This window comes from Pantoea sp. B623 (assembly GCF_024814475.1).
Lineage (GTDB): Bacteria > Pseudomonadota > Gammaproteobacteria > Enterobacterales > Enterobacteriaceae > Pantoea > Pantoea ananatis.
Window position 1 is genome coordinate 572,712 of sequence record NZ_JANUXM010000004.1, and the last position, 57,295, is coordinate 630,006.

52 protein-coding genes and 2 pseudogenes (2 of these 54 only partly in view) are annotated in these 57,295 nt (G+C 52.6%); 27 read left to right on the forward strand and 27 right to left on the reverse strand.

What is annotated here, in order from left to right; all coding sequences use genetic code 11:
- Positions 1–12, forward strand: partial view of a VOC family protein gene (locus NXS97_RS04530; RefSeq protein WP_064352626.1) — the 3' end only. 426 nt of this gene lie to the left of the window's left edge; 12 of the gene's 438 nt are visible here — the last part of the coding sequence; its start codon lies beyond the left edge, outside the window; it ends in the stop codon at positions 10–12.
- Between the two features lie 189 nt (positions 13–201).
- On the opposite strand, the gene NXS97_RS04535 is transcribed toward NXS97_RS04530, so the two are convergent.
- From NXS97_RS04535 to NXS97_RS04565, 7 genes are all read right to left on the reverse strand, one after another.
- Entirely contained in the window at positions 202–720 is a 519-nt protein-coding gene (locus NXS97_RS04535) for a GNAT family N-acetyltransferase (protein ID WP_014606774.1), read from the reverse strand.
- A gap of 150 nt (positions 721–870) precedes the next feature.
- Positions 871–1,164, reverse strand: coding sequence for a YciI family protein (locus NXS97_RS04540; protein WP_014606775.1), 294 nt, complete (start codon positions 1,162–1,164; stop codon positions 871–873).
- Between the two features lie 219 nt (positions 1,165–1,383).
- Positions 1,384–2,067 (reverse strand): O-methyltransferase, encoded by a 684-nt coding sequence (locus NXS97_RS04545; protein WP_019105809.1) that lies wholly within the window; start codon positions 2,065–2,067, stop codon positions 1,384–1,386.
- A gap of 25 nt (positions 2,068–2,092) precedes the next feature.
- The gene (locus NXS97_RS04550) at positions 2,093–2,833 is read right to left on the reverse strand and encodes an SDR family oxidoreductase (RefSeq protein WP_026021006.1); all 741 of its coding nucleotides are present in this window, start codon (positions 2,831–2,833) and stop codon (positions 2,093–2,095) included.
- A 577-nt stretch (positions 2,834–3,410) separates the two neighbouring features.
- Complete coding sequence (locus NXS97_RS04555; protein ID WP_058702432.1) at positions 3,411–4,079, reverse strand: haloacid dehalogenase type II; 669 nt, start codon at positions 4,077–4,079, stop codon at positions 3,411–3,413.
- Positions 4,080–4,131: 52 nt separating this feature from the next.
- Complete coding sequence (locus NXS97_RS04560; RefSeq protein WP_019105027.1) at positions 4,132–5,463, reverse strand: aspartate aminotransferase family protein; 1,332 nt, start codon at positions 5,461–5,463, stop codon at positions 4,132–4,134.
- Positions 5,464–5,472: 9 nt separating this feature from the next.
- Positions 5,473–6,534 carry a phosphotransferase gene (locus NXS97_RS04565; RefSeq protein ID WP_058706896.1) on the reverse strand — a complete coding sequence of 354 codons (1,062 nt, stop codon included), beginning with the start codon at positions 6,532–6,534 and terminating at the stop codon, positions 5,473–5,475.
- A gap of 158 nt (positions 6,535–6,692) precedes the next feature.
- On the opposite strand from NXS97_RS04565, the gene NXS97_RS04570 reads away from it, so the two are divergent.
- The gene (locus tag NXS97_RS04570; protein ID WP_019105025.1) at positions 6,693–8,153 is read left to right on the forward strand and encodes a PLP-dependent aminotransferase family protein; all 1,461 of its coding nucleotides are present in this window, start codon (positions 6,693–6,695) and stop codon (positions 8,151–8,153) included.
- A gap of 374 nt (positions 8,154–8,527) precedes the next feature.
- Here NXS97_RS04570 and NXS97_RS04575 read toward each other — a convergent pair whose 3' ends face one another.
- Positions 8,528–9,367 carry a DMT family transporter gene (locus tag NXS97_RS04575; protein WP_064352627.1) on the reverse strand — a complete coding sequence of 280 codons (840 nt, stop codon included), beginning with the start codon at positions 9,365–9,367 and terminating at the stop codon, positions 8,528–8,530.
- Between the two features lie 145 nt (positions 9,368–9,512).
- On the opposite strand from NXS97_RS04575, the gene NXS97_RS04580 reads away from it, so the two are divergent.
- Positions 9,513–10,412, forward strand: a complete 900-nt coding sequence (locus tag NXS97_RS04580; RefSeq protein WP_019105023.1) for a LysR family transcriptional regulator — start codon at positions 9,513–9,515, stop codon at positions 10,410–10,412.
- 136 nt (positions 10,413–10,548) lie between these two features.
- Here the strand turns inward: NXS97_RS04580 and NXS97_RS04585 are convergent, their stop codons facing one another.
- Positions 10,549–11,184, reverse strand: coding sequence for a DUF2268 domain-containing putative Zn-dependent protease (locus NXS97_RS04585; RefSeq protein WP_116219786.1), 636 nt, complete (start codon positions 11,182–11,184; stop codon positions 10,549–10,551).
- A 496-nt stretch (positions 11,185–11,680) separates the two neighbouring features.
- Here NXS97_RS04585 and NXS97_RS04590 point away from each other — a divergent pair, with 496 nt between their 5' ends.
- From NXS97_RS04590 to NXS97_RS04600, 3 genes are all read left to right on the forward strand, one after another.
- Positions 11,681–12,148 (forward strand): GNAT family N-acetyltransferase, encoded by a 468-nt coding sequence (locus NXS97_RS04590; protein ID WP_015701122.1) that lies wholly within the window; start codon positions 11,681–11,683, stop codon positions 12,146–12,148.
- A gap of 522 nt (positions 12,149–12,670) precedes the next feature.
- Entirely contained in the window at positions 12,671–14,608 is a 1,938-nt protein-coding gene (locus NXS97_RS04595) for a methyl-accepting chemotaxis protein (RefSeq protein WP_015700497.1), read from the forward strand.
- Between the two features lie 986 nt (positions 14,609–15,594).
- The gene (locus tag NXS97_RS04600) at positions 15,595–15,867 is read left to right on the forward strand and encodes a hypothetical protein (protein WP_116219675.1); all 273 of its coding nucleotides are present in this window, start codon (positions 15,595–15,597) and stop codon (positions 15,865–15,867) included.
- Between the two features lie 390 nt (positions 15,868–16,257).
- Here the strand turns inward: NXS97_RS04600 and NXS97_RS04605 are convergent, their stop codons facing one another.
- On the reverse strand, positions 16,258–16,830 hold the full coding sequence (locus NXS97_RS04605) for a TetR/AcrR family transcriptional regulator (protein WP_116219674.1): 573 nt from the start codon (positions 16,828–16,830) through the stop codon (positions 16,258–16,260).
- Between the two features lie 128 nt (positions 16,831–16,958).
- On the opposite strand from NXS97_RS04605, the gene NXS97_RS04610 reads away from it, so the two are divergent.
- Positions 16,959–18,368 carry an amidase gene (locus NXS97_RS04610; protein ID WP_116219673.1) on the forward strand — a complete coding sequence of 470 codons (1,410 nt, stop codon included), beginning with the start codon at positions 16,959–16,961 and terminating at the stop codon, positions 18,366–18,368.
- A gap of 110 nt (positions 18,369–18,478) precedes the next feature.
- Here the strand turns inward: NXS97_RS04610 and NXS97_RS23290 are convergent, their stop codons facing one another.
- Positions 18,479–18,661, reverse strand: a complete 183-nt coding sequence (locus NXS97_RS23290; protein ID WP_033770651.1) for a hypothetical protein — start codon at positions 18,659–18,661, stop codon at positions 18,479–18,481.
- Here NXS97_RS23290 and NXS97_RS04615 point away from each other — a divergent pair.
- Positions 18,637–18,795 carry a hypothetical protein gene (locus tag NXS97_RS04615; protein ID WP_019105368.1) on the forward strand — a complete coding sequence of 53 codons (159 nt, stop codon included), beginning with the start codon at positions 18,637–18,639 and terminating at the stop codon, positions 18,793–18,795. The genes NXS97_RS23290 and NXS97_RS04615 overlap by 25 nt on opposite strands.
- 12 nt (positions 18,796–18,807) lie before the next feature.
- Complete coding sequence (locus NXS97_RS04620) at positions 18,808–19,344, forward strand: dihydroxy-acid dehydratase (RefSeq protein ID WP_202631277.1); 537 nt, start codon at positions 18,808–18,810, stop codon at positions 19,342–19,344.
- A 138-nt stretch (positions 19,345–19,482) separates the two neighbouring features.
- Here NXS97_RS04620 and NXS97_RS04625 read toward each other — a convergent pair whose 3' ends face one another.
- Positions 19,483–19,863, reverse strand: a complete 381-nt coding sequence (locus tag NXS97_RS04625; protein WP_019105370.1) for a hypothetical protein — start codon at positions 19,861–19,863, stop codon at positions 19,483–19,485.
- Between the two features lie 215 nt (positions 19,864–20,078).
- Here NXS97_RS04625 and NXS97_RS04630 point away from each other — a divergent pair, with 215 nt between their 5' ends.
- Both NXS97_RS04630 and fhuA read left to right on the forward strand, forming a co-directional pair.
- Positions 20,079–20,927: a helix-turn-helix domain-containing protein gene (locus NXS97_RS04630; protein WP_014593501.1), complete on the forward strand. Its 849-nt coding sequence runs from the start codon at positions 20,079–20,081 to the stop codon at positions 20,925–20,927.
- A gap of 850 nt (positions 20,928–21,777) precedes the next feature.
- A complete protein-coding gene (gene fhuA / locus NXS97_RS04635; RefSeq protein WP_116219672.1) occupies positions 21,778–23,952 on the forward strand; it encodes a ferrichrome porin FhuA in 2,175 nt (724 codons plus the stop codon).
- Between the two features lie 79 nt (positions 23,953–24,031).
- Here the strand turns inward: fhuA and NXS97_RS23295 are convergent.
- Positions 24,032–24,313: pseudogene (locus NXS97_RS23295) on the reverse strand (IS30 family transposase); the annotation flags it as partial.
- A gap of 416 nt (positions 24,314–24,729) precedes the next feature.
- Between NXS97_RS23295 and NXS97_RS04645 the strand changes: the two are divergent.
- Positions 24,730–25,623 carry a dihydrodipicolinate synthase family protein gene (locus NXS97_RS04645; protein ID WP_019105372.1) on the forward strand — a complete coding sequence of 298 codons (894 nt, stop codon included), beginning with the start codon at positions 24,730–24,732 and terminating at the stop codon, positions 25,621–25,623.
- 237 nt (positions 25,624–25,860) lie between these two features.
- On the opposite strand, the gene NXS97_RS04650 is transcribed toward NXS97_RS04645, so the two are convergent.
- On the reverse strand, positions 25,861–26,556 hold the full coding sequence (locus tag NXS97_RS04650) for a DJ-1/PfpI family protein (protein ID WP_013025465.1): 696 nt from the start codon (positions 26,554–26,556) through the stop codon (positions 25,861–25,863).
- Between the two features lie 720 nt (positions 26,557–27,276).
- On the opposite strand from NXS97_RS04650, the gene NXS97_RS04655 reads away from it, so the two are divergent.
- Both NXS97_RS04655 and NXS97_RS23245 read left to right on the forward strand, forming a co-directional pair.
- Entirely contained in the window at positions 27,277–28,347 is a 1,071-nt protein-coding gene (locus NXS97_RS04655; protein ID WP_105087506.1) for an amidohydrolase, read from the forward strand.
- Positions 28,322–29,597: pseudogene (locus tag NXS97_RS23245) on the forward strand (MFS transporter). The gene NXS97_RS04655 and the pseudogene NXS97_RS23245 overlap by 26 nt, the downstream one beginning before the upstream one ends.
- Before the next feature lie 398 nt (positions 29,598–29,995).
- Here the strand turns inward: NXS97_RS23245 and NXS97_RS04670 are convergent.
- On the reverse strand, positions 29,996–30,574 hold the full coding sequence (locus NXS97_RS04670) for an XRE family transcriptional regulator (RefSeq protein WP_031283916.1): 579 nt from the start codon (positions 30,572–30,574) through the stop codon (positions 29,996–29,998).
- A 63-nt stretch (positions 30,575–30,637) separates the two neighbouring features.
- Here NXS97_RS04670 and NXS97_RS04675 point away from each other — a divergent pair, with 63 nt between their 5' ends.
- On the forward strand, positions 30,638–31,150 hold the full coding sequence (locus tag NXS97_RS04675; protein WP_116219671.1) for a GNAT family N-acetyltransferase: 513 nt from the start codon (positions 30,638–30,640) through the stop codon (positions 31,148–31,150).
- 189 nt (positions 31,151–31,339) lie between these two features.
- Positions 31,340–31,723 carry a SecDF P1 head subdomain-containing protein gene (locus NXS97_RS04680; protein ID WP_064373599.1) on the forward strand — a complete coding sequence of 128 codons (384 nt, stop codon included), beginning with the start codon at positions 31,340–31,342 and terminating at the stop codon, positions 31,721–31,723.
- A gap of 176 nt (positions 31,724–31,899) precedes the next feature.
- Here the strand turns inward: NXS97_RS04680 and NXS97_RS04685 are convergent, their stop codons facing one another.
- Positions 31,900–32,181, reverse strand: a complete 282-nt coding sequence (locus NXS97_RS04685) for a hypothetical protein (RefSeq protein ID WP_234033896.1) — start codon at positions 32,179–32,181, stop codon at positions 31,900–31,902.
- 178 nt (positions 32,182–32,359) lie between these two features.
- Between NXS97_RS04685 and NXS97_RS04690 the strand changes: the two genes are divergently transcribed.
- On the forward strand, positions 32,360–32,656 hold the full coding sequence (locus NXS97_RS04690; RefSeq protein ID WP_246874089.1) for an N-acetyltransferase: 297 nt from the start codon (positions 32,360–32,362) through the stop codon (positions 32,654–32,656).
- 230 nt (positions 32,657–32,886) lie between these two features.
- Here the strand turns inward: NXS97_RS04690 and NXS97_RS04695 are convergent, their stop codons facing one another.
- From NXS97_RS04695 to NXS97_RS04710, 4 genes are all read right to left on the reverse strand, one after another.
- Positions 32,887–33,201 (reverse strand): helix-turn-helix transcriptional regulator, encoded by a 315-nt coding sequence (locus tag NXS97_RS04695; RefSeq protein ID WP_259231739.1) that lies wholly within the window; start codon positions 33,199–33,201, stop codon positions 32,887–32,889.
- 14 nt (positions 33,202–33,215) lie between these two features.
- Positions 33,216–34,334 (reverse strand): alkene reductase, encoded by a 1,119-nt coding sequence (locus NXS97_RS04700; RefSeq protein ID WP_116219670.1) that lies wholly within the window; start codon positions 34,332–34,334, stop codon positions 33,216–33,218.
- Positions 34,335–34,943: 609 nt separating this feature from the next.
- Complete coding sequence (locus NXS97_RS04705) at positions 34,944–37,481, reverse strand: YbcC family protein (RefSeq protein WP_116219669.1); 2,538 nt, start codon at positions 37,479–37,481, stop codon at positions 34,944–34,946.
- Between the two features lie 29 nt (positions 37,482–37,510).
- On the reverse strand, positions 37,511–39,076 hold the full coding sequence (locus NXS97_RS04710) for an NADH-quinone oxidoreductase subunit L (RefSeq protein ID WP_013025454.1): 1,566 nt from the start codon (positions 39,074–39,076) through the stop codon (positions 37,511–37,513).
- A gap of 12 nt (positions 39,077–39,088) precedes the next feature.
- Between NXS97_RS04710 and NXS97_RS04715 the strand changes: the two genes are divergently transcribed.
- From NXS97_RS04715 to NXS97_RS04740, 6 genes are all read left to right on the forward strand, one after another.
- Positions 39,089–40,075: a LysR family transcriptional regulator gene (locus NXS97_RS04715; RefSeq protein ID WP_013025453.1), complete on the forward strand. Its 987-nt coding sequence runs from the start codon at positions 39,089–39,091 to the stop codon at positions 40,073–40,075.
- A 354-nt stretch (positions 40,076–40,429) separates the two neighbouring features.
- On the forward strand, positions 40,430–41,284 hold the full coding sequence (gene licT, locus NXS97_RS04720; RefSeq protein ID WP_014606076.1) for a BglG family transcription antiterminator LicT: 855 nt from the start codon (positions 40,430–40,432) through the stop codon (positions 41,282–41,284).
- Between the two features lie 122 nt (positions 41,285–41,406).
- Positions 41,407–43,254 carry a beta-glucoside-specific PTS transporter subunit IIABC gene (locus NXS97_RS04725; protein WP_013025451.1) on the forward strand — a complete coding sequence of 616 codons (1,848 nt, stop codon included), beginning with the start codon at positions 41,407–41,409 and terminating at the stop codon, positions 43,252–43,254.
- Between the two features lie 10 nt (positions 43,255–43,264).
- Positions 43,265–44,737 carry a glycoside hydrolase family 1 protein gene (locus NXS97_RS04730; protein ID WP_014593488.1) on the forward strand — a complete coding sequence of 491 codons (1,473 nt, stop codon included), beginning with the start codon at positions 43,265–43,267 and terminating at the stop codon, positions 44,735–44,737.
- Between the two features lie 124 nt (positions 44,738–44,861).
- Positions 44,862–45,824, forward strand: a complete 963-nt coding sequence (locus tag NXS97_RS04735) for an alpha/beta hydrolase (protein WP_116219668.1) — start codon at positions 44,862–44,864, stop codon at positions 45,822–45,824.
- 57 nt (positions 45,825–45,881) lie between these two features.
- Positions 45,882–46,571, forward strand: a complete 690-nt coding sequence (locus NXS97_RS04740; RefSeq protein ID WP_116219667.1) for a DUF4440 domain-containing protein — start codon at positions 45,882–45,884, stop codon at positions 46,569–46,571.
- 184 nt (positions 46,572–46,755) lie between these two features.
- Here NXS97_RS04740 and NXS97_RS04745 read toward each other — a convergent pair whose 3' ends face one another.
- The 3 genes from NXS97_RS04745 to NXS97_RS04755 all read right to left on the reverse strand — a co-directional run bounded on the left by NXS97_RS04745 (position 46,756) and on the right by NXS97_RS04755 (position 50,320).
- On the reverse strand, positions 46,756–47,964 hold the full coding sequence (locus NXS97_RS04745) for a cupin domain-containing protein (RefSeq protein ID WP_014606080.1): 1,209 nt from the start codon (positions 47,962–47,964) through the stop codon (positions 46,756–46,758).
- Positions 47,965–48,431: 467 nt separating this feature from the next.
- Positions 48,432–48,623, reverse strand: coding sequence for a hypothetical protein (locus tag NXS97_RS04750; RefSeq protein ID WP_013025446.1), 192 nt, complete (start codon positions 48,621–48,623; stop codon positions 48,432–48,434).
- A 176-nt stretch (positions 48,624–48,799) separates the two neighbouring features.
- The gene (locus NXS97_RS04755) at positions 48,800–50,320 is read right to left on the reverse strand and encodes an aldehyde dehydrogenase family protein (protein WP_105079209.1); all 1,521 of its coding nucleotides are present in this window, start codon (positions 50,318–50,320) and stop codon (positions 48,800–48,802) included.
- A gap of 235 nt (positions 50,321–50,555) precedes the next feature.
- On the opposite strand from NXS97_RS04755, the gene NXS97_RS04760 reads away from it, so the two are divergent.
- Complete coding sequence (locus NXS97_RS04760; protein WP_041457578.1) at positions 50,556–51,119, forward strand: class I SAM-dependent methyltransferase; 564 nt, start codon at positions 50,556–50,558, stop codon at positions 51,117–51,119.
- Here NXS97_RS04760 and NXS97_RS04765 read toward each other — a convergent pair.
- On the reverse strand, positions 51,107–51,829 hold the full coding sequence (locus NXS97_RS04765; RefSeq protein WP_014593482.1) for a glutamine amidotransferase: 723 nt from the start codon (positions 51,827–51,829) through the stop codon (positions 51,107–51,109). The two genes, NXS97_RS04760 and NXS97_RS04765, sit on opposite strands and share 13 nt — an antisense overlap.
- Before the next feature lie 189 nt (positions 51,830–52,018).
- Here NXS97_RS04765 and NXS97_RS04770 point away from each other — a divergent pair, with 189 nt between their 5' ends.
- Both NXS97_RS04770 and NXS97_RS04775 read left to right on the forward strand, forming a co-directional pair.
- Positions 52,019–52,903 carry a DMT family transporter gene (locus NXS97_RS04770; RefSeq protein WP_014606084.1) on the forward strand — a complete coding sequence of 295 codons (885 nt, stop codon included), beginning with the start codon at positions 52,019–52,021 and terminating at the stop codon, positions 52,901–52,903.
- Positions 52,904–52,950: 47 nt separating this feature from the next.
- The gene (locus NXS97_RS04775) at positions 52,951–54,312 is read left to right on the forward strand and encodes a CoA transferase (RefSeq protein ID WP_181134771.1); all 1,362 of its coding nucleotides are present in this window, start codon (positions 52,951–52,953) and stop codon (positions 54,310–54,312) included.
- Position 54,313: 1 nt separating this feature from the next.
- Here NXS97_RS04775 and NXS97_RS04780 read toward each other — a convergent pair whose 3' ends face one another.
- The 3 genes from NXS97_RS04780 to ghrA are packed head-to-tail and all read right to left on the reverse strand — an operon-like array spanning position 54,314 to position 56,627.
- Positions 54,314–54,883: a molecular chaperone gene (locus tag NXS97_RS04780; RefSeq protein ID WP_022623578.1), complete on the reverse strand. Its 570-nt coding sequence runs from the start codon at positions 54,881–54,883 to the stop codon at positions 54,314–54,316.
- Between the two features lie 27 nt (positions 54,884–54,910).
- Positions 54,911–55,648: a phosphatase gene (locus tag NXS97_RS04785; protein ID WP_259231744.1), complete on the reverse strand. Its 738-nt coding sequence runs from the start codon at positions 55,646–55,648 to the stop codon at positions 54,911–54,913.
- 37 nt (positions 55,649–55,685) lie between these two features.
- Complete coding sequence (gene ghrA / locus NXS97_RS04790; RefSeq protein ID WP_019105670.1) at positions 55,686–56,627, reverse strand: glyoxylate/hydroxypyruvate reductase GhrA; 942 nt, start codon at positions 56,625–56,627, stop codon at positions 55,686–55,688.
- 211 nt (positions 56,628–56,838) lie between these two features.
- On the opposite strand from ghrA, the gene treA reads away from it, so the two are divergent.
- Positions 56,839–57,295, forward strand: the 5' end (the start) of a protein-coding gene (gene treA, locus NXS97_RS04795; RefSeq protein ID WP_064373548.1) for an alpha,alpha-trehalase TreA. It continues 1,229 nt past the right edge of the window; the window shows 457 of its 1,686 coding nt (coding positions 1–457); it begins with the start codon at positions 56,839–56,841; its stop codon lies off the right edge, out of view.

The following is a 57,295-nucleotide window of genomic DNA, read 5'->3' on the forward strand; positions in this document are numbered from 1 at the left end:
CGCAATCAATGAAGTCTACATGTCATGATCCACTACCTTCTTATCAGAGCGGTGATGTTTGCAACGTGCGCTTGGTGGCACAGAGCGGACTGACCTGCTCCCTGTAAACTAACCTACCATGATGCAAGCAGCGTCCGCTCCTGGCACTAAGCGGACGTTCCGTAGACCCGCTAAAAATTACATTTATGGTTTAATTAATTATTAGCGTACAAGCATGCGTACTTGCTTACCGCGATAGGTAACATAATCTTGAAACTGGAAACCAAAGCGCTCAGCCAGATGATTTGAACGTTTATTTTCTTCGTCAATAATGCAGCACAATGGGGAGGATAATGTCTGATCGGCCCATAGTAAAACTGCGGCCAGTGCTTCAGACGCATAACCTTTGCCTTGAACTTCAGGAATTAATGTCCATCCAGCTTCAGGGTATTTTAACTGAGGTGTGATATCACGATGAACATCCTGGAAACCAAACGAACCAGCATAACGGCCTGTAGTTTTCTCAAACACCGCCCAGTAGCCATACCCTAACGCTTGCCAGTGTCCGATATAACGTAATAAGCGGCTCCAAACACTTTCTGTCGTTGGTTTCTCACCGCCATTAATTTTAATCATTTCAGGCGTGCTCCAGCACGCCATAAGCGCTGGAAAATCGTCGAGCGTAAATTGCTTTAAAATTAGTCGTTCTGTCTCAAGTCGAGGCGCATCCTGAAATGTCATCACTTCTCCTGGTGTTAGCATATTTAAAGCGACTGCTTTACCAAAATGCACAATTCTTCTTTCAGGGACAATAAAATTTTGCCAATGCCCGCTTCTGGCACAAACCGGACAAGGTAACTAAGTTGAAGGTCCGCTATGAGAAAGCAGACATTAAGCGTTAAGCATGTCCTCAAAAGCGAGGCTCCACGATAAAACCTCAACCGATGCTCGTAAACCATGGATCCAAAAAGGGTCATCGGAAAATATGGATAAGGCTTCTTCTTCATGCTCAGCCTTAACTACCCATAGAGCTCCGACAGGTTGATCGTTATTTTTTTCACGTAATGAACCAGCAGCAAGAACCACACCTCGTTTTTGCTTTAACCAGTCCAAATGAGGATTAAGATATTGTTTTCTGACATTGTATTCACCTGGGTGATCCGTAAACCTTATTGCGAAAAGCATTCCTTCTCCCATTTTGCAGCATTTTGGATGCCGATTCCTGAATGTTAATAAGCACTAAAGATGACTTTTTATCAAGCGTTGACGTCCGTTTTTGGCACAAAGCGGACATATGCAATAAACAATGTTCGCTTTGTGAGGAATTGAATGTTTTGTGTTTATCATTCAGAAATTGTGAATAAACACTGGAGATAAGTGCGTTTTCCTGAATGATAAATAGCATCATTGGGTTTTAACGATAGCTAGAACGAAACCATCCCATCCCTTTTCACCAACAGTCTGAACTGCCGTCGCTTCAAGGCGCTCATCCTCAGAAATCATTTCTACAAATTTTCGCAGGCCTATAACGTTCGGATCTTCACTACCAGATTCGATGACATTGCCACCGCGCACGGTGTTATCTGCTACGATAACAGTGCCTGGTTTCGACAATCTGATAGCCCATTCAAGGTAGTGGGGGTTATTCACTTTATCGGCATCGATAAAAATCAGGTCAAAAGGCGCATCAAGCGTGGGTAAGACCTCAAGCGCAGCTCCCCTGTGCAACGTGACGCGCTCAGCCAGCCCCGCTTTATTGATGTTCTGACTGGCCACTTCTGCATGATGGTCGTTGAATTCAATTGTCGTTATGCTTCCATGGGGTGGAAGAGCTTTGGCCATCCATATGGTGCTATACCCCCCAAGTGTGCCTATTTCAAGAACACGAACGGCACGTGACATTTGCATGAAAATAGCCAGCATTTTTCCCTGCAAAGAGGATACGTCATGTGTCGGCAAACCTTGAGCTGAGTTATTAGCGAGAGCGTATTTTAAATCTGAATCTTCAGCGGCTAGCTTTTCAGAAAACCAGGCATCTACCTGAGCCCATTTATCGGAATCTTGTGAAGGGTAATCCGGAATGCGCATATGAATTTACTCTCCTTAAAAAACTTCAGTAATGAACCAGCCCACCATCTACAGCATACTGGCTGCCGGTAACATAGGATGCGTCATCGGACAGCAGGAAAAGTGCAACTGCAGCGGCCTCTTCTGCTGTTCCGGCTCGGCCTAAAGGAACCTGGCTTACCACAAAATCTTCAAACTGCTGACGTGACTCTTCTGGCATAAAGTGCCTGAAGTTGGTTTCAATCGGACCCGGCACCAATGTGTTAGCGCGGATACCGCGTTCAGCCAGCGCTGATGCCCAGCTTTTGACCATAGCGATAATGGCACCTTTCGTCGCTGCATACAGACTTGTCATCGCCGCACCTTCATAGACAGAGGAGGAAGAAGTTACCAAAATAGACGCGCCTGAATTGAGCGATTCGGACAGGGCTGCCAGCTGTAGCATCGGGCCTCGCACATTAACGTTCATCATACGATTAAAAGAATCTGCCGTTACAGATTCCGGGGAGCCTACTTCAGCATAACCGCCATTTAGCCATAATCCATCAAGTGAACCCCAGTCGTTAATAGCCTCACCAAGCCCATGTATATCAGCTTCGCTTGCAGCATCGCTTTTCAGAATAAGCGAAGCTGCAGGAAGCAGACTGCGTGCACGCTCCAGTCTTTCTTCATTAAGACCGGTTATGGCTACATGGCCACCTTCCGTGACAATACGCTGAGCGCCTGCCAGCCCCATGCCACTCGTGCCTCCAGTAATTAGTATCCGTTTACCCTTAAATCTGCCCACGCTTACAGCCTTATTTGTCTCTGGAATCAGCATTTAACTTACGTAAAAAAATACTATTCATCATCTGTTTCATTATGCAACGATGACATTGTTGCCTGAAGGTCCGCTTCTGGCACAGAGCGGACAGGCTAATTGAGCTAAGGTCCGCTATGAGCGAGGAGCGGACATCAAATGGTGGTCACAGGTAAGCTCTGGCACATTAGACATAACAACCCCTGGCCGCACCATCTGAAAAGCTCTCAGCGCGTTTCCGCCGCGTCCGGGCTGTTTCCGGCACCTTTCCCTGCTTCAAAACCTGAAAAACGCGCCTGATGATTTCTGCGCGCCTGCATGATTATGTAGTAAAAGCTATTCTCGACAAATTAGTGCGTGCAGATGCTGAAAACGTCCGCTTCTGGCACAAAGCGGACGCTAACATCTCTTCCTTTGTCCGCTATGAGCGATTAACGGACATTGCAAACACTCTTCTGTGCAAATCGACGGGAAGTAGTTCAGATTGTCTGTTTCATAGCCCGTTTTTTCCGGAAACGTGAACCGGCGGACCGGACGCTCACCGGCTGAGTGCCCGGTGCCGGGTTTAAAGACCCAGCACGCCTGCCAGGCCACCGATATCCCTGATTTCATGATACTGATAAAAAGGCGTGCCCGGCTCGTGGCCACGCTGTACGAAAACCTTATGAACAATGCCCATATCATGCGCCGTCATCAGGTCATAACGCATGCTGGATGAAACGTGCATAATCTCTTCCGGTCCGCATCCCAGTTGATCCAGCATATATTCAAACGCCTTCATCTGCGGTTTGTAAGCCTGCGCCTGCTCTGCGGTGTACACCGCGTGAATGGGAGCCCCCAGTCTGGGCACATGGTACGTGATTAAATCGTTCATTGAATTCGTCAACAGAACCAGGGGTATCTCTCTGGCCACCTTGCTCAGTCCAGCGGGAACATCCGGATGCGGTCCCCAGGTCGTCACAGCGTGATTAATGGCCGCACAGTCCTCGTCGTGGCAGACAATTTTCCATTTTTTACAGGTACGTCTGACGGAATTGTTCACAACTTCCGCGTAGGGTTTCCAGGCACCAAGCACTTCATCAAGACGATAAGCCGCAAAATCTTTAACAAATGCCGCCATATCGTTGCCGTTAATACGATCGGCAAATTGTGTTCTGGCTGCGCCGGCCATATCGAAATTGATCAAGGTACCGTAGCAGTCGAACGTAATATATTTTGGTTTGAACAGCGACATCGTCATATTCTCCTGGTTGTCTGTTTTGTTTAAAGCATGCTGGCGATCATTTTTAATTAAACATCTCTTCCATTACGTCGGTCATGACAGCAAGAAGGTAGTGCGCGTTTTCGGCAGAGAAAACCAGGGGCGGCCGTATTTTTAAAACATGGCTGTCCTTACCACAGGCGCTGATAAGAATCTGGCGCGCCCTTAAACGGTTAACCACATCCAGCGCATATTCCCCGGCCGGTTTTTTAGTTGCATTATCGCTGACCAGCTCTGCGCCAATAAATAATCCGCTGCCTCTGACATTACCTATAACGGGAAAGCGTTGTGCCAGCGTATTCAGCCCGTTAATCAGTAACTGGCCCGTTTCAGCGGCGTTCTGTTGCAGCTGTTGTTTTTCGATAACATCAAGCACGGCCATCCCGGCAGCGCAACTGACCGGGTTACCGCCAAACGTATTAAAATAACGGGCAATCCCGGCGAAGCGTTGCAAACAGGCTGGCCGGGCAACCACGCCACCAATGGGAAGACCATTGCCCATGGGTTTCCCCAGGATGACTAAATCGGGAACAATTCCGTGGCGCTCAAATCCCCACATGTGCGTGCCCAGCCGGCCAAATCCAGGCTGAACTTCATCGGCAATAAACAGCCCACCCGCCTCACGAATCGCCGTCACTGCCCCCTGTAAAAAGCCTGCCGGCCCGGAATAAATTCCGTCGCTTGAAAAAATGGTATCGGTGACCAGCGCGGCGGGACGAATACCGTGGCGCCGCAGATCGGCTATGGCGTTGCGCACAGCCTCTGTGAATAAATCGGCCGTATTGCCCTCGCCCTGGTGATAAGCATTGGGTGCCGGGACAACACGCACGTGAGCGCCCAGCGGCACCCCCTTACCCAGCGACGGTGAGATTTCAGCAACTGCGGCGGTAATGCCGTGATAGGCATTTTCCGTCACAATGATGCCCGTACCGTCTGTGTGGCAACGGGCAATACGAAGCGCAAGGTCGGACGATTCACTGCCTGTGCAGGTAAACATGACATTGCTTAAGTCTGACGGAAACGTTGAGACCAGCCGTTCGGCATAATCCAGCACCACCTCATTCAGATAACGTGTATGCGTATTCAGCGTGCATAATTGCCGGCTGACCGCGTCAGTGACGGCGGGATGACAATGCCCCACTGCGGGTACGTTGTTATAAACATCCAGATAAGCTTTACCATATTGGTCATAAAGCCATACACCTTCACTGCGAACGACGTGCAGCGGATGTTTATAAAATAATTTATATGAGGGACCCAGCACACGGCCCCGACGCGCAATTAACGCGGCGGTATGGCGATCCAGGATGGTATTTTCAGACGGTTCGTAGGCATTGACCATTAGGGCAGGTTTCATCATTCCCCCTCAGTTACAGGCCGCGCGCAGTATTCTGCGGGCAGATAAAAAATCGATCGTTATTAACCGGGAAAGTCCCAGCCACGCAGAGTGGGTATTTTTTAAGATGTATTTTCTGTTTTCCGGATAGAGACGAGCGCGATATTCGGTGATGACGATCGTCATACATAACCTGGCAATAATCAGGTCATACAGCATGTCAATTTCTTCCCTCTCGAGCGGAAAGACAGAATGATAGCCCTGCACTAAAGGAATTATATGATCAAACGGATTCTCACCTGAAAGATGATAACTTGCTGCAATGGCAATATCGTTTACGCGCGCCGTATACGTCATATCACCGAAATCAAAAATACCCGATATATTTGCTGGTTCGTGAGGTGACATGACAAAATTATGCGGATTCATATCGGCATGAATGATCTGCTTACTGAAGTTTCTTATCGGCCCTACAATCCGCGTATCGATGTGGTCGAAAAACTGATAAACCGCTTTCCATTTTTTGTCCGGGCAGTGACCGGGCAAAAAGACCTGACAGTCAGCGATATGACTCAGATCCCAGTTTAAAGGCCGGAACGCGCCATCATGACGAAAGTCTTTTAAAACACGTCCCAGTCTGGCCAGTATCACACCGATATTAAAGAACTGAGCCTCACTCTCCGGTAAAGTTCGCAGAGGAACGCCGTCCAGCCAGGTGCTGAGCCAGGTCAGACGCGGTGGCGTCCCTGACTGAGCATCCAGCGTCTGACTTAATAGCACAGTCTGGCCGGTCTGACTTTTTATGATCCTCGGCACTGGTAAATCCGGTGCCTGCCGCGCTATCCACTGCAACGCCTGCACCTGCAGGTCCGTTGTTTCGGGACAGTCGGCGGGGTTGGCCAGCCGCAATATACCGCGCTTCCCGGAAGCATCCTCGAGACAAAAAAGCTCATCCCGCTCGCTGGCCAGCCGTTGAGCACGGGCCTCCCAGCCATAATTTCGCCTGACAAAATCCTCAATGCGCTGCGGCGAAGACGCGTCCACCGACGTGATCATACTGGCATGAAGCCGGACATCATAAGACTGCGCCATAGCTTGTCCCGGTGTTGAAGCAACCGATTTCACAGCCGCCCCGTCACCCGAAAATAAAAAGTGTGGATGATGGCACAGCGTGATTATCCCCCGATGAGGTTGGCTGAAAAATAAGACATAATGGACTGACACTCTATAGCCAATCCGGATCAATTTTTATGTCCACTTCCCAATCCGTTCTGCTCTGCGATCTTATTCTTCAGGATATTGATGCCGATGCGCATCGTCCCCTGCAGGTCAGGATTTTCAGCATTATTCAGAAGGCGATACTGGGTGGCATGTTGATTTCCGGGTCCAGGCTGCCCTCAACACGTCAGCTTTCTGCTGAGCTCGGTGTGTCACGTATGACGCTGACGCTGACCTATGACAGACTTTCCGCTGAGGGCTACATTCTTTGCCAGCGTGGCAAAGGCACTTTTGTCGCCGACGTTGCGCCTTCAGCAACCGGCCGGCTGGCGCCTGCGCCCCCGGAAGCCCAGGCGGCGTTGTCATCGCGGGCGAAAATCATGATTTCAGGTGTTTCCGGCGTTTCGCAGCATGCAGGCGCGTTTGTGCCCGGGGTAGTTGAAACCAGTAACTTTCCCTTTCCGGTGTGGAAGCGCATGCAGAACCGCCATATTCGTCGGCCCGCGGCGCACATGACCGGCTACGACAGCGAAGGTGGCTATTTACCTTTACGCGAAGCGATTGCGCATTATCTGCAGGTTTCCCGCTCGGTGGTGTGCCAGCCGGAACAAATCCTTATCACCATGGGCAGTAATCAGTCACTGAGTCTGTGCGCCCATATGCTGGCGGATCCCGGTGACAGTGCGTTAACAGAGGATCCCTGTAACTGGAGCACCGCCCTGCTCTGGCAGGCAGCAGGACTGAACATTATCCCCGTACCCGTTGATGATCAGGGCATTGATATCAGCCAGTTTTCGTTTGCGGCCCCGTTTCCCAGATTGCTGTTCACCTCGCCGTCACATCAGTATCCGATGGGCGTTGCGCTCACGTTGCAGCGCAGGCGTCAACTCACCGAACTGGCTGCCGAATACGGCTTCTGGATCGTTGAGGACGACTACGACAGCGAGTTCCGTTACGACAGGAGTCCGATCTCGTCTCTGCAGGGACTGGACAGCTACCAGCGCGTTATTTACTGCGGGACGTTCAGTAAAGTCATGTTTCCGGGATTACGCATCAGCTATATGGTGTTGCCGGAAAAACTCGCGGGTGCCTTTAAAAAAGGGCTGGTTCAGCTTTACCGCCCAGGCCAGTTTACGGTGCAGGCGGCGCTGGCTGACTTTATCAGTGAAGGCTATTTTTCCACCCATATCAGACGGATGCGCGGGATTTACGCTGAGCGTCAGCACACGCTGCGCAGCGCGTTGACTCAGGTTTTTGGCAATGAAGTCACGATGTCCGGGGGGAATGCAGGGCTGCACCTGACGGCCCTGTTTAATGCGTCAGTTGATATAAACAGGATGACGGCCAGTGCGGCCAGTAAAGGTGTCGCGTTAAGGGAACTCGGGCACTATTATTTTCAGCCCCGTCGGAGCAACGGCCTTGTGCTGGGCTTCGGTGGCATAAAGAGCGAAAACATTGCTTCGGCCGTTAACATTATGGCGGAATCAATCTGACTGCCCTTTAAGAAGGCATGATGAGCGATAACAGTCGTAGAGGTGTTATCCCCCTCAGACAGGGTAACCATCGATAAACAGATGTGAAAACTTGCTCACTGTTTTGTGGTTCCCTGAAAATGGAAGCTGGCTTTTGTAACGGTGATTTCTGTGCTGCGTGAAATATCTGATTCAGGCTGAGTTGACAGTTTGCTGACTGAAGTGCTCATGATTGTAAACGGGCAAAGTCTGCTATGAGCGATAAGCGGACATTGGTTTTATGAGCGTTTCAGAACTTAAACAGTCGTAACTGGTCTTTAATCTGGTATTGCCGAGCAGCAAGAATCATTCGCACAACGTATATGAGCACGCACGACGCTTGGTGAAAATAAATACTAGATCCTCAGAACCACAACGCCGGAAATTATCATAAAAAGGCCTGACAATTGTGGCAGACTCAGACGCTCCTGTTTCAGAGTAAAGCCCAGCAATGCAGTAACTGCGCTGGCCAGAGAACTTAAAACCGTAACTACAGCAACGTGGCCAAGGCTTGCTCCGTATGCAAGCGTAAAGAAGCCTGTAAGGCTCATACAGCTGATACAAAAAAGCAAACCAAGCATCCCTAAAGAAGGGCTTTTCACGTCTTTTCTACCCATAACGACCAGAGACAGAAACATCAGAGCGGTGGCATAGTAAATCCATAGCGACTGTATTACGCCCAGTTCTTTAACTGCAAACTCACCCTGCAGCCAGAATCCCAGCCCAAGCGATAGTGAAGACATCAAAGCGAAGCCGACGGAAGCCGGGGATTCTCTTTTTCCGTCGTGCGAAGGTGAAATGCTGGCAAGACAGGCACCGAGTATGCACAAAAAAAGGCCGGATAAAATAATCCATGAAACCTGCCTGCCACTGATAATGGCGAGCACAGTTGTTACTGCGCCGTACAAGGAAACAAGAGGCGCAACGACTGAAACTTTCCCAATTGAAAGCGCTTTTAGCAAAAAAGCCATGCCCAACAGATTACAAAATGAGGCAATGGCTGCAGTCAGAAGTCCTGAAATCTGAAGCTCAAAAGGAATTGAGAAAACGAAAAAAATAAGCGAAAGCATCATTAACCCAAACAACTGGCTCACAAAAAGCGCCTTAAAAACCCCAAGTTCACGGGCTGCTTTTCCTGACAAATAATCCGTACCGCCCCAGCAAAGTGCAGATAATAATCCCATTAACAGATACATAACCGCCCTTATCAATATTTTCTACTGCTACGAATACGAAGCTGCTGACCATGACAGCGAAAGTGTTGAGTACACTGTGCTTAAGGACGTAGCTGCTGTAAAATTAAAGTTCAAGATCCTAATCATTAGGTGAGCTACTGATAAAATGATGAATCTTTTGCACTGGCGCTTGATTGTTGCCGTTGCCGATTCTGGAAATATCACGCGAGCTGCAGAGCAGACAGGCATGACTCAGTCTGGAGCCAGCCAGGCAATTGCCCAGTTAGAAGCCTCCCTAGGATTCCGGATGTTTATTCGCGAACGGCGACATACCAGTGTTACCGCGCTGGGTGAAGAGGTCATCGGACACGCAAGGCTTATGGTGTCCCGACTGGATGCTATCAGGGCACTGGCCGACGACGAGCGTGGCCTGAAAGACGCCCGCATCAGAATAGCCAGCTTTCCGACCGTAACTTCAACATTCTTACCCGGCCTGCTGCGAGAATTTAAACGCCTGCATCCGGGTATTAATGTGGTTGTTCTTGAAGGAACGGATCATGAAGTGGAAGAGTGGCTTTCGAAAGACACTGTAGATCTCGGCGTAGTCATGAACCCTCTGCCCGGCTATTGTGACTTACTTCTGGGAAGGGATGAATGGGCTGCGGTGCTACCAGCTGGTCATGCTCACTCCCGTCAGGCAGCGTTGAGCGGCATATCGCTAGAGGTTCTGACAAGTCTGCCGTTTATTCTTGCAACGGGCGGCTGTGCAGTGAACCCAAAAAGCCTTGCTGAGCAGGCGGGTTTGCAGATCTCTGACATCCGTATAACCGTACGAGACTGGATTAGCGCCTGTATGTTAGTGCGCGAAAATATGGGAGTTGCTCTTATTCCCCAGTCAGCATTGCCTGCTGATTTGCATGGTTTATCTGTTATAACAGTAACCCCAAGGATTTACCGGGAATTTGGCCTTATTTGCTCTTCATTAGGCAGATCTTCACCTGCGGTTCAGACGTTGTTAGAAAGTTTGTTTAACAGGGCCGGCACAACACTCAAATATGAAATCTAAAGTCTGCTAAAGTTCCGCTTCTGGCACAAAGCGGACAGGCTGACTGAGCATGAGGTCCGCTATGAGCGAAAAGCGGACCAAGCGAGTTTCGCTTATGAGTTGAATAACAGCGTTAGAGAAATTAGAAGTATGTACTTCATATAAAAGCCTTTAACTCCTCAGCCTTTATGTTCGCCAGCATTGATGCTTTCAAATGTGGTGATGAAGCGAGATACCTGGATATCAGATTGAACCCTGCGCTATAACCCAGCCACCTTGGCAAATCTCCTGTTCCGAAAAACCAGGTATTATGGTCGTAATCAGTGTGATTCCAGTTTTCAAACACTAGTGGATAGTAGGGCTTAACAATATCGGACTTGAGGCTTTCCCAGGGCTCAGCTTCACCACCCAAAAGCTCAAGAGAAAAATGGCCGGCAAGTCCTTCAGAGACCAGTGCTTCCCCCAGCGTTGAGCCGTATCCCGGTCCTGCCCACCTTGCCGCATGGTGAAGTTCATGAGCGAACATACGTTCAATAGAATGCGCAACGTTTTTGCAAAATGCAGGGTTTTCAGGATCGACGGTTATATAGATAACACCAGATTCAGGACAAAAACCGGCATGCCCTTTTTCGGGGATAACAGACTTCCCAGCCTTAACTATGACATCAACTGAAGGGGTCGCCATCAGCCTTGTGACTTTTACATAGGTATCGGTCAGGGTAGTTCGCAGCCATTCACAGTGAACAGTGAGTTTTTCCTGAGCATTCAGAATATGGATGGTTATTTGAGGCATGTCAGTCTTACCCAGAATCATTAGTAATGTGCGTATATTAACAGACATACAGGGCATGTAATGTTGCTGCTCAGCAGTGGCCGACCAATGATCACTAATGTCAGCATCTGGCACAGAGCGGACGCTAACATTTCTTTCTTTGTCCGCTATGAGTGATCTGCGGATATTGTTAACAGCGTTCTGTGTAAGAGCAGGTTATCGCCACCCGCATTGGACAGAAATTGTCCTAAGTGCAGTATGTAAGCAATCAGTATGCGTTCATGTCCCACACTTCCTTAAGACCGTGTGTCACTCACTTTATAAATAAAATTAGGCATATAGCTTACTTATAACCTGATCTGGTACCCGTTGATTCACAGGGGCTGTTATTATCTACTTCCGCCTTTGGCATGGAGAAAACATCCTGGGCAATAAGGACAGAAGCTGTACCGGTGTCATAAGGGGCACCCAGGAAATTCTGTCCAGTCTAAGCAGACTGAAAACACTGGAGTGGCTCATGGATATTCATTTCGCAGAAATCTCCCCGGACAGCTCAGGATTTGTCGAATTGCGAACGCAGAGCATGACTGAAGGATTGAACATGCTGCGTCGGCTAGAAGAAAATTGGCTCAGCGGCTATAACCGTTTTGACAGGCCTGGAGAAAAACTGATTGGGGCTTATGTTGATCGTTTAATTATTGGCGTGTGTGGGCTTAACGTCGATCCTTTTACACAAGAAACTGGTGTCGGTCGTCTACGGCATCTTTATGTAGACACTGAATGGAGAAAAAATCGGATTGGCAGTGCTCTACTCAATGAGATTCTGAAAGATGCTGGCCGCTGGTTTGATTTTATCAACACGAATGCACCTTCATCAGCATTCACTTTCTATGAACGAGCTGGTTTTGTAGCTTTATCAGGTGTAGAAAAAGTTACACATCAGTTATGCCTGAAAAACCCAGCACGGCACTTCATCAGGTACTGAACACAAATCCAACTCTTGTCCAAACATGCTGAGTGGCTGCCGAAACACCTTACGGAGATTAAAGTACCTGACTGGCAGCTATGAGCGAGAAGCGGACATTGCTAATAGCGTTATGAGTGAATCAACGGGGAGCAGGTCACTCGCAGCGATCAAAGCGCCTGCCAGGTCAGATAGTTTTGCTTCACCTTACACCCCCGAGACAACGTCCTTCGGCGACATATTAATAATACATGTGCGCGAACCGCATTTAGTTCAGCCGACTCATTCAAATCTCAGTAAAAATTCTCAGATGAAAATCCAGCAATGGCTAATGCCGCTGCGAACAGAACTTCATCCCGAGAAAAAATGATTATTTAGCTTAAGTGCTTTGTTTAACGTTACTAAAAGTTTATTCCGTAAAGCAGTAAATCAACAATGCGGTATAAAGTTAATGAAGGAATAACCGATAAAAAGGTTAAGGTGCTTTGCAAATGTATCTTTTGCAATTGTCACTATAACGAACTAATTCACCAGGAATTATAAATGAATAAGATTCTAAACAATATAAGTCTTACCGCCAAATTTGCCATTCTGGGCCTGTTTTCCCTTGTTCTGTTCTCAGTTCCTACCATGCTTTTTGTTTCCGAAGGTAATAAATACATTCAGGACAAGCAAAGAGAGCTAACAGGTGTACCCGTAGAAAATAAGATTTTAGCCCTGCTGAATTTGATACAGCGCCATCGTGCAGAAACCGCCCTGGCCATTGCAACTAAAAATCCAGCAACACCGTCCCGCGTTCAGGTCAGAGATGAAATTGAAAACATCACTGACGTTATTACTAAAGATATGGCCAAGACAGAAGGCAGCGCTGCCATAATCAGCAAAATTAATGATGTGCGCACACAGTGGAGCCAGCTACAGCAGAGAATAGATTCTTCACAACTGACTCTGACAGCCAGTCTTGATGCGCATGCCCTCCTCATCCGCAACCTTTTGAACGCGAACCGTGATGTGCTGGATTTTTACGGCCTTTCTCTCGATTCAGATATCAACACGTACCGTTTAATTACGAGTAATTTTTCATCATTGCCTGAATTGACCGAAAGCCTTGGGAAAATACGTGCATTCGGCACTTCCCTTCTTGCCCGAAATGAAAGCATAAGTGAAGCAGACTCTGTCCGTATGGAGTCTTTAATCAGTAATGGTTCGTATAACCTGAATTTATTTGTTCAGGATTCTGAAAAACTATTTTTATCTGATAACACACTTAAGCAAAAGTTCAGTGCAGATGCAGATGCAGCCGTTCAGGAGGCAAACAGTGCTCTCAAAACCGCTGAGGCGATTTTTATTAACCGGAGCATGACGAATCAAAACCCGAAGGACTATGCAGCGCTCTTTACGCACGCTATTAACAAATTCAGCGACTACGCCATTGGTGGAGGTAATGAGCTGAGTGAAATACTGAATGCGCAGATTAAGGAACACCGATATGCACAATATGCACTACTGACCGTTCTTGTTTTTATCGTCCTGTTGGCAGTAATTTTCGCTCTGGTTATCATTCGCTCCGTTACCAGACCTGTCAGTGCAGCATCAAAGCTGGCGCTTGAAGTCGCAGGTGGTGACCTTACGTCAACATTTACGGTGACAGGACGTAATGAAACTGCCGGACTGCTCAAGGCATTACTGCAAATGAGTCAGCGACTTACACTTACGGTTGAAAGCATCAAAAGCAACGCTGTCACTATCGCTACCTCATCTGAAGAAATTGCTCGCGGAAATGGTGATCTTTCTGCGCGAACTGAACAACAGGCAGCCTCTCTGGCTGAGACTGCGGCCAGTATGGAGCAGTTATCGTCAATTATCGGCAATAATGCAGATAACACGCGCCATGCTGCTGAAATGGCCAACTCCGCTACCAGTGCGGCCTTAAGAGGCGGTGAGGCGATGGAGTCAGTGCTGGCTTCAATGGAAAAAATAAGCAACAGTGCGGGGCAGATTAAAGAAATCATCTCCGTTATTGACGGGATAGCGTTTCAGACGAATATTCTTGCTTTAAATGCAGCCGTTGAAGCTGCCCGGGCAGGTGAGCACGGCAAGGGCTTTGCTGTTGTTGCATCTGAAGTCAGGGCACTGGCACAGCGATCGGCTGGAGCGGCGAAGGAGATCAAAGGACTGATTGAGCAGTCAGTTGAGCATGCCGAACAGGGCATTTCGATGGCCCGGGATGCCGGTGAAAAAGTTAAGCAAAGCGTGGAAGCTATTGAGCAAACATCTCAATTAGTCAGAGAGATTTCATCTTCTTCTGAAGAACAAAGTGCGGGCATATCTCAGATAAATATTGCGGTGACACAGATGGATCAGGTTACGCAGCAGAATGCCGTACTGGTTGAAGAGTCTGCATCATCTGCTGATGAACTTGCAAGCCGGGCCGCAAGCCTGAGGGATGCTGTCAGCGTATTCCGCACAAACGCTGTATAATTGGTTCAAATACTTTGGTTGTGTGCCATTTAATGCGGCAACATTTTTACAAAACTGCGTCTGTATTTGCACTTGATAAGCCATCTTCAGGGATGGCTTATCTCATTTAAAACCATGATAAAGTTATACTTTTGCACTTAAAGGCCCGGTGGACTAATTAAACGCCTGTTGAAATATTTGGCATTACCCCCCAATTGCCCATATGAGCTACGCTCATAACATCCGTAATGCAACCTGCAACGCGTTCCTCTTTAAAGTTGTTTCTATTGCAGATGGCCTTCATAATTCCTCTCGTGCCGGACGGCGCGTTACACCTTCCCCCTGGGGCGCTGTTCTGCACTCGCGCCATCCGGCCATTCAGTCAAATCTCTTACTACGCAGTTTCATAAATCAGACTTCAAATTTGAAAATGGCGATATGCAGAAAATCATTAGATGCGGGGTTAGCTGCATAGAGGCGCTGACCTGCTCCCGGTAAACTAACATTCCATGATGCAAGCAACGTCCGCTTTTGGCACAAAGCGGACAGGCTGACTGAGCTGAAGGTCCACTTTGAGCTGTGAATTCAACCGATGAACGCACACATGCATAACGCCTCTGATGAACAGAGCGCTGAACTGTGCTGAATTTATCAGGGTTCAGGAAGCAGACTGAAGATCACCAAAAAAGAGACGTCATTTTATTAGAAAAAGCCATTCGGCCTGCTCTCCTGATCCTAATCCTAATCCTAATCCTAATCCTAAATACGAGGTATCACATGTTCGTCAGGACGCCATTCCTTCCGCTTATTAATATTTACTTACCGTAATTAACTAAAGGTGTCATCAAACTGTCATCAAAAAATCTTTGAATAACCGAGGCGCATCTGGGTTTCACCTTCCAGGGAACCCGCTGTGTTCCTGCAAGTTTTTGTGATTACGTTTCTCAATTCGCTGAGCGCTGTCAGGGCAATCAGCCTTCTGTTTTCTTAAGCTGAGAGGAATCGTTATGCCTGTATCTGTTATAAAATACGCAGTTAAAACCGCCGCGTTAGCAGCGGTCGTACTGGCTGGCCTGCAGGGCGTTTCGTTCGCAAATGATCTGCCTTCTCGCACGACTTTAGGGCCCGATTCAGTTAAAGAAATGTCCGCTCAAAAAGCAGACGCCTCCACTAATGAAAGCGCTACCAAACTGGCCGCGTGGCATCACCATCTGGAGATTAATCCGGGTTGTAATGATCCCTCTTCAGGTCTCGGTTGCACCGACGATGACAATGCATAACGCGTAAAAGCGGCAGGCACCGTTTACAGATGCGGTGTCTGCACTGAGAGGAAGAGATAAAAAGTACCGTCATCCAAACTGCTATTCATCCAGGCACTGGAGCATGAGGCATATAAAGCCTCTTACAAAGTAAAGGCTGGCGTCGCGTGCTGGTTACTGCCCTGCCGACCCGGCCATTCCTACCGGTTTCTTTACAGGGTCTTGCCAGATACCCGTTTACCTGTAGAGGGTCAGAGGTGTCGTGAGTTTGAACCTCCTCCGTTCACGGGAATTCGCGGAGAACAGATAAACCCGATGCGGTGTTATTCCTCTAAATATAAATATCCGGAGCTGCATAAACGAAAGACTGACCTTATTTAATGCGCCAGTCAGTTACGTTTTTTCAGAATTTTATCTCTCAGCTGCGGGTAGCAGACCTGCAAGCCTGTATCCCTCAATAAGCTCATCAAAAAGCTGAATATTGTTCCGGCTTCTGGCCATTAGCTGTGCGCCGACGATGGCAGAAAAAATGGCACCGGCACGCATTCTGCTGTCTTCTGACGCAGTGATCCCCGCTTCCAGTAGCTGCCCTGCCAGCCAGTCGATATTGACGTCCGCAAACTTTTGCACCTCAACTTTGACAGGTTCAGGCAAATCATCATATTCCGCCGACATGAAACTTCCCATACAAAGTCGGTTTCCGCTTTCCAGCGAACGGCGAAATATTTGTGGATAGCGGCTCAGACTCCTGAGCGCATCGCCTTCCGCATCCCTCAGTACGTCCAGGTCACGCGCCGTATCCTCCCAATAACGCTGGGCCACCGCCGCACCCAGCTCGGCCTTGCTGGGGAAATGATAGTAAATGCTTGCCGCTTTAATCCCCACTTCATCTGCCAGTCCGCGGATATTTAAACCTGTATAACCATGCGCCTGCGCCGCCAGACGGGCTGCGTTCAGAATTTCGTCGCGGGATGTTTTGCTCATTATGTCACTCCTCCAGAAGCCAGAATCCCAATTCTAACATTTGTTAGGTAGGTATTGACAGCGTCATTTTACAGGACTAGAGTTTACCTACCAACTGTTAGGTAGTCTATTAACCAAGAGGATTTATCATGAGCAAAGAAATTTATTACTCAGACGCGACTCACCTGGCCAGCATGATCCGTAACCGCGACGTTTCTCCCGTTGAGGTGATGCAAGCGCATCTTGATCGGATTGCCGCCACTAACCCGGACGTCAATGCTGTTGTAACAGTGGCAGACGATGCCCTGAAGCAGGCTGCCGCTGCTGAAGCCGCCGTGATGAAGGGTGAGAAACTGGGCCCGCTTCACGGCGTTCCTTTTACCGTAAAGGACTCCATCGATACGGCAGGTGTGCTGACTCAGCGTGGTTCACCTATTTTCAAAGGCCGTCGTCCTGACGAAGACGCAACCAGCGTGGCTCGTTTTAAAAAAGCAGGCGGCATCCTGCTGGCTAAGACGAACCTGCCGGAATTTTCATACTGGATTGAAAGCGACAACCTGCTGTCTGGGCGCTCTAATAACCCATGGGACCTGACCCGGACGCCCGGCGGCTCCAGTGGCGGTGAGTCTGCCGCGATTGCCGCAGGCATGTCTCCGCTGGGACTGGGCACGGATTTGGCCATCTCGGTACGAGGCCCTGCGGCGCAGACCGGCATCACTTCCATGAAAGCCACGCACGGCAGCGTGCCCATGACAGGCATCTGGCCGCGTGCGCCCCGCCGCTTCTGGCATGTTGGCCCTATGGCCCGCTCAGTTCGCGATATTGCCCTGGCATTCTCTCAGCTTTCGGGACCGGATGGTCACGACGCATTCTCCAGCGCTGCGCCCGTTCATTCTGACGGGCTGCCGTTTGTAGCATCGCGTCCGCTGCGAATTGGCTGGATGACCGGCCCGGGCTTTGGTCCGGTTGATCCGGACGTTAACGCCATCGTGAAGGCGGCTGCGGAAGCGCTAAAAGCACCGGGCGTCGTTGTGGAGCATGTCGGCATTCCTGCACTGGAGAAGGACTTTGCGCTGGATGTGTTTAACCGGCTCCACGTCATGGAAATGAAGCCCGCCTTTGCGGCGGCCACGGCCGGTCGCCAGCCTGATGAGATCTACAAAATGGCGAAAACCATGCTGTCGTTACCTGATACACCGATGTCTGCTTATATTGATGCAGAGCAGGCCGCCGAAAGATTGCGTGACGGCTTCGCGGAATACTTTTCACGCTACGATGCGCTTATCACGCATGTACTCCCCATCCCGGCGCATAAACACGGCGTGGACAGGTTTGTTATTGACGGTCAGGACGTTGATGCCACTTATCTGCAAGGTGCCACGGTGCCGCTTAACGTCACAGGGTTGCCTGGTGTAGCGTTGCCGTTTGGTAAGAGTCGTGAAGGCTTGCCGGTTAACGTGCAGATCGTCGGCAAATGGCATGATGAGCACGTCATTCTCCATATTGCTTCTCTGCTGGAAGCAGTAAGCCCTGTGAAAGGTTCTCATCCGTCACTGTAACAAGGATCGTGCCCCACGAACCCCGTGGGGCATGTAAGATCGTCGCTCACGTCTCAGCATGGAGCTTAACCCGTTGCTCCACATTTCGTTCATGGCGCAGGCAATTACCGCTAATGACCGTCGGCAACCCACCCAGAAGCACTGTCGATCAACCGCTTCAGAGCTGGCGAAATGTTCTGCTGATTCCAGGCCACCCCGGTTTCAAGGTCAGGCACCTCGCCTTGTAACTGCAGGTAAAGCACGCCGTGACGTTGCAGGTTTCTTAGCGATGCAGGAACCAGCGCTATTCCCATCGCTGCTGAAACGAGGTCAGCATGGTCACTGCCTGACCATCACCGGTCGCAGCCTGGCAGAGGAGCTGGCGGATATTCCAGCACAACCGCAGCCTGATCAGAACGTCATCCTGCCGCTTCAGGCCCCCCTCTAAAAAGAAGGCCACCTGGCAATACTTAAGGGTAATCTGGCCCCTGACGGGGAGGTCGCAAAAATCAGCGGCCTGAAGATGCCCGCTATCACCGGTCCGGCACGCGTATTCGACGATGAAGCCAGCGCAAAGCAGGCGATCCTTGAGGATCGGATACAGCCTGGTGATGTGCTGGTGCTGGGATATTTAGGACCCAAAGGGAGGCCGGGGAAGCCCGAAATGCTCTCTCCGACAGCGGCCCTGGTGGGCAAAGGATTGGGAGAGAGCGTTGGCCTGATCACTGACGGCCGCTTCTCTGGTGGCACCTGGGGAATGGGGGTCGGTCATATCGCACCGGAAGCTTTTATAGACAGAACCCTTGCCTTGGTGGAGGAAGGCGACGCCATCACTATTGATGCCCATCGGCAACTGCTGCAACTGAATATCGATGAGGCGCTACTGCAGGAAAGAAGAAACCGCTGGAGCCCACCAGCGCCACGTTACACAAGAGGTGTGCTTGCGAAGTTTGCCCAACTGGCGATGCCGGCTTCCAGGGGCGCGTGTACCGGATAAACGTACCGGATAACGCTGTTTACTGACAATGGTCGAGGTATGTCAGTAAGCAGCAGTCCGGGGAGCCCTAGCCAGCCCCTGCTTTGATAGCGATGTTGTCGTCGTGGTCTCTTTTAATGGGATACTTTTCTGCTTTACCTAAAGCAATGTTTTTGCGGTTGCTAAAGCCTCTTCTTTAGAAGCAGCCATCAATAAAGGATAGCCCCAAAATTTTTCATAAATAATGGCGAAAGGTCTGGCTGCAGCCCTTTTTACAGTGTTGGGTTCAATCAGGATTGACGCTTTAACAAAGGTTTTTAATTCATTTTTATGCGCTTTCATCCAGCGGGTTGTCATCTTCATCTCATCGGCGGAATGCTCATGTTTGCTTTCTGTAAAGCCTTCACCGCTAAGCAGTACGAAGGGTGTTTTGCGGGCGAGTAACGCTTCGAATTCACTAAATGCGGGGGCAGCCGAATCCTTTCCAGGAGCATTCATTTTTATCCATACAACGGGAAAATCGGCATCGTCAATTTGCATAGTCATAATCCTGTGAATCGGTTGATTAAGATTTTCAGCTCTCCTGATGCAGCGCTGAAAAATGGCCGCTTCGGCAGCATGACGCGCAACGCACCAGGCAACCTCCACCCCTGTTAAATGAAATTATCTGAATCCCTTTTAGACTGCATTGCGAATGTTGGTCATAATATTATTCAAAATTGCCAAATGCTGCTTTCAAAACCAAGGTTGAATACATGTCCCGGCTATCTTCTCTGAATGCTGTTGCTTTGCCTGATATTGACAGTATCCCTCGCCCCATCTTTGCACTGAGCGCATCCATGATTTCAAATGGCTGGGAACATGAAACACACCAACATCGTAAGTCGCAATTGCTCTATTCAGTCCGTGGTGTGCTCAATTGTGAGGTCGACGAGGGGATGTGGATTGTTCCACCTCAATGTGCAGTCTGGATACCGGGCAACATGCCACATTCAGCACGGGGTTCTGGAAATACAGAATGTTACTGTCTGTTTATTGAACCTGAGGCGATACCCGCGCTTCCAAAAACCTGCTGTACACTCTCCGTAAACCCACTCCTGCGCGAGTTGTTGCTTAAAGCTGCGGGGTTACCGCGGCTTTATCCGACAGAAGGACCGGAAAGCCGCTTGATAGCAACCCTTCTTGATGAATTATCAGCGGCGCCAGTAGAAGATTTGCATCTGCCAATGCCACGCGATCGAAGGCTGCGACAGCTTGCTGAAAAGCTACTGGCCGAACCTGCTGATAAATCCTCTTTGGGCGAATGGGCCCATCGCATCGGTATGAGTGAAAGAACCATGAGCCGGCTGATGCTGCAGGAGATCGGAATGAGTTTTGGTCATTGGCGTCGGCAGTTACATGTCATCCTTTCACTTCAACGGCTAACCCGTGGGGAGAGTGTTCAGACAGTCGCGCTGGAACTTGGCTATGAGAACGCCAGCGGATTCATCACCATGTTTCGAAAAGCAGTAGGCAAGCCGCCCGCTCGCTACCTTTTCGAAAGAACAGAGAAGGCAACAGGCGGAGCTTCGGGCATTATGCCCGGCAAAATTTATTTGGATTAAAGGCACTGCCGGATCCGTCATCCATTGCACGCTCTGTTCGTCGACGGTAAAGCCGTTACCCTTCTTTCTGCACTGACAGCGCTGCCTTGCGTTAACCGGTCATCCCCTGCGCGATGCTATCGGTATAAGGCGGGCGCTGACGGAAGACGCCGGGCAATAACAATCCATAATGCCAAGAAACATTCCTGCAGCATCTCTGACTTCTTTTTGAACATACCTCCCGTCGCAATTCAAGACAGTGTTGAGGCACCTAAGGGGAACGATTCTGGATGGGTATTGCTTATCATCCGGCAGCACGTAAGACGAAAAAGATTCGCACTGTCAGCGCCATTACCTTACCGACAGTGCGTAAAAGAACCGACTTTTCTGCAGCAACGTTAATATTCCCCCCTTTTAAACTGCCTGTCTGACAGGCACTCATCCCTTAATTGTCCGAAACGATTGCCCGAGTGCGCCCGCGTTTTCTGTCGTTAAATCTGTCTTTACCCTGATGTAAAGAAAACAGGCAACTTTTGGCTGAAATGAAAAATTTTATGTCTGTGTTTCGCTATCGGAAAAAAGATTTTCGCTGTTAAATGAGAATGATTTTTATTTTTAATTACATGAGTCTTATGTGATTGAAATGTCAGGAGTCAGCGTACTGCAGCGGCAACAGGTGCTGAATTCACTGCAGCGCAGGGTAAGTGGCATTGACTGATAACGAAGTCATGGAAGGCGTGGATACGACCATTCGGGTACGATTTAACGTTATGAAAAGCATACTGATGTTTAAAAAAACATCGTGAGCAACCTGGCTCTTATTCGTTTCAGTGAAATGTATTTTATTAAACCTAGACGAGTACATACAGACATGAAAGTTCGAAGAGCTCTGATTCCACGTTCTTGTGCAGTAATGCTTAGTGCATTAATGAGTTCACTGTCATTCCCTGCACTGTCAGCAGACAGCGCCGTGGCTGCGACTAAACAGAATACCCTCACTGTAACAAGCGAGGGGGAGACTCCCCCGGAAGAAAATGCCTGGGGGCCAGTAGGCTCTGTGGTGGCAAAGCGAAGCGCGACAGCGACTAAAACTGACACGCCACTCCGTAAAACGCCTCAGTCCATTACCGTTGTTACGCGTGAAGAGATGGATTTGCTGGACCCACCGACGCTGAAAGATGCTTTTCGTTACGCTGCAGATGTGATGGTTGACAGTCGGGGATCGGTAAGCGGCTTTAATTCAGTCAATATCCGGGGGTTCAGCCAGATCTCGGATAATATTTATCTGGACGGACTCAAACTTCAGGCCGACAGTTTTACTTCCTTCCAGGTCGATCCTTACATGCTTGAACGTGCTGAATTGCTGCGTGGCCCTGCATCTGTTCTGTATGGTCTGAGTGAGCCTGGCGGTGTTATCGCGCTGGTCAGTAAGCGCCCCACGCCGCAGACCATTCGCGAAGTGCAGTTTAAAACTGGCAACCATAATCTTTTCCAGACGGGCTTTGATTTTGGCGGCGCGGTTGATGATGATGAGAAATTAACCTACCGCCTGACAGGTGTAGCCAGCGATCAGGACCAGCAACAGACGGGTGAAAAAGCAAAGCGTTATTCATTAGCGCCTTCATTCACATGGCGCCCCGATGACAAAACTCAGTTTACTTTTTTAAGCAGTTTCCTCGATGAACCCAATATAGGATGGTTTGGCTATTTACCGAAAGACGGCACGGTAACCAGCGGTGCGGGTGGAAAATTACCCGCAAGTTTTAATGATGGGGAACCGGGTTATAACAAAATTTCCCGTAAGCAGAAGTTAGTCGGTTATACCTTTGAGCATCAAATTAATGACAACTGGACTGTGCGTCAGAACTTGCGCTACGGAACGGTAGATATGGATTACCGAACCATCTATGGAAGCAGTGTTTCTCCGTTTGATCCTTCTTTTTTAACCCGGGGTGCACTTGCGGCCAAAGAGCATTTATCGAGCTTCGCGATGGATACTCAGGTGCAAAATAAATTTTCTACAGGTAACACAGACCATACCCTGCTTATGGGCATAGATTACCGGCGCACACGGAATGATGTCTGGCAGGCGCTCGGTCTGGCATCCAGTCTGAACCTGGTTAATCCTGTGTATGGTAATACCGCTGTACAATATTTCGGTTACAGGAGTCAGGTCGATCGTCTTGAACAGACTGGCCTCTATTTGCAGGATCAGGCTGAATGGAATCACTGGCTATTAACATTGGGTGGTCGTTATGACTGGTCTGAAGCAGACAGCGTCAATCGCCTTAATAACAATTCCGCCTCCAAACAGGACGATAATGAATTTACATGGCGAGGAGGTCTGAACTACCTGTTTGATAATGGTCTTTCACCTTTCATTAGCTACAGTGAATCCTTCCTGCCAACAGCAGGAGCGGATTATACAGGGAAAATGTTTCGGGCATCTCGCGCCAAACAGTATGAAGCCGGAATCAAATATATACCTGACGGTAAATTGATTTCCGCCACCTTATCGCTGTTCCAGATAACAAAAGATAAAAATCTGACGTCAGATCCTGAGCATATTTTATATTCAGTGCAAAATGGCGAGTTACGCTCCAGAGGCATAGAACTGGAGACGAAAGCAGCACTGACAGAAAATGTGGATATTATCGGCAGCTATTCCTACACGGATGCTGAGTATACCAAAGACACCTCATACGAAGGTAATCGCCCAGCTGAGATCCCTAAAAATATGGCGGCATTATGGGGAAACTACACTTTTCATGAAACGGCGTTAAGCGGATTGACGTTAGGGCTGGGAAGTCGCTATGTCGGGTCGACGGAAGGTGATAACGCTAACTCCTTTAAAGTGAAGCCCTACACGATCTGGAATGCCGTCATCCAGTACGATCTGAGCAGGTTCAATCTGCCGGGTTCATCAATTGGCTTAAATGTTAACAATCTTTTTGATAAGAACTACGTCGCAGGCTGTTACGCCACGACGGCGTGTTTTTACGGCGCGGAGCGACAAATTACGGCAACGGCTACGCTCAGGTTCTGATAATGCACGTACTGAAATGAATGTTTCCCAGAATCAGACTGGCTTTTATTCTGCGAGTTCCACCGATGGATGCAACACATTAATTGAATCGCTCTGCGGGTGATTCAGGGTATGGCGGATTTCCCGGCCTCTCGTCGAGCGGCCGGGCGACGCCATAAACGCTTTACTGGCGGTAACCCGGTAAACAAGTGCCTGAGGGAAAATGTTGTCTGAGCACGCTGTTCGTATTTTCATTTAAGCCGCATTGCCAGGGAGATTGAGGAGCACAGAAATAAATCCGAATGTCTGTCGCTACAGTAAATTAGGTGTGACTGATCCTTTCACCTCCCCGAATCCATGTTGATATTTTATAACGCTCAGCAGCTCATTCCAGGGCTTATGTGATGAGTGGAGGCATCACCCTTAGGATCTGCTGTCCCAGACTTTAGCCAGCATAAGCAAGCCGGAATGGCGTTCTGCAGAGTGACGATAACCCCTTTGATACCCTTAAATAAAGGGTCTGACGGTGGAATATCCTTCGCCTGGTAAAGTCGTCTGGTGCGATAATGTCGATTAACCAGCCGTCGCTGCAACGGGCGGCAGGGAACCAGAACGCGCTTAAGCGTTGAAGCTGAACACATGTGGTTTATTCTGGAAAGTCTGCCTCAGATGCCACCTGAGCAGCTTCATGACGCGGAGACGATGCTGACCGAAGGCCTGAAGAAATGGGGCCCGGCTGCAGTGTCACGTCACCCTCATCGGCGAATAACGCCTTCAACTCTGCTCTGGAGAAACTGAATGTTTACCGGTTTGTCTGCTTTCCCGTTAACACCTGTCACGGCGCGTGGTGTCGATGAAGAGGGATTGACTAAGATTCTGGCTCGCCTGACGGCAGCCGGTGTCGATTCGTTGGGTATTCTGGGTTCAACCGGCAGCTATGCCTATTTGAGCAGGGAACAGCGTAAACGCGTCGCAACGCTCGCCCGTCAGATTGCCGGGCAAATCCCCATGATGGTTTGCGTGGGTGCAATGAGCACCGATGCCGTCCTGCAACTGGCTGAAGATGCGCAGTCTGCAGGCGCTGATGCGTTGCTGCTTCCGGCGATGAGCTACCAGCCACTGCGTAATGAAGAGGTTTATGCGTTTTATGAGACGGTTACCCGACATGTTTCAGTCCCGGTTTGTGTTTATGACAACCCACGGACCACGCATTTCACGTTCACAGATGAACTGCACGGGCAGCTGTCGTCACTGAAGGGCATTCGCTCAGTTAAAATTCCAGGCGTACCGGATAATCCCGTTGGTGCGGCTGAACGGGTCAATGCATTACGACAACATCTTCGTCCTGGCATGACCATTGGCATCAGCGGTGACGCCAGCGCCGGGCTGGGATTAAATGCCGGTTGTGAAGTCTGGTATTCCGTTTGCGGTGGTCTGTTTCCGGAAACCGCCAAACAAATTACGCAGGCCGCCGCAGTTAACGACCATGAACGCGTGACTGCCTTCACTACCCGTCTGGAACCTTTATGGGCGCTGTTTCGTAAACATGGGGGAAGCATCCGTGTAATCGCCGCTGCAGCAGGCATACTCGGGCTTACCGATCCAGACTGTCTGCCTCGTCCCCTGCTGCCGTTGTCGAAAGAAGATATTGCCGATGTCGCAGGTGTGATTGCAGATCTGGATCTTAAATAACGCGCCAACAGGATCGGTTATCCGCCGATCCTCAACATATCTGGCTGGAGCATAATCTTAATAATGCGCCTTATCATCATGAGCGCCGTGGGCCGGGCAGGTTTCAAGCACTCGTGCAGAGCGTGAGATCGCGTTGTCCGCTGCCCGGTTTAATGCGGGCGTTGCCTGATGGACATGTCCGGTTTGTGCCAGGCGCGGGGAGTGAAAGTCGAAAAGGGCCCCCTCTTTCGTTAAGCCTTATTTCTGTAGTCTGGCTGCGGCTTTTAACGTCGCCTGTCGCCTCTTTTCAATAAATGGCGCTGTTTGTTCCCGCGCCTTTTTTAACTGCTCTTCAGATGCAGTTCGGGGCGAGCCACAGGTAAACGGCGGTGCGGGATCATATTCCATATGCAGTTGAATATTTTCAGCAATACTGCTCCCGTGCATTTCTGATACAACGGTGAGCGCAAAATCTATACCTGAAGTGACACCTGCGCCGGTTATACGGTTACGGTCACGGACGACGCGCTCATTAACCGGCTCCGCACCTAACAGAGCGAGTTGGTCCAGAGAAGCCCAGTGCGTCGTTGCTTTATATCCATCCAGAAGTCCTGCTGCGCCCAGAATCAGCGAACCAGTGCATACAGAAGTCACCAGCTTTGCTTCTTCACTTTGGAAACGGATAAATGAAAGAACGTCTTCATCATCCATTAGGTTTATCTGACCAGGCCCTCCGGGGATACAAATTACATCCAGTTGTGGGCATGTGTTAAAAGTGGTCGTTGGCTGTATAGCCATACCACGATCGGAAACAACAAGGTCCAGGTTTTTCCAGATGAGATGAACCTTTGTATTGGGTGCCCTGACGAAAACTTCATATGGCGCGGTAAGATCAAGCTGAGTAAGCGCTGGGAACAGGAGCAGCCCGATTGATTTGCTTGCAGAATCACGCATAGAAAATCCTTTAACCTAAAAAGATATAATGGCTTTTCCTTCACCAAAGGCAATCGTTGCGTAAAAAACAGACGCTCGCCGAATGGATGTCATGTTTAACCCAGCTTTATTATCGTAGCGTTAAGCAATTTATGACCCACCCAAACGTCAGGATGATTTATGGGTAAAACATCCGATTCTCGCTCATCGCAGACATCACCTACGCATAGTCGCTTTGTGCCAGGAGCAGACATTGATATTTCAGCATTGCTGTGATTATTGGGGTGCAGGCCAGGTGGCCCCCCATCCCTTCGAGCTGCTGGCCACGCTGAAGCAGCGCGGCGAAAAGGCCGCCCAAAAACGTTATAAATCAACATATGCAACCTCAGAGCATGCCAATTAGTCTCTGAATTAATGGTATCCATCTAAGCAAGTCAACGTAAAAATCATAGATATATGAATGGCCAACGTCCGCTTTTCGCCCATGTTCTACTGATTGATGCGTACAGTTTTCCCTCTGAAACGCAACTTTGGTGTTAATAAAGCCTATTTGTGATTAACACCTTATTTACACGATTAACATTCTCTTTTTACTGGCTTGCCCTCAGGAAATGACTTTATAGTCGATTCATTCTGTAAAACACAGTTTTACCCTGTAAACCCTGCGTTGCATTCAGCCTGGCTTCTGAGCCCTGTGAGCAACGTCAGAACAGACGCGGTTAAAAAGCATAAGGGGAAGCGATGGAGACAGTTAATGCACCGCATTTGCCTGTCAGAGAAAACTGGCTGGCACTGCATCACGAAAAAGCGTTGATGCCCGATCTGGCGATAGTCGATGCTCATCATCACTTATGGGATCGCCAGTCAGGACGTTATCTGGTTCCTGATTTCAGCCACGATATTGAGCAGTCCGGACACCGGGTTCTGTCGACGGTTTATGTGCAGTGCCGTTCCATGCTGCGCCGTGACGGACCAGAAACCTTCAGGCCAGTCGGTGAGGTTGAGTTCGCGAGCGGCGCTGCCGCTATGTTTGACAGTGGCCATTATGGCAAGGCATCAGGCTGCGAAGCGATAGTGGGTGGTGTCAGTTTGCTGGCAGGGGATGACCTGCAACCCGTCATTGAACTCATGATGGCGCGCTCTGGTGGACGTTTACGAGGGCTGCGTAATCCGCTTGCCTGGCACAGTGATCCTCGCGTTGTATCAAGCCCTGTCACCCCCCCTGCTGGCCTTGCCACCACTACCGCATTTCGCAAAGGCGCAGCCTGCCTTGTCCGGAACGGACTTTCGCTGGATGTCTGGGTTTACCACACCCAGCTTGATGACATTATTGCGCTGGCAGATGCGTTGCCCGATCTTCATATCATTGTGGACCACTGCGGCGGGCCGCTCGGCACGGGGCCTTATGCCAGCAAAAGGGATACCGCCTTTCAGGCGTGGCAAAAATCCATTACCGCTCTGGCTGAACGGCCAAACGTGAGCATGAAGATCAGCGGCTTTGGTATGACTGTCATGGGCTTTCCCTTCGCACAAAGCGCAACACCGCCAGACTCGCGGGCGCTGTGTCTCGCCTGGCGGCCACTGTTTGAAACGTTGGTCGAAACGTTCGGCGTCAGGCGCTGTATGTTTGCAAGCAATTTTCCGGTCGACAAAGGCATGTTCAGCTATGGCGTTTTCTGGAACGCCTGCAAACGGTTGGCGGAGCACGCGTCCGTCGAGGAAAAAGCACATCTTTTCTGGCGCACCGCAGCGTTAAGCTATCGCTTATCTTCACTGGAGAATGCTGATGAATATCAAATCAAGACCGCATGAGGCTCATCCACTGGAACAGAATGAAGCCAACCTGACACTCTCTCAAACATCGGCAGAAAAACGAACGCTCGCGCTGGGTGGGCTCGGGTGGGCTTTTGAAAGCTATGACTCATTTTTGCTATCGCTTTTATTGCCTGTGCTTGGCGTGGTGTTTGCTGTCAGCAAAACTGAACTGGGTCTGTTTATCAGCACCACGGCTGGCGGACAGATCATTGGCGGCATTCTGTTCGGGATGGTCGCCGACAAAATCGGACGAGTCAGAACCGCTTTCATTTGTATTACGATCTATTCGCTTTTCTCAGGACTCCTGGCCTTTTCTCATCATCAACAAACCTTTGTTTTGTTGCGATTTTGCGGGGCACTGGGAATGGGTGGGATGTGGACCTCTGGCGCAGCACTCATCGCCGAAACATGGCGTCCTGAACGCCGTGCCCGAGGTGGTGCACTGATGCAAATGGGACTGCCGGTGGGGGCCATTTTAGCGATTGGGCTGACGGCACTGGTCACGGCGATGACAGGCAAACTGGAAAACGGCGGTTGGCGATACCTTTTTCATGATTGGCGCCTTGCCGGTTTTTATCATGATGGTCATTGCGTATATCACGCCTGAATCGCCAGTGTGGCTGGCACGCCAGCGGGAACGGATTCACAGACCGACCCAAACGGGGCGGTCGGGCAAAACAAACCTCAAAGGACTCTTACTGGCCTTTACCTTTATCTTTTTCATTCAGTATCTGTTCTGGGGGGTTTTCACCTGGACGCCCACCTATCTTCGTGAAGTGAAGCATCTTGATTTCCTGCACAGCCTGAAATTTGTACTGGCCTTACAAGCAGGTGCGATTGCCGGCTTCCTTGTGTTTTCACTCCTGGCAGATAAATGGGGACGCAGACCCATGTTTTTGATCTACCTGTTTATCGGCGCTGTGGCAGTCGGCCTGTATCTGGCGACAACTCAGCCATTGATTCTGATGGCCGCCATCTTTATGGCGGGGTTTGGTGTAAACGGCATCTTTGCCGGCTCCGGGCCGTTCCTTGCCGAAATGATTGGCGACACACAGTCACGCGGCTTTTTAATGGGTCTGGCTTATAACGGCGGTCGCTTAGGTGGGTTTATTGCGCCGCTACTCATTGGCTATGTTGCCAGCATAGGAGGATTTACCGCAGGGCTGGCGACTACCGTTGTGGCCTTTATCGCCGCGATGGTTGTGGTGTGGATGGCACCCGAAACGAAAGGCATTAAGCTGCAATAGCCCTTTTCCTTTAGCCTGATAAGGCACGGCTGTTTTGGTCGTGCTTTATTCAGTGGCGCGGAGAGACAACCGATGGTCAGTACAATGCTAACCCTCTTTCCGGGCCCACCGCTTCCGATCAATTAATCACCCTAATGACGTGCGACTCTTGCTGCCACAGGCCGACTATCGGAAGAGCGTTAATCTGGCTTTCGCTTTTTACTTTTCTTGCTGAAAATGATGCCCGCTTTGTGCCAGAAGCGGACATCGCCTGAACCTAACTTTTAGGTGCCAGGAAAAGACCTGACTATCACCTGAACGGTTATAAGATTGACCTGTAAAAAATGCAGTCACGCAGGAGAATCTTCGCCTGAGTAACTTTCCGTTAACTCTTAAATAATTAGTTAATATGCACGTAATCAGGATGGCTTGAGAACTACTACGGCATAGCGGCAAAGGTCACCGGTATCATTTTTGAAGATACAGTCAGCAGGATCGCCCAGCTCAAGACAATCACCCGGTGACATCTCAAATGTTGTGCTGCCCTCAATAAATGTCAGCTTACCCTCAATGACCCAGATGAGCTGACGTCGTGAAAGATACGAGATAGCTGGCATAGGCACGGCAGTATTTGCAGGAAGCTCAATGCTGACCAGGTCTACAGGTATCTGACCCGGTGAAGCATGGCGACGAATGTAGCCTGTTTCAGGGTCCTGCCATACGGCCTGATCTTCATATCTGACAAGCATACCGGTGCGAGCTTCCGTTTCAGCAAGCAGCTGGGACATAGACATATCGAAAGCGCCAGAAAGTCTCGCAAGCAGGGTTGCTGTCGGGCTGCTTTCACCACGCTCGATTTTATGAATCATCGCCCGTGATACACCTGAATTTTCGGCAAAATCGGTCAGGGACCAGCCCCGTCTTTCTCTTTCAAACTTCACCTTCAGGCCAATACGAACGTTTAAGTCATCTTCTTTACTGGACAAATCATCTAGCATAATAGATAAATAAGATAGTGTACGGTTAGTCTACTTTAGTAAATGAAAGGCGGGGTGTCTACTATGCAAATTCGTACTGCAACAGAACGCGATGCTGAAACCATTGCTGAGATTTATAATGACGCAGTGCTCAATACCACGGCTATCTGGAATGACAACAAGGTCGATTTTCTTAATCGAATAAAGTGGATGAGAGACCGCTGTGAGGCAGGATTTCCCGTCATTGTCTTTGTTGACGTGGACGATTCCGTACTGGGATATGCCTCATATGGTGACTGGCGTCCGTGGGACGGTTATCGCCACACCGTTGAGCATTCCGTATATGTGCACAAAAGAGCCCGGGGACGTGGAGCAGGTAAAGCTCTGATGGAGGAACTGATCAGGCGGGCTGCCGTTCAGGGTAAACATGTCATGGTAGCTGGCATTGAATCTGAAAACGTCGCATCCATATCGCTTCACAAAAAGCTCGGCTTCACAGAGGTTGGCAAAATGTCAGAGGTGGGTACAAAGTTTGGCCGCTGGCTGGATCTAACGTTTTTTCAGCTACGCCTGGATACACGGGAACACCCTTTATAGTGAATATTCTCAGAACGCCAGAGTAGTAGTAATCAGAGACACAAGGACGTGCCGGCGATGGCTGACCTGCTCCCCGTTATTTGACACAGCATGACCAATGCCCGCTCTGTGCCAAATGCGGACGTTGATAACGTTGAGATATGTTAATTTATGGGAAGCTGGTTAACCAACAAACAAAAGGAGAAGAAGATGCAAATCAAGTTTGGGGTGTTGTTACTCGCGGTGCTTGTGCCATTGACATCGACTGCAGCAAAAGGGAATTTGGTTTTTTCGGTCGGGAATGAGAAAACTTCTTTTGACTCTGGATGTGTAAAGTCAATTGATTATGTAGAGAAGGATGAGACAGGTGCAGAGAATTTAATCTTTAGATTTTCCGATGAATGTGGCAAAAAGTTGTCGGACATGACCCGGCAGAATATCGGAAAGCATATGACCATCGCCTACGATGATAATAAAGTTACTTCCGCTATGATTGCCTCGCGCCTGAGCACCGGTTTCAGAATATCCACAAAAAACATACCAAGAACACTGTTGATGCAAATACTTAATGATTATGAAAGTGTTCGTGATTAACCAGAAAAAAGCGGCAAGTAATCATAAATTATTTGGCAATGTAAAAGTCATTCATAAATACAATGTCCGCTCCTCGCTCATAGCGGACCTCAAGCTCAGTCAGCCTGTCCGCTCTGTGCCAAAGGCCGACATTGATAATATTGAGATATGTTAATTTATGGGGAGCAGGTCACTGGCTACCATTCAATCCGATTTATTTCCTGCTGGCTCATTTCGCGCCAGTCCAACTCCTCAATACCATAATCAATAAGAGCAAACTTAAGGGCCTCTTCCAGTGAAAACATCATATGGTCGCCCTCAACCTGCAAGCTGTCGTAATCGATAAAGCGGATCTCAAGATAAACCGTTTCATCATCTCCCATGACCTTTAATCCAAACAGCACGATAGCCGTTACGTTTGGACGATAATCACAAGGTTGTCGAACTTTTGCGAATAGACACTTGGGTTCTTTCTTCATCTTGACACTCTTTGAATTCGCATTCATTCAAGTTAGTAATTAGCGTATAAATTTACTAATAGCTTTATGAGTATAAACTTACACTATGTCCGCTCCTCGCTCATAGCGGACCTCGCGACGCTTTAGGCGGTCCCCTCCGTGCCTGGAGCGTAACTTACTTACATCGTATTATGTTAGTTTGCTGGGAGCTGGTCGCCTTATATGTTATGAACCTGGAGATAACCTTGAGCGCATCTACTGGTCAGGCGAAGTGATTCCCCATTCTACTCATCGTGGCAAGGGGATAGGCTCTGCATTAATAAAACGCATCGTTGAATTAGCTACTGAAAGAAATATTCCTGAACTCTGGCTCTATACGCCTGACAAGCAGGCGCTTTACCGGAATTTAGGCTGGAAAGAACGTGAACAACGTCTCGTAGCAGGTGAATCTGTTACGGTGATGGTTCTCAACCTGCCCTGCCCGGACGCGGCCTGAAAGCGACAGGCAATATCGCGGTACGGTTAACGTTTTATCTGACCATACATTAAACGTTAACGGACTGTATCCCCTGCTCTTCCGGCATTCATCCAGTCCACTGTGGGCGCTTTGTGAACGTTTCTCCACGAGTCTGTGAGCGTTGCGCCGCAAGCGAAGGTGCGCATAAGCGGGTGATTTTAATGTCTGACGCACGGTTTTAAGAGGGGCATTCCTCTTTGAGAAGCCGCCTACAGCTGCTGGAGAGACCTGATAATCGCCTCATTCATCTCGCATACCGCCTGTTCGCGTCGGCGATAGTAGGTCCATTTGCCTACCTTACTGGCCTCAAGCAGACCGGCATCATGCAGCGCTTTAAGACACAGTGAGGTAGCGGGCTGTGAAAGGCCCGCTTTGTCCTGAATATGACTGGCACAGACACCGTACTGATCGAAGGGATAGAGCTGAGAATAATCAGCAAAGGCTTCGTCAGGGCTTTTAAGCCATTTGAGCACCGCAACCCGTGTCGGGTTGGCCAGTAATTTAATGGCATTTTCGGGTGTCATGCCGTCTTCAAACCTCAAGCAGAATAAAAAGGATAGTCAGTATAGCCTTTCTGGCTTCCACCATACAGTGAGGCGCTATCGACGTCGTTCAGCGGATAACCCATTTTGAAACGCGCCGGTAAATCGGGGTTAGCGATAAACGTGCGCCCGAAGCCAAACAGATCTCCCCATCCCTTTTCCAGCATGCGCTCGGCTTTTTCTTTGGTGTAACGGCCCGAATACATAATGGGCGAACGGAAGGCTTCGCGAAGCGCTTTGCGAAAATCTTCAGGCATATCCGGGCTGTTGTCCCAGTCAGCTTCGGCGATGGAGAGATATCCCGTTTCGAGCGCGTTCAGCATCTGGGCCGCACGGAGGTAGGTAGCCTGCGGATCGCTCTCCACCAGCCCCAGATAAACGCGCTCTTCCTCTGTGCTTGAGAACAGAGGCGCGAAACGCACGCCGACACGATGACTGCCAAACACCGAACTCACGGCCTCGGTGACTTCACGCAGGAAGCGCAGGCGGTTATCAAGCGAACCGCCATATTCATCGGTGCGGAAGTTAGTATGTTCAGAAATAAACTGATTGATCAGATAACCATTGGCGGCATGCAGTTCGATACCGTCAAAGCCCGCTTTTTTGGCATTCTCCGCCGCCGTACGGTACATCGCCACAATCGCTTTCACTTCCGATGTGGTTAACTCGCGCGGCATGCTGGGTTCCGTCAGAATACCGGCACCAGGCCCGGTTTCGATAAACACCCGTACGCCGCTGGCGGCAACGGCTGAAGGTGCAACAGGTGGCTGCTTTCCGGGCTGCAGTTCATTGTGCGATACGCGACCAACGTGCCAGAGCTGGCAAAAGAGGATCCCACCTTCTGCATGAACGGCGTCGGTTACTTTTCGCCAACCCGCGATTTGTGCTTCGCTGTGAATGCCAGGTGTCCAGGCATATCCCTGTCCGCGTGGCTCAATTTGCGTCCCTTCGGTTACCATAAATCCCGCACTGGCACGCTGGCGATAGTAGTCCACCATCATCGTGCCGGGTACGTTGCCCGGCTGCTCACTGCGGCAACGGGTTAGCGGTGGGAGCGCAATACGGTTACGCAAGCTGAGATTACCCAGCGTCAGGGGCGCGAAGAGAGACGACATAACAATTATCCTGTGAGAAGAAAGAAAGACAACATTATATTTACACATTTAAATTTGTAAATGTGTAATTTGTGCGGTCATACCGCCCTGCTCCCTGTTAATGCGTCAGTGAAGACGCCAACAAAACCGCTATCCGCATCAGGAAAACGGTGGATGTATCCTCCTCGCGCGCAGCGAACACGATCCCGCGCGCATTCTTAAGCTGATGTCGTGCGGCGCAGGCGTTGCGCCTGGTGCGAAGTGATCGCCGATGCGGTGATATCTACGACATCCACAGAAATTACGCCTCCTGATGCTGATTATCCCGCACTCACGCAGCGTTGCAGGGCGCGGTTGATCTCTGCCGGGCGACTTAATCCAGCAGCCTGTATTTTTCGGTAAAATTCCTATCTGGGGCAGAAGGTCAGCAAGCCTGGATTGCGCGTCTCAAACACGACAGAGCATTGGGGCCGTTTGTCATCCCCCGTACATCGGCAGTGGCTGAAGATGTGTACCGGCACGGCATCCGTTATCTTCAGGGGCGGTAACAGCCGTTTGCAGAGGCTGCCCTGAACAGGCAGCCGCTCGATTTCCAGCAAACGGCTCGGGGCGAATACGACCTCAGGTACGCTACAGGTCCAACGCGAGCCAGCATCCGCGCGCATAGCGCGCCAAACCTGCCGCCTCAAAGCGCCACAGATGGAGCCAGCCGTTATCCAGCAGTTGCCGGATGACCTCATGCTTTCCGATTACCGCTTCAATGGCCGTTTGCGGTGCGTCGATAACCACTGTCAGTCGCAGCGGCTCGTGCATCCAGCGCTCGCCGTCGTGGAGCGACTGGCGTGACAAGCCGATGCGCAGATCGCCGCCGTTGCCCTCAAAGACGCCGATGCGTCCACCCACCACGTTATGCAGCACCTTGTTGCCGCTGCCCAGTCGCTGCGGATCGCAAGTGGATGCGTGATACTGCCAGTTGATCCAGTGTGTAACCAGCATCGGAGCGGTCATTAAGCCCTCCAGCAGGCTACCGTCAACATCCTGACTGGCGTCGTAATCATGCAGAAAACTGCGCCCGCCCAGTACTGCGCCGCGGCTACGGTGACGCGACGCGATCAGAAAGGCAGCGTTGCCAGCGAGTCCCCATTCAGGTCGGGTTTGCGCGCCGTCGTTAGCGCGACGGCGTAACTGACCCAGTAACACATCCTCACGTGCTTGCGGGTCCAGTTGCAGGCCGGGCGCTCGCTCACGGCGTACCTGATCGCAGGCTTGATGAAAAATCGGTTGTATCCTCTCACAGCGTGCACGCGCCGCCTGGGGCAGCAGGTCGAGATCGAACCACTCGATTTCATCGGTGGTCGTGTTGTGCAGCGCAGCCACGAACGCCGTTGAATCAGGAACGTCCACGCCTTGTAACTTCAGCCCCTGGCGAACCGCCGGTTCATTGAGCAACTGGGCCAGGCTGCGCGCATTCACTTCGCCGGTCTGGCCACAGCAGGCACCACAGTCCAGTGCCGCTGCGTGAGCATTGTTAGCTGACTGGCTGCCATGACCGACAAGGAGCACTGTCGGAGCCAGACGTTGCGCCAGGCCCATGGCATGAAGAACTCCCGCCGCCAGCTTAACTTTAGCCTCTGTATTCAGCCCAACCAACTGTGGACGGCAGATCGCGCGGTAACGCGCAGACAGGCCAGCCAGATCGTCCCTGGCACGTGCTTTTTTGCCCGGCAGTAACCCCTTCACCAGCTTGACGGAGTAGCTCAGTCCGACCGCTTCCACAAAGGAGAAGGCGGCACCGGGCCAGTGGCTAACGGCATTCCACTGATCGGCCATGGCAAATCGGGCCTGACGCGATCTGCTGGCTGCGTTTTGCAGCGCTGTATCGGCCCGGGATGGCGTCGAATTCGCGCTCACAATTCGGTCGTTGACGTCGATGGAAGGCGCAAGTAAGCCGGGTAACTGGGGGCGCCGGGCTTGGGTAGCAAGAGGCGTGTACGCAACCGGAAGGCCGAAGAACCCCGCACAGCCGAGCGTCTGAACGCCAGGACTCGCGGCCTCCAGGGCGCGGCGCAACGGTTCACTGCGAACATCAATGCAGAAAGCGGCCTGGACTTCGATCGCCTCAGCGTCCACATCCTGCCCCTTAGCCGTGGCCAGCCGATGCGCCAACTCACGCTGATAGCCAATCTCCAGCGCCAGCTGCCACACTTCGTCAACCCGCAGCGCGTATTCGGTCTCCTCCAGCACGTGAGGAGCCTGAGCCCAGGCCTGCTGAAGGGAAGCAAATGCTTGCCGGGTGGCGGCATCATCTTTGCATTCTAAAAGGATGATGCCCCAGGCCAGACGAATAGCCAGTAACTCACGCAGGTGCGCATCCTTACCGCCCGCCAACCCCGCCTGCCAGCCGAGATACGCGCACCAGGAGGCCCAGCCATTAACGGTAAGCAGCACCGACTCCAGATAATCTGCCCACACGGTTTCAGGCAGGCCAAGCCGCTCAATGACCCAGCCTCCAGCGTCCACGGCGTTATCCGGTAACGTCCTGATAGCCTGCCTGATGTTCGGTAAGCCCATTAACAGACCAATGCCATGGTCGTGCTTCAGCGTGTCGAGCCAGAAGGCATATAAGCCCTGATGACGCTCGGGCTGCCAGCTCGCCTGGTGTTCGTCGAAATAAGCCGCACAGGTTTGGCTAACCTGATGCGTGATGGCTTGCCGCCAGGATAACCTTTTGTGGCGATGGGGATCGTTGTCGAGCACATCGATCAGCAGCGGTAACTGTACTTGCAGGCTACCTGCTTGCAGCGCCTGCGTGCACTGTTCAACCGTCAGGCCGGCCGCTTGCGCCTCAGGTAGCTGGTGCAGCGCCTGGGTGAGATCAGCAACGCTAATACGCCCCTCACGCCAGGCCTGCATCTGCCGATCGCGCGGTGGGAAAACCTGAATACCGCCGAGCGCAGCCATGCGCGCGGCCACCCTGCGCACCGGCATGCCAATACGCGCCCAATGAGGATTGACAGCGATGGCGCGATCCAGTGGCCATGCCGGTGCAATCGCCTGGCAGGCGCGGTGGCAAGCTTGCTCAATGGCGGCCTGCCGTGAATCTGCATTGCGTGCGGATTGCGTCAGGCTCGCCGACACGGATTTCTCTTTGTTGGTCAGTGTATCCATCAGGAAACGCTCCGGGTTGTCAGTGTTATTCAGCGCGGCCTGTCAGCAACAGGTGCATCAGGCATTTCAGGTTTAACGGGCGTGGCATTGCCGGATGCCCAGGTCGTTGGCCACAGGAGCAGCGTCAGGCGCGTATAGGCTTCGTCCAGGTAAAACCCCGCGTAGCTCCAGCGACGCCAGCGCGACAGGCGTTGTGGTTGCTTTTGCAGCAACACCTGGCACAGATACAAGGCCGCCATTCCTGTCAGCGCGATCAGGCCCAGACGTTCATCGGGGGCATCCTGCAGGCCGAGCGGCAGCGCATGCAGAAACAGGGCAATCATCGACAGGCCGATAACAGTGAAGAGCCCGAAAAGAAGCTGTGAGGCAGGTGAAGCGCCGTCGTCTTGCGCATCAGGCAACCACAGCAAGGGCGCCCACGCCATGCCCAACACCCCGCTCCACCACCAGGGCCAGGCGGCCAGATCTGCCAGCCTCAACACCAGAAACACCGCTGAAATCGTCAGCACTGGGGCGAGCATCACACTCACGGTGCCGGGCAACGAGGTCCGGTGCAGCGTCTGCTGGCGAGTTTGTCTTACGCTTTCTGAAGCGGACAGGAAAGCATGGGCTTTGTAGAGTGAATGGCCAATGAGATGCAGAGCTGCCAGGGTGTAAAGGCCAAGCGCGCACTCAAGCAGCATGAAGCCCATCTGCGCGACGGTGGACCAGGCCAGCCGTACTTTTACGCTGATGCGCGTCAACATGACAATGCCTGCCAGTACAGCGGTCGTCAGCGCGAAAATCAGTAACAACACGCGCGCAGCGCCTGCCTGTTCTAACATCGGGGCGAAGCGAATCAGGACAAAGCCGCCAAGATTAACGACGCCTGCATGCAAGAGCGCAGATACCGGCGTCGGGGCTTCCATCACCTGTATCAACCAGCCATGCACCGGCAGCAAGGCCGTGCGAAGAATAACAGCCATCACGAGCAAAACGGCGCTCGCCTGCAAGGGCACGGACGCCCCCTGCTGGGCAATGTGCGCCCACAAAGCTGACAGCGAGAAACTGCCCACTTCCCACCAGGCCAGCGCGGAAGCGCCGAGCAACATCACGTCTGCTATCCGGTCAGCAATATACTTTTTGTGTGCCGCAAACAGGGCAAAGGGGCGATCGGGATAGAAGCAAAGCAGCTGCTGTAGCGCCAGGCCTACAGCGGCCCAGGCGGCAATGAGTAGCAGCCAGTTATCGGCCAGCAGGAGCAGATGAACACTACCCAGTACAGCGGACAGTGCGCCAATGTAGCGCCGCTGGTTCGCTTCGCCTTCAAGGTAACGCACAGAAAATGATGCGATGACTTTGCCAAGCAGTTGTACCAGCAAAGCCAGCACCAGGCCAAACGTCGTTGCTTTTACTAAACCAGGCCATTGCGCCCCGCTGGTGCCCGCGGCGAGGGACACGCCTGCGAAGGCAATGGCGCCATATGACACAATCTGCAGCACACGCCACAGCGCCGTTGTAGACATCCCACTTAAACGTGTCAGCCCTGCTAAGCCCGCCATTAAAACAGCAGGTGCTAAAAAACAAACCAGGTATAAAACTTCAAGGATATTCATCGCATAGCCCTTATGAATGTGACTGAGCCTATGTTCCTTGACGGTTACTATTCTGTAAAATATATTTATTTGAATAAATTGATACCTAAAACAGAACAAATGAATCTTAATCAGCTGAACTTTCATCACCTTTTCTATTTTTGGCGAGTCGCCAGGCTCGGGCACCTGACGCGGGCGGCCGAAGAGCTGGCGACCTCACAATCAGCCGTTTCGGTGCAAATCCGACAGCTTGAGGACCGGCTGGGAGAAAGTTTGTTAATCCGTAAAGGCCGCCGCCTGATCCTGACGGACACAGGTCAGTTGGTCATGGCTTATGCCGATAACATCTTTGGGCTCAGTCAGGAGATGTTGGGACGCTTAAAAGGCCGGTCTGCCGGTGTTACACGGCTACGCGTGGGCAGCGTGGCAACCCTGTCGCGCAACTATCAGGAAAACTGGATTCGACCTGCACTTGCCGATCCTGGTGTGGTGCTGACGCTGGAGTCCGGATTACTGGAAGGCCTGCTGGTCAGGTTGATGCAACATCAGCTCGATGTGGTGCTGGCCAATGAAACCGTTCCCGTGGATACCGATCGCCCTTTGCACTTCGTGTTTCTGGGCAGTCAGTCCATCTCTTTGGTCGGCCCGGCGAGCAAATGGGCATCGCGCAGTCTGCGCATCCCGGAAGATTTGGATGGCGTGGAGATTGCCCTGCCCGGCCCACGCCATGCCTTGCGCGCGCAGTTTGATGCGCTGTGTTCCACAGCGGGCGTAAGGCCCAGAGTGCGCGCTGAAGTCGATGACATGGCGATGCTGCGTCTGATCGCGCGTGACAGCGGCTGGCTCACCGTATTGCCCGAGGTCGTCGTTCAGGATGAACTGCGTAGCGGATTGCTCGTCACCGTCGGCCAGTCTGCGGATCTGCAGGAGCGCTTCTACGCCATTACGACGCCTCAACGGCATCGTATCGACGTGCTTGAACAACTTCTGACGGGCCAAAAACGCCCGGCGCACGATTAAGCATCACCGCTATCGCTCTTTGCCTGCTAACGGGCAAAGAGCGGGCAAATGCCACGATCGGCAGGTCAGTCTTATCGTATTTCTCTGCTGGCAGTTGTCTGTGTCTGCGTATTTGAAGTGGGATTCCCCGCTTGCGTAACCGTTTCCTGTATTACTTTTCGTAAAGCGGATCACAAATCGGCGCGCCGGATAACCCGCTGCACAATTTCGTATTGAATATCAATTTTCCTGGTGCCAGAATAAAACGGCATCACGCTTGTTACCGATTATCGGGCAAAACCTGAATGCAGGCTGGGGGAATATCCCTTCAACGCTGTATTTATGTTTTGCCCGATGTTGTTTCAGGAGTGAGCGATGCTGGTCAGACAAATTCTGAATAATAATGTGGTCAGTGCCGTTGATGATAACGGCCTTGAAGTTATTTTAACCGGTCGCGGCCTGGGATTTAATACACACCACGGTGCCCGTATTCACCCCAGCGAAGCAGAAAAGATATTTCGTCTGGAAGATTCGTTGATCTCTGCGCGCTTTAAAGATCTGGTCAGTGAAGTGCCCATCGATATTCTTCAGCTTACCGCCGATATTGTCAGCCTGGCGCGCGAAAAGCTAAACCATAAATTAAGCGAAGGGTTGTATGTGACGCTGGCCGACCATCTTCACTTCGCGCTGCAACGCCATAAAAATAACGCGCCGCTTACTAATCCGCTGGAGTGGGAAGTGCGCCACTTTTATACCGCCGAGTACGCGATTGGCCGTCAGGCGTTGGGCATGGTGGTGGCCCGAACCGGTATGCTCTTACCGGACAGCGAAGCCTGTAGCATTGCGCTGCATATCGTCAACGCCGGGCTTCACGATACGCTGGGAAAAACCGCGAAAATTACCCAACTCCTCTATCAGCTACAGCACATCGTAAAATACTTTTTTACCCTGTCAATGGATGAGCACAGCCTGAATTATCAGCGCTTCATTACGCACCTGAAATTTTTTGCTCAGCGGGTCATCGATGGCGAGGTGTTAAATAACAACGATGAGGAATTTTTTGCGCTGGCGCAGCAGCGTTACGCCCGCACGCTCAAATGCGTTGAGGCCATCAATGAATTTGTCAAAAAGCATTACCACCACAGCATGAGTCATTCTGAAAAACTCTATTTGACAGTACACATCGAGAATATTGTGCAGCGCAGCACGCCCAGCGTTTTACCCCCGTAAAGAGTATTAAAAACAGGTTCCGGCTTGTCACTGTTCAATCAGGCAAACCCCAGAAAACGATCCAGCCGGTTAACGCCGGTCATTGTGGATGACGTCATATTGACTTCAGTCTGGAGGGATTTATGAATTATCACAAAACCGCTCAACGCATTATTACCCTGATTGGCGGAAAAGATAACGTCCTGTCTTTATTTCACTGTATTACCCGCCTGCGTTTTTTACTTAAAGATAACAGCCTGGCTGATCGTGGTGCGCTGGACGCGCTGGAGGGCGTTATTGGCGTAAATCTCTCTGGCGATCAGTTTCAGTTGATCATCGGCAATGAGGTCGAACCCTTGTACAAGGCGCTGATGAGCCAGCTATCGCTAAAAGAAACTCCGCCGCGCCCGACCTCACGCCGCAATCCGGTCTCGGCAGTGCTGGAAGGGTTATCCAGCATCTTTTCGCCCATTATTCCCGCCATTGCAGGCGCAGGGATTCTCAAGGGGATCCTGGCGCTGCTGGTGGCTTTTCAGTGGCTCGAACCACACAATCAGAGCTATCAGATCCTGCTGGCGATTAGCGATGGCGTATTTTACTTCCTGCCGCTGGCGCTGGCGTTCAGTGCGGCAACGCGGTTTGGTGCCAACCCTTACGTTGCCGTCGCGCTGGCGGCCTCGCTGTTTCACCCTGCTCTGCAAACCCTGTTCAACGCCGGTGAGCCGATCCACTTTCTGAGAATACCCGTGCCAGCGGTGAACTATGCCTCAACGGTAATTCCGGTGCTGCTGTCGATATGGCTACTGAGTTACGTGGAACGCCTGATCGATAGCGTGATGCCCGCCTCGCTGAAAACCATGTTTGTTCCTCTTCTGAGCCTGCTGATCGTCACGCCTGTCACGCTTATCGCCATCGGCCCGCTGGGGATCTTTGCCGGTAACGCGCTGACTGGCGGCATTATCTGGCTGGTTGAAAACATGGGGATGGTTGCGGGCATCGTGGTGGGCGGAACCCTGTCGCTGATTATTATTACCGGCATGCACTATGTGCTGGTGCCCGTGATGATCCACAACATCAGCCAGCTGGGTTTCGATCCGTTTAAAATCCTTTTCTATGTTGCGAATCTCGGCCAGGCCGGTGCGGCATTCGGCGTGTTCCTGCGGGCCAGAGAGAAAAAGCTTAAGTCACTGGCGCTCAGCACCAGCTTCAGCGCCGCGATGGGCATTACCGAACCCGCGATGTACGGCATCAACATCCGTTACAAACGCCCGTTTGCCGCCGCTCTGCTCGGCGGGGCCTGCGGCGGCGCATTCGCGATGGCGATGGGGGTAAAAACCTATGCGTTTGCGCTTAGCGGGCTGCCCGGCATCCCCGCGCTGGTCGGCCCGACCTTTATCTATGCCCTGCTCAGTCTGGCGATCGCCTTCGGCAGCGCTGCCCTGCTCACCGTGATGCTGGGCTTTGATGAATCTGCCCACTTGCCCGCCGCCGATGAGGCATCCGCATCCGGCGCCAGGCGCCACGAACCCGAGACGCTTTTTGCGCCTGCCAGTGGTGAGATCACACCGCTGAATGCGCTGGCGGACCCGGTATTTGCCGATGAGATATTTGGCAAAGGGCTGGCTATTTATCCCTCTGGTGGCGAGCTACGTTCTCCCGTGGACGGCCACGTCGAGTCGCTGTTTGAAACTCACCATGCGCTGGGGCTCAGAAGCGATACCGGCGTGGAAATCCTGATCCACATTGGCATCGACAGCGTCAAACTCGGCGGCCGCCACTTCACCAGCCATATTCAGCCCGGGCAGTGGATCAGCACGGGCGATCTGTTAGTCACCTTCGATCTGGCCGCGCTTCAGGCGGAGAACATTGATCCGAGCGTGATCGTCATTGTGACCAACAGCGAGCGCTATGACGAGATTCGTCCGGTGAAAGCTACCGGGCATATCGCCAGTCGCGAGGCCTTTCTGACACTCACCGCCGCGGCGGTTTAAGGAGCAAAGCATGACGAGTTCAACGACCTTTCCAGCAGGATTTTTGTGGGGCGGTGCCACCGCCGCGAATCAGCTTGAAGGCGCATGGGATATCGGCGGCAAAGGGTTATCGGTGTCCGATGTTTATACCTTCGACGCGGCCACACCGCCCACGCAGTGGCTGGATCAGTGGCTTAGCATGACGCATGCGCAGGTTGAAGAGGCGCAGAACCCGGACAGTAAAAAGTATTATCCCAAGCGCAAAGGCAACGGCTTTTACACCCATTTCAGGGAGGATATCGCGCTGTTCGCCGGTATGGGATTTAAATGCTTCCGGATGTCGATAGCCTGGACGCGTATCTTTCCGCGCGGCGATGAAGCCGAACCTAACGAGGCAGGCCTGCAGTTTTATGATGAGGTGCTGGATGCGCTGCTAGCGCACGGAATCGAACCCATTGTCTCGCTGTCGCATTACGAGATGCCGCTGGCGTTGGTGACGGATTACGGCGGCTGGCCAAATCGCCAGCTGGTGGATTTCTACGTGCGATTCGCCACCACGGTTTTTACCCGCTATCGCAACAAGGTGAAGTACTGGATGACCTTTAACGAGATTAACTGCGTGAAGCATCATCCTTACGTCAGCGTCGGCGTGATCGAGGAAGGTCATCCTCATCTGGAGCAGGATAAATATCAGGGCGCGCACCATCAGTTTATCGCCAGTGCGCTGGCCACTAAGGCCTGCCACGCGATAATTCCCGGTTCTCAGGTGGGCTGTATGATTAGCTATCAGATCCTCTATCCGCATACCTGTCATCCGGATGACGTACAGGCATGTGAAGAGATGCAGCGCGTTTCGCTGTTTTTTAGCGATGTGCAGGCGCGCGGCTACTATCCGGCTTATGCCCGCAGAATGCTGGCGGAGAAAGGCGTTCAGCTGACCAAAGCCGTGGGTGACGATGAGATCCTGCGGCAACATCCGGTAGACTTCGTTTCCTTCAGCTATTACATGTCCAGCACCGTCAGCGCCCATCCCGAAAAGCTGACCGGCGCGCAGGGCAACCTGATTACCGGCGGAATACGTAACCCGCACCTGGCAACCAGTGAATGGGGCTGGCAAATCGATCCTAAAGGGCTGCGGCTGGCGCTGAACCAGCTTTATGACCGTTATCAGAAGCCACTGTTTATTGCCGAAAACGGTCTGGGCGCGGTGGATACCGTTAAGGCCGACGGCAGCATTGATGATGATTACCGCATCGACTACCTGCGCCAGCATGTCGAACAGATGAAAGAAGCCATTGCCGACGGCGTCGCGCTCTTTGGCTATACTTGGTGGGGGCCGATCGACGTGGTGAGTGCCGGGACCGGTCAAATGTCTAAACGTTACGGTTTTATTTATGTGGATCAGGATGATATGGGCAACGGTAGTCAGAAACGTACCTTGAAAAAGAGCTATCACTGGTATAAAAAACTGATTGCCTCTAATGGCGAAGACCTCCGCCGCTAACCCGGTTAAACGTCACTGAGGTGACCTGCTGACAGGCGCTGTCAGCAGGTCAGTGTATTTCAATCTCTGTCGTCCATCCCGGCAGAGCGGCTCACTGCCACTTAAGCCTCAGGAGAGGAGTGATTTGAACACGCTGCATTTAGTCGATCCCGAGTTACTTCCCATTCTCGCAAACAGCGCGCCGCTGGCACTCACGCCTGAAACGATTGTGGCACTGCGCCAACAGCGTCAGGATGCTGCCGTTAAGCAGGTTCAGTCTTATGGCGACCTTGGGCTTCACATCCATGAGCAGCAGATTGATTTTCCCGATCGTCCCACCGTCAGAGTCTGTGTGATAACGCCCGTAACCGCCACCGGAAAGCGCATGGGCATTTTGCACATTCATGGCGGCGGTCACCTGTTCGGCAGCCTGGAGCAGTCGCTTTCACTGACCAGTGCCACGGCGCTGCGCCAGAACTGCGTGGTGGTCTCGGTGGACTATCGCCTGGCCCCGGAAACGGTGTTTCCCGGATCGCTGGAGGACGGCTATGCGGTGCTGAACTGGATGGTAAGCCAGGCCGACAGGCTGGGCATCGATCCGGCACATATCGGCTTAATGGGCGACAGCGCCGGTGCCGGGCTGGCCGCCTCGCTGGCGCTGCTGGCAAGGGATCGCAATGGCCCCAAACTGGCCTTCCAGAATCTGATGTTCCCGATGCTGGACGACCGCACGGTGACGGAAACACATCCCAATCCCGTGACCGGCGAGTTTGTCTGGACGCGAGAATACAATCGTATTGGCTGGACCGCCCTGCTGGGCGAGGAACCCGGCAGCGAAACGATCTCGCCTTATGCCGCACCGGCACGCGCCAGCAACCTTGCCGGGCTTCCCCCTGCCTGGATCGGCGTCGGCACGCTGGACCTGTTTCTGGATGAGAACCTCGATTATGCACAACGGCTGATCCGTGCCGGCGTTGCCGTCGAGCTGCACGTCTGGCCCGGTGCCTTTCATGGCTTCCATGCCAGCGACACGGCCGCCGTTTCCCTGCAGGCCAGGGAACTGCGTCAGTGCTGGCTGTCGCGCTTTAATCCCTGCCCGGCAGGTTGATGGGCGACGCATATCCTGCCAGGGTTGAGCAACGCCGTTAACGCACGGAGCTACGTGATGCAAACGCTCAACATTGTACCCCGCCTGATGACAGCGCTGCGGGCGGGCAAAAAACGCCATACGATTCGCTGGCAGGAACAGAAGATTACGCCGGGCCCACTTTGCTATGTCAGTAACGAGGATCCTGCGACCTGGGTGATCGTTGATGTAGCGCAGGTGGTGACCATGCCGCTGTCATCCGTCGCGCACTATCTGGGCAAAGGTGATGAATGGCCCGATGCGGTCTTGCTGGCCGGAATGCAGGAACATTATCCTGCGATTCAGCTCGATTCACAGGTTGAGGTAATTCACCACTCCGCGCCGCGTCAGGATGAGCGTGCGCTTCACCTCGCATTGCTGGCGGCCCTGACGGTACTGGAATGCAGCCTGCATCATGAAAAGCGCCACGATCTAGCGTGGCTTGACCAGAGACTGCATCCCGAATTTAAAGAGATCACCCTTTCAGGCACGCTGCTGAACCGTGAGCAAATCATCGCGGCGCTAATGAATGAAGAGAACGCGCAGGCCATTATCAGCAGCGACTTTCAACTGATGGAGGTCGGAATCCAGCATGCCATTTTGCTTTACCGCACCGCGCAGCCAGACGGCAGCCGTGCCGCATTACGTTCGTCCCACTGGGTTTTATCCTCAGCGCATGGCTGGCAGATGATTTTTCATCAGGGCAGCACGACAGCCGCCGGGTCATAGTTTGGGGTTTGGGGTTTGGGGTTTGGGGTTTGGAGTTTGGAGTTTGGAGTTTGGAGTTTGGAGTTTGGAGTTTGGAGTTTGGAGTTTGGAGTTTGGAGTTTGGGGAAAAAGCGTGGGCTGTCCACGCAGCCGTAAAACAGACCCACAAGCTCTGACAATCATGGCCGACATGCGGCCATGAGCGCTATTTCACCACAGGGTTTTTCTGCAGCGACAGCGCATCCATAAAGGCATCATCAAGCTGCAGATGTTCTTTCACCAAATCGCGCGGCGTACCGGCCAGCCACTGATTCAGGGAAATATCAGCGTAATAATCACTTTTGAATAACTCCAGGAAACGCAGCGGCCCCTTACCGGTGTTTTCAACGTAGTGGCCCATCGCGAACGGCACATAGCCGACGTCCCCTGCCCGGTAGTCGAAGGTTCTGGCCTGCCCTGACGACGCAAACACGCCCATGCGCCCTTCGCCTTCCAGGTAGTATTGCCACTCGTCGTTGTTTGGATGCCAGTGCAGCTCGCGCAATCCACCAGGTTCGATCTCCACCAGCGCGGCCGCGATGGTCTTTGAAACCTTAAAGGTCGAAGAGTCAGTGATTCTGACCGTGCCGCCCGGCGCCTTGATCGGTTCCTGCGCCAGCATGTGGTGCGTAAAGGTGCGTTTGGCTTGGGTTGCCCCTTTCACCGCCACGGATGAGAGGCTGCCGGGCACCGGCGCGGCGAAGATGTATTCATCTTCAGGCGAGGGCAGTTTGGCAAAGGTTGAGACCGGCACCTTGAAATTTTTGGCCAGAATCTCGGGCGGGATGTGTTTGAACCAGTCGGACAGCAGAAAGGTGCTGTCTTCATCGAATCCGCCGTCATCAAAAGCCAGCAGAAACTCGCAGCCGTCCGGCCCCAGCCCCTGAATAGAGTGCGGAATGCCCGGCGGGAAATACCATAGATCCCCCGCACCAATATCGTCCACGAACCAGGTGCCGTCAGTATCGAACGCCGTGACGCGGGCATTGCCATAGGTCATATAGGCCCATTCGCCCTCTTTGTGCCAGTGCAGCTCGCGAATGCCACCGGCATTGAGACGCATATCCACGCCCGCGATGGTGGTGGAGACGCCGAGCTCACGTTGGGTGACCTGACGGGTCCATCCGCCGCTGCTTTTACGCACGTGCGCGTCGCTGAAGGAAAAGCGCAGGTTTGGCAAAGTGCCGCTGTCGGTAGGCGGAGGATTTACGATGTCAGGATTTTCCGCTTCGCGGATGGGATCGTGCGGGCCGGGATCTCTGCCAGCGCCGGAAAAGGACTGAATGCTGTCATGTGCGTGAACCTGTCCGGCCGCCAGGGCGACCGTGCCGCCTGCCGCAAAGGCCATAAAGCTTCTTCGGGTTAATTTACTCATTAATAAAATACCTCGTTCCTTGCTGATAAATTCGACGACATGCGCTGTCATAAGAAATTTATAGCGGGCTAAGTTAAATTTTATTTATGGGATATGTAAATTTTGATGACATCCGCATGGCCGATTGGGTACGGAAATTATCAACCCGTGCTACCTTTTTATCGGTGATTGAGGAAGCGTTAACTTTTCTTATCGGTTCAATCTCATAACTGGCACGAAAGGATCATTTTCACGCGTAACGGCAATATCAATGCCGATCATACTTCGTTACAGGTTCAGGCTGAGGCGTTGTCTGTTGCAAGTCAGAAATGAACCGCTCTGATGAGGATCATTCCGTCGCAGCCAGCAGCGTTCGGGGCATGGCGCGCAGCGAGTGAAACGGCAGGGGTTGTAAAGGGAAAGGCCTTAATGCGCACTGTGCGCCCGGCCGGCAAACACTGAGCAGGCCAGACGACAGGGTAATGCCGCTAGAAGAACCTATGCTGACCCGGACTGGCTTCGGCCTGAGGCGCGCGGGCTGAGGAGGCGGCACCTTCAGCCTGCAGCGGACAAAACGGGTAAGCCCGGTGGCGTTCGGGCAAATTAACAATGATGATGCTCTCTTCCGGTCCATCAAGCACATCATCCATCAGACTCAGATATTCATAAGGATTTTGCATAACTTGTCTCTGTTCCGTTATCCATAGTGAAGCAGGTCATACAGTCAACTCAGGTTCGGCATGTTCGCTGCGATAGATCGATAATAGCTGTTAACTAACCTGTCACAAGCAGATTACGCCTATATGACAGCCAACAGACGGAAAATAGCGGCGCGCACAAGGCACGCCGCACAGGGTCAGAAGAAGCCAAGCGGCTGGATGCTGTAGCTTACCAGCAGATTTTTCGTCTGCTGATAGTGATCAAGCATCATCTTGTGCGTCTCGCGACCGATACCTGATTTTTTATAGCCACCGAAGGCCGCGTGAGCGGGATAAAGGTGATAGCAGTTCGTCCAGACACGTCCGGCTTTGATTGCCCGCCCGACGCGGTAGGCCCGGTTGATATCCCGCGTCCAGACGCCCGCGCCCAGGCCGTAGATGGAGTCGTTGGCAATGGCGATAGCCTCTGCCTCATCCTTGAAGGTGGTGATGCCCACCACCGGGCCAAAGATCTCTTCCTGGAATACCCGCATGCTGTTGTTGCCTTTCAGCAGCGTCGGCTGAATGTAGTAGCCGCTGGCCAGCGTGTCATCAAGCGTCTCAACACCGCCGCCGATCAGCACCTCGGCCCCTTCCTGACGGGCGATCTCCAGATAGGAAAGAATTTTATCGAACTGCTGCTGAGAAGCCTGCGCGCCCACCATCGTTTCCGTATCCATGGGATCGCCGCGCTTGATGGTTTTAATGCGTTTAAGCACTGCCGCCATAAAGGGCTCGTAAATGGACTCCTGCACCAGCGCCCGCGACGGACAGGTACAGACTTCACCCTGATTCAGGAAGCCAAGCACAACCCCTTCCGCCGCTTTTTCAATAAAGCTTTCTTCGGCCTGCATGATATCTTCGAAAAAGATGTTCGGCGATTTCCCGCCCAGTTCGACCGTAGACGGAATCAAGCTTTTCGCCGCCAGTTCCAGGATATGGCCGCCCGTCGCCGTCGATCCCGTAAATGCCACTTTGGCAATGCCCGGATGGGAGGCCAGCGCCTCACCCGCTTCTTTACCATAACCGTGGACCACGTTGACCACGCCGGGCGGCAGCAGATCTTTAATCAGGTCAACAAACAGGGTAATCGACAGCGGCGTTTGCTCCGCGGGCTTGAGCACCACGCAGTTCCCTGCCCCCAGTGCCGGCGCCAGCTTCCATGCCGCCATCAGCAGCGGAAAGTTCCACGGGATGATCTGCGCCACCACGCCCAGGGGTTCATGAAAGTGATAGGCGGCAGTAAATTCGTCGATCTCCGCCGCGCTGCCCTCCTGCGCCCTGACACAACCGGCAAAATAGCGGAAGTGATCCACCGCCAGCGGCATATCGGCGGCCAGCGTTTCACGAACCGGTTTACCGTTGTCCCAGGTTTCATTTACCGCCAGGTATTCCAGCTTCTCTTCCAGCCGGTCGGCGATTTTAAGCAGCACCAGGGCGCGCTGCTGAGGCGAGGTTTTTCCCCAGGCATCCGCCGCGGCGGCAGCGGCAGCGACCGCGTTATCGACGTCTGCCTTGTCTGAGCGGGGAAACGCCCCGGCATCTGAACCATTAACGGGCGAGGTATTGGTGAAGTATTGGCCATTGACCGGCGCAACGAACTCCCCATTGATGAAATTGCCATAGTGCTTTTGCAGCGTGATGAGAGAACCGGATTCTCCTGGAGCGGCATAGCGCATGTTGAATCTCCTTACGCAGTAAGATGTGAAACAACTATGAAACCTATTTTTAACATATTAGATCAGCGCCAGCCTGACAGGTTTGTTGTCCTTAAACTGTGACCCCGACGAAGGAAAATCCCCGTTGGGCCCACTACAGATAATTCCTACTTTTTGCCGCTTCGCCAGTTATCTGGAAACTTTTAGGCACGATGGGGTCAATATGGGGATATGTTTACTCTGGAGGTATGTCAGCATGTTAGCTTCGGCTTTCACCTTAATGCGCGCTAAAGCAGATTTCGTCCACCAGTTCATCCGTAATCCGCGCAAAATGGGCAGCATTACTCCTTCCTCTGATGCGCTGTGTCGCACCATGGTTGACTCGGTGGCGTGGAGCGGTCAGTTGCGGGTTGCCGAACTGGGCGCGGGCGATGGCGTTCTGACGCGTCGTCTGCTGGCGCAGATGGCACCGGACGCGACGCTGGACGTATTTGAAATCAGCAGCGCGCTGGCGCAAAAGTTAAGCGCGCTAAATGACGAGCGAATGACGGTGCGGACCTGTTCGGCCGAGTACCTGAACGGCAGCTACGATGCCATTTTCTCTGGCCTGCCGCTGCTGTCGCTGTCGCCGGAACTGCGGGATGCCATCCTGCAGGCGGTGTACCATGCCCTGGGGCCGAACGGCGTTTTTGTGCAGTTTCAGTACACGTCGCTCACCCAGCCCGATCTGTCTCGTTACTTTACCTGGGAGCGCCAGCGGGTGTTAAAAAACGTTCCGCCGGCCTGGGTTTATCGTTGTACCCGCCACTATGCGCCCTGAGCGCTTTTAACCGCAGGGCGCGTTTGCAACCAGAAATGGTATAAGAGGCTACGCGCCCAGTCCGCCCCCTGCAGTTCCGTCCCATCATTTTCCTCATTTTCTGGCAGGCATGCATCCATAATGCGGCGATCAAACTCCGGGTGAAACTGCACCGACAGCGCGCAGGCTGAATAGCGCAAGACCTGGCAGCCGTCCATGTCCGAAACGGCCAGCACGGTGGCGTGCGCGGGCGGCGTCATCACCGACTGGCGATGCGAAAGCCAGGCCTCGAAGGTTTCCGGCAACGTGGCCAGCAGCGGATCGTGGCGGGCCTGGGAAGTGGTGGTTAACGTCATCAGACCGCGTTCCCAGCCATTAGGGTTGTCGCCTACTTTCCCCCCCAGTGCATAAGCCATCAGCTGGTGGCCGTAGCAGACGCCAAGCAGCGGCAGACGCGCCTCCATCGCTGCCCGAATCCAGGCCGCCGTGCGTTCACTCCAGTCAGCATGATCGGTCACCATTGCCCAGGAACCACTTAACACCGCACCGGAAATATCAGTAAACTGCGGCAGCGTTTCGCCCAGATGGGGACGGACAATAACGTAATCATCAGGCTGTAAATTCAGGGCATCAATAAACCATACCGGTTGTTCACCGATTTTCTCGACCACGTTGGCGGGGGGAACATCTAACTGAATCAAGGCAAGGGGCAATGCAGGCGCAGAAATCATACCGAATCGAATCCTCAAAAGGGTTGGCGTTTCGGAATATCAGTCTGACAGTAACTGTTGTAAATGTCTTATGAATTTTTTGAGCTTTATTTCCTGCTTAACTAAATAAAAAATGTTAATCATTGCCAGAACGTCGTGGGTTCGTGCCATGATTATCAGGTATCGGGTTTATTTTTAAAGGACAACATTGTGGCAGTGCGGCATTTCTTTATGGTTCTGATGGTGGTTTCTATCTGGGCCTTTAATAACGTGGCGGTAAAATGGGGTTTAGTTGAGTTACCGCCTTTGTTTCTTACGTGGATGCGTTTTGCGGTCGTGGCGATTGTGCTGGTGCCGTTTTGCCGCATTAACCGCCAGCAGTTTCCCTGGTTGCTACTGCTGGCCTTCACATTTGGGTTTATGCACTTCTCTCTCCTGTTCGTCGGTATGCGTTTTACCGATGCCGGAACGGGCGCGATTGTCGTGCAGTTGGGTACGCCGATTGCCATGCTGCTGGCGATGGTGGTGCTGAAAGAGAAGCTGCGGTTGATTCAGCTGATCGGCATTATGATCTCGCTAAGTGGTGTAGTGGTGCTGTCTGGTAGCCCCACCATTCCTGCCTGGTGGGTGCTGTGCATCCTGCTGTGCAGCGCCACGGGCTGGGCGATCAGCAACCTGATTGTGAAAAAATCACCGCCGATTAAACCCCTGACGCTGACCGGCTGGATCGCCTTTCTGGCCCTGCCGATTGTGGGGGCCGCCAGCTTGATGCTGGAGTCTCATCAGCTCTATGCGCTGCAACATGCTGGCTGGCGCGGCTGGTTTGCCATTCTTTACAGTGCCATTGCCTCTTCCGTGGTGGCGTACACCTTATGGTATGCCCTACTGAAGAAATACAACGTCAACCTGATCATGCCCTACTCGCTGCTGACGCCGGTGCTGGCGGTCTTAATGGGCATCGTGGTGCTGGGCGACAGCCTGAACAGTTTCAAAATTATTGGCGCTTCGCTGGTCATTCTGGGCACGACGATTGCGGTGATTAACCTGCGCAATCTGCGCATGCACGCACGCTTTCCTCGCCTGCGACGCCGTTAAGGGCACATGCTATGCTTCAGGCATCGCCCTTATCAGGAGCCTGTTGCATGAATCATCTGGCTAACGCACTTTGGCAGCAGATGTGGCAGGGATTGCACGGCAATCATGCGCCACAAATGCTGCCTGTTTTTACCGACCACGCCACCTTTTCCTCCGCCTATGCCATCAGTGAACTGGCGGCCACCAGCCTGGGTCTGGCGATGCAGGGCGTGGCAGACCTGCTCAATCGTCCTGCCCGCCCGCAGGTTAACGTCCGACTGGCCTCACGCTGGTTTCAGCACAGTTTTATGCCGCTTAATCGCGCTGCGCCCGCGCTGTGGGATCCCTTTGCCGGCGATTATGCCTGCCGCAACGGCTGGATCCGCCTGCACACCAATGCTCCGCACCATCGGCTGGCAATGGAACGCGTGCTTGGCCGTCACCCGGACCGCGCGGCACTGGCACGGGAAGTGGCGCAGTGGCAAGGCACGGAGCTGGAACAGGCGGTAATTGAGGCAGGCGGCTGCGCGGCAGAGATGCGCAGTGCCGAGGCATGGCAGCAGCATCCACAGGGGATGGCCGTCATACATGAACCGCTCTTCGCGCGAGAAACCCTGGCCGACGGCCCCGCGGTCACGTGGGCGTTGCCCGCGGCGCGTCCGTTACTTGGCATCAAGGTTTTGGATCTGACCCGTATCATTGCAGGCCCGGTGGCGACGCGCTTTCTGGCCAGCCTGGGGGCAAACGTTTTACGGATCGATCCGCCCGGCTGGCAGGAACCCGGTGTGGACGAAGAGCTTGCCTGCGGCAAACGCCGTGCCGTGCTGGATTTAACACAGCCAGCCGACCGCGCCCAGTTTATCTGGTTACTGAAACAGGCCGATGTGATGGTGCACGGCTACCGCGCCGACGCACTGGAAAAGCTGGGATTTGATGCGGCATCGCTGCAGGCCCTGAGCCCCGGTCTGGTCGACGTCAGTTTAAATGCCTGGGGCTGGCAGGGACCGTGGCGCAACCGGCGCGGTTTCGACAGTCTGGTGCAGATGAGTTGCGGGATTGCCGAACAGGGAATGCGATGGAAGCAGCATGATGCGCCGGTACCGCTTCCGGTACAGGCGCTGGATCATGCCACTGGCTACCTGATGGCCGCCGCGGTTCTGGCAGGATTGCGTCAGCGCCTGCAGCACGGCTGCGGCAATCAGACGCGGCTGTCGCTGGCGCGTACCGCCTGGCTGCTTGAGCAACACCGTTATGGGTTGAATGAACAGCAGACCGGCATTACGCCACGGCTCTGCGACAACCAGCCCTACATTGAGCTTACGACATGGGGGATTGGCGTCCGGTTACGATCCGCCGCCTGGCTGCCCGGCACCACATTACAGTGCGCCACGCCCGGCAACCCGCCCGGCACGCATCCGGCGCACTGGTGAATCAGGCGTCGTCGCCCTGCTCGTTGGCGCTTTCCACCAGCTCATCATACATGGCCTGAATCGCCTCACGGCTCAGCACCGCCAGCGTACGATAAAACGCCGTGTTGGCATGGGCTTCAACTTTGCCGAGAAACGTGCCGCACCACGGCATCAGGTACACGTCAAACAGCGCCAGCTGCGCGGCGCTTTCATCGGCCGCAGACTGATCTTCCAGCCAGGATGCCGCCAGCAGCAGCCCACCGAAATGGTCGGCAGGCGCCTCGCCCAGCGGCATACCGCGCGCGGTCAAAAAGGCACGAATATCAGCTTCCGGCTTTCCTTCCGGCCAGCGTGACGCAAACGGCGATACCTTGCAGTCACTGCCGACAAACAGCGCATCGTAGTCTGCTGCCAGCGCCTGCGGATCGCTGTTTTGCTGCAGGCGCGTTAACAGCTCATCCTGCTCCAGCGGCCACTGTGCCGCCAGTTTACCTTCACGAATCAGCGTAAACAGCGGGGCCAGCAGCGCATCCTGCGGATGGCGGTTAAACAGCGAGCCAATAATACGGCACAGAATGGAAAACTCATTCATGCGTCAACATTCCTTGAAGGAGATAAATTAAAAGTCAGCCAGCTCGGCGATAGGTTTGCCGGTACGCAGTTCCAGAAAATCGAGCAGGCGACGCGGCGTGACATTTAACACGCGATCCTCGGGAAAATCCACTTCTCTGGCAATCCGCAGGCAGTGCTCGAAGTTGCCGAGGGTGAAAGCGGTGTGGGAATCGGAGCCGAAGGCCAGCCGCCCGCCCGCTTTGCCGACCGCTTCCGCAATCGCCCGGCAGTTGGGCTCGCTGCCCGGACGGGAATGGGTAAAGGAGGAGTTATTCAGCTCCAGCGCCACATCGAAGTGCGCGGCGGCTTCGGTGATAGCGGGAATATCGACGGGATATTTTGGGTTGCCGGGATGGCTAATGATATGAACCAGCCCGCCCGCCATGGCGGCAATCATCGCCTCGGTGTTCTGTGTCAGATCGCGCGGCGCATAAACCGCTTCGTGAAAGCCCGCCACAATGAGATCCAGCGATTCCAGCATCGGCCCTGAGCAGTCGATCTCGCCCTGCTGGTTTTTAATATTGGCCTCGATACCGCGCAGAATCGCCACGCCATCAATGATCCGTGGCCAGATGCGCATATTAACGAAGTGCCAGTAATGCGGTGCATCGGCCATGTCCGGACCGTGATCGGTGATAGCAAACAGCTTGAGGCCGTTCAGTTTTGCCTGCGCCACATAGTCGTGCAGCGTGCTGTAAGCGTGGGTACTGGCAACCGTGTGCATGTGAAGATCTACCGGATACATTGTCTGCTCCTGCAAAGGCCGGTTAAGGCATCAGTGATTAATAGCCGCGCTGACGATCGACGAGGCCCTGAGGATGTTCACCCCTTTCGAGCTGCCCGATAGCGTGGGCAATAAAGTCCATCGCCTCTTCTTTCAGGGTGACCGCCGCATTGTGAGGGGTAATTGTTACGCGCGGATGGAACCATAAGGGATGATCGGCAGGCAGCGGTTCAGTCTGAAACACATCCAGCGCGGCCCCCTTCAACTGTCCGCGATCAAGAGCAGCGAGTAAATCAGCTTCCACGACCTGATCGCCACGGGCGAGGTTAAGGAAAAAAGCCTCCTGCGGCAACTGCTGCAACAGTTTATGATCAATCAGATTGCGCGTTTCGGGCGTGCTGGGCAGCAGGTTAATCAGCACCCGGGTTTCGCGCAGGAAGTCATTCAGCGCCGCCGCGCCAGCGAAGCTGGTTACGCCGGGAATCTGCTTCGGAGAACGGCTCCAGACGCGCACCGGAAATCCCCGCGCCTTAAGCGTTTCGGCGACCTGCTGCCCGAGTACGCCTGCACCTAAAATGCCGATGTGGAAAGTTTCGCGCGGGTAAGAAGGCAGCGGCTGCCACTGGGCCGACTGCTGCTGCTGGAGATAGTCATCGAAGCGTCGGAACCAGCCCAGGACGCGGCACAGCGCATATTCCTGCATCTGCTGCGCCATGCCTGTGTCTTTCAGGCGATAGAGCGGAACGTTGTCCGTGAGCATATCCGGGTGCTGCGCCAGCTGCCGCAGGATTTCATCCACGCCTGCGCCCAGTGCAAATACGCCTTTTAACGCGTGGCGGCCACGAAGCATGTCAGGCGGTGGCGAACGCACCAGCGCATAGTCTGCGGGCGCGTTGTCGCCCGGTGCCCACGCGCGCACGCGGGCCTGGGGTAAACGCTGCTGCAGGCCATGTATCCAGTCCGTGGCGCTCTGCGACGGATGAAACCATACAATCTCCATACTGCTCTCCTTTTATTCCCGCCTCGGGTAAACGTGCACAAGGGCAAGCGAAGCCCTGAAAAATGCCTTTTTTCTAACATACCGCAAATAAATAATTCATGCCGCTTCACATTTCCGCCGCACTTAAGGGTGAAAATTGTGGTTAAGGTCTAAAGTTGTTGGGTGGTCAATGCGTTACACAGGGCCGCATTTCGGACAAGGAGAAACACCGATGATGAACACTGAGGTAAAAACGAAAAAACGGCCTCAACGCCATGCGCCCATCCTGCTCAGCCTGTTGCTGAGCGCGAGCGTATTCAACAGCTGGGCGGCAGAGGAATCCCGATTACTGAACAATCCACCGCAGCCGCCGGATGTCCGCTTAGGGCCATTGTTTAATGCCGTTCAACAGGCGAAATTTTACCCCGATCAAAAAACGTTTGCCGATGCAGTACCAAAGTACGATCCTTCGTCAATTCTTGCCGACTGGCAGATGCAAAAAAATCAGCGCGGCTTTGATTTAAAACGGTTTGTTGCAGCGAATTTTACCCTGCCTGGCGACGGCGATAAATATGTGCCGCCTGCAGGCCAGAACCTGCGCGACCATATTAACGGCCTGTGGCCGGTGTTAACCCGCACCACCAACAGTGTGGGAAAATACGACTCGCTGCTGCCGCTGCCTAAGCCTT

What these genes read in the sequence shown, in the direction of transcription:
- NXS97_RS04535 (WP_014606774.1), bottom strand. Translation starts at nt 720, where the DNA reads ATGACATTTCAGGATGCGCCTCGACTTGAGACAGAACGACTAATTTTA.
- NXS97_RS04540 (WP_014606775.1), bottom strand. Translation starts at nt 1,164, where the DNA reads ATGCTTTTCGCAATAAGGTTTACGGATCACCCAGGTGAATACAATGTC.
- NXS97_RS04545 (WP_019105809.1), bottom strand. Translation starts at nt 2,067, where the DNA reads ATGCGCATTCCGGATTACCCTTCACAAGATTCCGATAAATGGGCTCAG.
- NXS97_RS04555 (WP_058702432.1), bottom strand. Translation starts at nt 4,079, where the DNA reads ATGTCGCTGTTCAAACCAAAATATATTACGTTCGACTGCTACGGTACC.
- NXS97_RS04560 (WP_019105027.1), bottom strand. Translation starts at nt 5,463, where the DNA reads ATGAAACCTGCCCTAATGGTCAATGCCTACGAACCGTCTGAAAATACC.
- NXS97_RS04565 (WP_058706896.1), bottom strand. Translation starts at nt 6,534, where the DNA reads ATGGCGCAGTCTTATGATGTCCGGCTTCATGCCAGTATGATCACGTCG.
- NXS97_RS04570 (WP_019105025.1), top strand. Translation starts at nt 6,693, where the DNA reads ATGTCCACTTCCCAATCCGTTCTGCTCTGCGATCTTATTCTTCAGGAT.
- NXS97_RS04575 (WP_064352627.1), bottom strand. Translation starts at nt 9,367, where the DNA reads ATGTATCTGTTAATGGGATTATTATCTGCACTTTGCTGGGGCGGTACG.
- NXS97_RS04580 (WP_019105023.1), top strand. Translation starts at nt 9,513, where the DNA reads ATGATGAATCTTTTGCACTGGCGCTTGATTGTTGCCGTTGCCGATTCT.
- NXS97_RS04585 (WP_116219786.1), bottom strand. Translation starts at nt 11,184, where the DNA reads ATGCCTCAAATAACCATCCATATTCTGAATGCTCAGGAAAAACTCACT.
- NXS97_RS04590 (WP_015701122.1), top strand. Translation starts at nt 11,681, where the DNA reads ATGGATATTCATTTCGCAGAAATCTCCCCGGACAGCTCAGGATTTGTC.
- NXS97_RS04595 (WP_015700497.1), top strand. Translation starts at nt 12,671, where the DNA reads ATGAATAAGATTCTAAACAATATAAGTCTTACCGCCAAATTTGCCATT.
- NXS97_RS04600 (WP_116219675.1), top strand. Translation starts at nt 15,595, where the DNA reads ATGCCTGTATCTGTTATAAAATACGCAGTTAAAACCGCCGCGTTAGCA.
- NXS97_RS04605 (WP_116219674.1), bottom strand. Translation starts at nt 16,830, where the DNA reads ATGAGCAAAACATCCCGCGACGAAATTCTGAACGCAGCCCGTCTGGCG.
- NXS97_RS04610 (WP_116219673.1), top strand. Translation starts at nt 16,959, where the DNA reads ATGAGCAAAGAAATTTATTACTCAGACGCGACTCACCTGGCCAGCATG.
- NXS97_RS04615 (WP_019105368.1), top strand. Translation starts at nt 18,637, where the DNA reads ATGCAGGAACCAGCGCTATTCCCATCGCTGCTGAAACGAGGTCAGCAT.
- NXS97_RS23290 (WP_033770651.1), bottom strand. Translation starts at nt 18,661, where the DNA reads ATGGGAATAGCGCTGGTTCCTGCATCGCTAAGAAACCTGCAACGTCAC.
- NXS97_RS04625 (WP_019105370.1), bottom strand. Translation starts at nt 19,863, where the DNA reads ATGCAAATTGACGATGCCGATTTTCCCGTTGTATGGATAAAAATGAAT.
- NXS97_RS04630 (WP_014593501.1), top strand. Translation starts at nt 20,079, where the DNA reads ATGTCCCGGCTATCTTCTCTGAATGCTGTTGCTTTGCCTGATATTGAC.
- fhuA (WP_116219672.1), top strand. Translation starts at nt 21,778, where the DNA reads ATGAAAGTTCGAAGAGCTCTGATTCCACGTTCTTGTGCAGTAATGCTT.
- NXS97_RS04645 (WP_019105372.1), top strand. Translation starts at nt 24,730, where the DNA reads ATGTTTACCGGTTTGTCTGCTTTCCCGTTAACACCTGTCACGGCGCGT.
- NXS97_RS04650 (WP_013025465.1), bottom strand. Translation starts at nt 26,556, where the DNA reads ATGCGTGATTCTGCAAGCAAATCAATCGGGCTGCTCCTGTTCCCAGCG.
- NXS97_RS04655 (WP_105087506.1), top strand. Translation starts at nt 27,277, where the DNA reads ATGGAGACAGTTAATGCACCGCATTTGCCTGTCAGAGAAAACTGGCTG.
- NXS97_RS04670 (WP_031283916.1), bottom strand. Translation starts at nt 30,574, where the DNA reads ATGCTAGATGATTTGTCCAGTAAAGAAGATGACTTAAACGTTCGTATT.
- NXS97_RS04675 (WP_116219671.1), top strand. Translation starts at nt 30,638, where the DNA reads ATGCAAATTCGTACTGCAACAGAACGCGATGCTGAAACCATTGCTGAG.
- NXS97_RS04680 (WP_064373599.1), top strand. Translation starts at nt 31,340, where the DNA reads ATGCAAATCAAGTTTGGGGTGTTGTTACTCGCGGTGCTTGTGCCATTG.
- NXS97_RS04685 (WP_234033896.1), bottom strand. Translation starts at nt 32,181, where the DNA reads ATGAAGAAAGAACCCAAGTGTCTATTCGCAAAAGTTCGACAACCTTGT.
- NXS97_RS04695 (WP_259231739.1), bottom strand. Translation starts at nt 33,201, where the DNA reads ATGACACCCGAAAATGCCATTAAATTACTGGCCAACCCGACACGGGTT.
- NXS97_RS04700 (WP_116219670.1), bottom strand. Translation starts at nt 34,334, where the DNA reads ATGTCGTCTCTCTTCGCGCCCCTGACGCTGGGTAATCTCAGCTTGCGT.
- NXS97_RS04705 (WP_116219669.1), bottom strand. Translation starts at nt 37,481, where the DNA reads ATGGATACACTGACCAACAAAGAGAAATCCGTGTCGGCGAGCCTGACG.
- NXS97_RS04710 (WP_013025454.1), bottom strand. Translation starts at nt 39,076, where the DNA reads ATGAATATCCTTGAAGTTTTATACCTGGTTTGTTTTTTAGCACCTGCT.
- NXS97_RS04715 (WP_013025453.1), top strand. Translation starts at nt 39,089, where the DNA reads ATGAATGTGACTGAGCCTATGTTCCTTGACGGTTACTATTCTGTAAAA.
- licT (WP_014606076.1), top strand. Translation starts at nt 40,430, where the DNA reads ATGCTGGTCAGACAAATTCTGAATAATAATGTGGTCAGTGCCGTTGAT.
- NXS97_RS04725 (WP_013025451.1), top strand. Translation starts at nt 41,407, where the DNA reads ATGAATTATCACAAAACCGCTCAACGCATTATTACCCTGATTGGCGGA.
- NXS97_RS04730 (WP_014593488.1), top strand. Translation starts at nt 43,265, where the DNA reads ATGACGAGTTCAACGACCTTTCCAGCAGGATTTTTGTGGGGCGGTGCC.
- NXS97_RS04740 (WP_116219667.1), top strand. Translation starts at nt 45,882, where the DNA reads ATGCAAACGCTCAACATTGTACCCCGCCTGATGACAGCGCTGCGGGCG.
- NXS97_RS04745 (WP_014606080.1), bottom strand. Translation starts at nt 47,964, where the DNA reads ATGAGTAAATTAACCCGAAGAAGCTTTATGGCCTTTGCGGCAGGCGGC.
- NXS97_RS04750 (WP_013025446.1), bottom strand. Translation starts at nt 48,623, where the DNA reads ATGCAAAATCCTTATGAATATCTGAGTCTGATGGATGATGTGCTTGAT.
- NXS97_RS04755 (WP_105079209.1), bottom strand. Translation starts at nt 50,320, where the DNA reads ATGCGCTATGCCGCTCCAGGAGAATCCGGTTCTCTCATCACGCTGCAA.
- NXS97_RS04760 (WP_041457578.1), top strand. Translation starts at nt 50,556, where the DNA reads ATGTTAGCTTCGGCTTTCACCTTAATGCGCGCTAAAGCAGATTTCGTC.
- NXS97_RS04765 (WP_014593482.1), bottom strand. Translation starts at nt 51,829, where the DNA reads ATGATTTCTGCGCCTGCATTGCCCCTTGCCTTGATTCAGTTAGATGTT.
- NXS97_RS04775 (WP_181134771.1), top strand. Translation starts at nt 52,951, where the DNA reads ATGAATCATCTGGCTAACGCACTTTGGCAGCAGATGTGGCAGGGATTG.
- NXS97_RS04780 (WP_022623578.1), bottom strand. Translation starts at nt 54,883, where the DNA reads ATGAATGAGTTTTCCATTCTGTGCCGTATTATTGGCTCGCTGTTTAAC.
- NXS97_RS04785 (WP_259231744.1), bottom strand. Translation starts at nt 55,648, where the DNA reads ATGTATCCGGTAGATCTTCACATGCACACGGTTGCCAGTACCCACGCT.
- ghrA (WP_019105670.1), bottom strand. Translation starts at nt 56,627, where the DNA reads ATGGAGATTGTATGGTTTCATCCGTCGCAGAGCGCCACGGACTGGATA.